52 protein-coding genes and 1 pseudogene (2 of these 53 running past the window's edge) are annotated in these 57021 nt (G+C 74.4%); 34 read left to right on the forward strand and 19 right to left on the reverse strand.

The window, feature by feature from the left end; genetic code table 11:
- Both fdhA and ACI784_RS06745 read left to right on the forward strand, forming a co-directional pair.
- Window positions 1-854, forward strand: the 3' portion of a protein-coding gene (gene fdhA, locus ACI784_RS06740; protein ID WP_457012902.1) for a formaldehyde dehydrogenase, glutathione-independent. 373 nt of this gene lie to the left of the window's left edge; 854 of the gene's 1227 nt are visible here — the last part of the coding sequence; its start codon lies beyond the left edge, outside the window; its stop codon occupies window positions 852-854.
- Between the two features lie 110 nt (window positions 855-964).
- Window positions 965-2356 carry an MFS transporter gene (locus tag ACI784_RS06745; protein ID WP_457012903.1) on the forward strand — a complete coding sequence of 464 codons (1392 nt, stop codon included), beginning with the start codon at window positions 965-967 and terminating at the stop codon, window positions 2354-2356.
- Here the strand turns inward: ACI784_RS06745 and ilvD (ACI784_RS06750) are convergent.
- Genes ilvD (ACI784_RS06750) through ACI784_RS06760 form a run of 3 tightly spaced genes read right to left on the reverse strand, consistent with a single transcriptional unit; the run spans window position 2305 to window position 6457 of the window.
- Window positions 2305-3975: a dihydroxy-acid dehydratase gene (gene ilvD, locus ACI784_RS06750; RefSeq protein WP_457012904.1), complete on the reverse strand. Its 1671-nt coding sequence runs from the start codon at window positions 3973-3975 to the stop codon at window positions 2305-2307. The genes ACI784_RS06745 and ilvD (ACI784_RS06750) overlap by 52 nt on opposite strands.
- Window positions 3975-5318, reverse strand: a complete 1344-nt coding sequence (locus ACI784_RS06755; protein WP_456923486.1) for an FAD-dependent oxidoreductase — start codon at window positions 5316-5318, stop codon at window positions 3975-3977. Before ACI784_RS06755 ends, ilvD (ACI784_RS06750) begins: the two co-directional genes overlap by 1 nt.
- Entirely contained in the window at window positions 5315-6457 is a 1143-nt protein-coding gene (locus ACI784_RS06760; RefSeq protein WP_456923487.1) for a hypothetical protein, read from the reverse strand. Before ACI784_RS06760 ends, ACI784_RS06755 begins: the two co-directional genes overlap by 4 nt.
- Before the next feature lie 262 nt (window positions 6458-6719).
- Here ACI784_RS06760 and ACI784_RS06765 point away from each other — a divergent pair, with 262 nt between their 5' ends.
- The 8 genes from ACI784_RS06765 (at window position 6720) to ACI784_RS06800 (ending at window position 15340) form a co-directional block, all read left to right on the forward strand.
- Complete coding sequence (locus ACI784_RS06765; protein WP_456923488.1) at window positions 6720-7808, forward strand: ABC transporter substrate-binding protein; 1089 nt, start codon at window positions 6720-6722, stop codon at window positions 7806-7808.
- Between the two features lie 47 nt (window positions 7809-7855).
- Entirely contained in the window at window positions 7856-8683 is an 828-nt protein-coding gene (locus tag ACI784_RS06770) for an ABC transporter ATP-binding protein (RefSeq protein WP_456923489.1), read from the forward strand.
- Window positions 8680-9546, forward strand: a complete 867-nt coding sequence (locus ACI784_RS06775) for an ABC transporter permease (protein ID WP_457012905.1) — start codon at window positions 8680-8682, stop codon at window positions 9544-9546. Before ACI784_RS06770 ends, ACI784_RS06775 begins: the two co-directional genes overlap by 4 nt.
- Window positions 9543-11249 carry a dihydroxy-acid dehydratase gene (gene ilvD, locus ACI784_RS06780; RefSeq protein WP_456923491.1) on the forward strand — a complete coding sequence of 569 codons (1707 nt, stop codon included), beginning with the start codon at window positions 9543-9545 and terminating at the stop codon, window positions 11247-11249. The genes ACI784_RS06775 and ilvD (ACI784_RS06780) overlap by 4 nt, the downstream gene beginning before the upstream one ends.
- Window positions 11246-12592, forward strand: a complete 1347-nt coding sequence (locus ACI784_RS06785) for an FAD-dependent oxidoreductase (protein WP_457012906.1) — start codon at window positions 11246-11248, stop codon at window positions 12590-12592. The genes ilvD (ACI784_RS06780) and ACI784_RS06785 overlap by 4 nt, the downstream gene beginning before the upstream one ends.
- A complete protein-coding gene (locus ACI784_RS06790; RefSeq protein WP_457012907.1) occupies window positions 12589-13869 on the forward strand; it encodes an aconitase X in 1281 nt (426 codons plus the stop codon). Before ACI784_RS06785 ends, ACI784_RS06790 begins: the two co-directional genes overlap by 4 nt.
- Window positions 13870-13942: 73 nt before the next feature.
- Window positions 13943-14383: an aconitase X swivel domain-containing protein gene (locus tag ACI784_RS06795; protein WP_457012908.1), complete on the forward strand. Its 441-nt coding sequence runs from the start codon at window positions 13943-13945 to the stop codon at window positions 14381-14383.
- A 183-nt stretch (window positions 14384-14566) separates the two neighbouring features.
- Window positions 14567-15340 carry an IclR family transcriptional regulator domain-containing protein gene (locus ACI784_RS06800; protein WP_456923496.1) on the forward strand — a complete coding sequence of 258 codons (774 nt, stop codon included), beginning with the start codon at window positions 14567-14569 and terminating at the stop codon, window positions 15338-15340.
- Here the strand turns inward: ACI784_RS06800 and ACI784_RS06805 are convergent.
- From ACI784_RS06805 to ACI784_RS06815, 3 genes and pseudogenes are all read right to left on the reverse strand, one after another.
- Window positions 15331-17007: an AMP-binding protein gene (locus ACI784_RS06805; RefSeq protein ID WP_457012909.1), complete on the reverse strand. Its 1677-nt coding sequence runs from the start codon at window positions 17005-17007 to the stop codon at window positions 15331-15333. The genes ACI784_RS06800 and ACI784_RS06805 overlap by 10 nt on opposite strands.
- On the reverse strand, window positions 17004-18059 hold the full coding sequence (locus tag ACI784_RS06810; protein WP_457012910.1) for a hypothetical protein: 1056 nt from the start codon (window positions 18057-18059) through the stop codon (window positions 17004-17006). Before ACI784_RS06810 ends, ACI784_RS06805 begins: the two co-directional genes overlap by 4 nt.
- A gap of 13 nt (window positions 18060-18072) precedes the next feature.
- Window positions 18073-18645 (reverse strand): annotated as a pseudogene (locus tag ACI784_RS06815) (UGSC family (seleno)protein).
- 96 nt (window positions 18646-18741) lie between these two features.
- Here ACI784_RS06815 and ACI784_RS06820 point away from each other — a divergent pair.
- Window positions 18742-19614 carry an alpha/beta fold hydrolase gene (locus tag ACI784_RS06820; RefSeq protein WP_457012911.1) on the forward strand — a complete coding sequence of 291 codons (873 nt, stop codon included), beginning with the start codon at window positions 18742-18744 and terminating at the stop codon, window positions 19612-19614.
- Between the two features lie 10 nt (window positions 19615-19624).
- Window positions 19625-21145, forward strand: coding sequence for an acetyl-CoA hydrolase/transferase family protein (locus ACI784_RS06825; RefSeq protein ID WP_457012912.1), 1521 nt, complete (start codon window positions 19625-19627; stop codon window positions 21143-21145).
- Window positions 21146-21183: 38 nt separating this feature from the next.
- Here ACI784_RS06825 and ACI784_RS06830 read toward each other — a convergent pair whose 3' ends face one another.
- On the reverse strand, window positions 21184-22461 hold the full coding sequence (locus tag ACI784_RS06830) for a patatin-like phospholipase family protein (protein WP_457012913.1): 1278 nt from the start codon (window positions 22459-22461) through the stop codon (window positions 21184-21186).
- Between the two features lie 183 nt (window positions 22462-22644).
- Here ACI784_RS06830 and ACI784_RS06835 point away from each other — a divergent pair, with 183 nt between their 5' ends.
- Window positions 22645-23301 (forward strand): hypothetical protein, encoded by a 657-nt coding sequence (locus ACI784_RS06835; protein WP_457012914.1) that lies wholly within the window; start codon window positions 22645-22647, stop codon window positions 23299-23301.
- Window positions 23302-23413: 112 nt separating this feature from the next.
- Here ACI784_RS06835 and ACI784_RS06840 read toward each other — a convergent pair whose 3' ends face one another.
- The 5 genes from ACI784_RS06840 to ACI784_RS06860 form a co-directional block, all read right to left on the reverse strand.
- The gene (locus tag ACI784_RS06840) at window positions 23414-23695 is read right to left on the reverse strand and encodes a hypothetical protein (RefSeq protein WP_456923503.1); all 282 of its coding nucleotides are present in this window, start codon (window positions 23693-23695) and stop codon (window positions 23414-23416) included.
- Window positions 23696-23776: 81 nt separating this feature from the next.
- Window positions 23777-24376 (reverse strand): YceI family protein, encoded by a 600-nt coding sequence (locus tag ACI784_RS06845; RefSeq protein WP_456923504.1) that lies wholly within the window; start codon window positions 24374-24376, stop codon window positions 23777-23779.
- Between the two features lie 76 nt (window positions 24377-24452).
- A complete protein-coding gene (locus ACI784_RS06850) occupies window positions 24453-25313 on the reverse strand; it encodes an amidohydrolase family protein (RefSeq protein ID WP_456923506.1) in 861 nt (286 codons plus the stop codon).
- Window position 25314: 1 nt separating this feature from the next.
- Entirely contained in the window at window positions 25315-27108 is a 1794-nt protein-coding gene (locus ACI784_RS06855) for an AMP-binding protein (RefSeq protein WP_457012915.1), read from the reverse strand.
- Window positions 27109-27190: 82 nt separating this feature from the next.
- The gene (locus tag ACI784_RS06860) at window positions 27191-27988 is read right to left on the reverse strand and encodes an enoyl-CoA hydratase-related protein (protein ID WP_456923508.1); all 798 of its coding nucleotides are present in this window, start codon (window positions 27986-27988) and stop codon (window positions 27191-27193) included.
- Between the two features lie 96 nt (window positions 27989-28084).
- Between ACI784_RS06860 and ACI784_RS06865 the strand changes: the two genes are divergently transcribed.
- The gene (locus ACI784_RS06865; RefSeq protein WP_457012916.1) at window positions 28085-28843 is read left to right on the forward strand and encodes an SDR family NAD(P)-dependent oxidoreductase; all 759 of its coding nucleotides are present in this window, start codon (window positions 28085-28087) and stop codon (window positions 28841-28843) included.
- A complete protein-coding gene (locus ACI784_RS06870) occupies window positions 28840-29244 on the forward strand; it encodes a RidA family protein (protein ID WP_456923510.1) in 405 nt (134 codons plus the stop codon). The genes ACI784_RS06865 and ACI784_RS06870 overlap by 4 nt, the downstream gene beginning before the upstream one ends.
- Before the next feature lie 10 nt (window positions 29245-29254).
- Here ACI784_RS06870 and ACI784_RS06875 read toward each other — a convergent pair whose 3' ends face one another.
- Window positions 29255-30100 (reverse strand): PaaX family transcriptional regulator, encoded by an 846-nt coding sequence (locus ACI784_RS06875; RefSeq protein ID WP_456923511.1) that lies wholly within the window; start codon window positions 30098-30100, stop codon window positions 29255-29257.
- A gap of 122 nt (window positions 30101-30222) precedes the next feature.
- Here ACI784_RS06875 and ACI784_RS06880 point away from each other — a divergent pair, with 122 nt between their 5' ends.
- From ACI784_RS06880 to ACI784_RS06895, 4 genes are all read left to right on the forward strand, one after another.
- Window positions 30223-31830: an AMP-binding protein gene (locus ACI784_RS06880; RefSeq protein WP_457012917.1), complete on the forward strand. Its 1608-nt coding sequence runs from the start codon at window positions 30223-30225 to the stop codon at window positions 31828-31830.
- 5 nt (window positions 31831-31835) lie between these two features.
- Window positions 31836-34199: a bifunctional salicylyl-CoA 5-hydroxylase/oxidoreductase gene (locus ACI784_RS06885; protein WP_457012918.1), complete on the forward strand. Its 2364-nt coding sequence runs from the start codon at window positions 31836-31838 to the stop codon at window positions 34197-34199.
- A gap of 87 nt (window positions 34200-34286) precedes the next feature.
- Complete coding sequence (locus ACI784_RS06890) at window positions 34287-35021, forward strand: alpha/beta fold hydrolase (RefSeq protein ID WP_457012919.1); 735 nt, start codon at window positions 34287-34289, stop codon at window positions 35019-35021.
- Window positions 35022-35120: 99 nt separating this feature from the next.
- Window positions 35121-35669, forward strand: a complete 549-nt coding sequence (locus tag ACI784_RS06895) for a DUF6158 family protein (RefSeq protein WP_456925290.1) — start codon at window positions 35121-35123, stop codon at window positions 35667-35669.
- 119 nt (window positions 35670-35788) lie between these two features.
- Here the strand turns inward: ACI784_RS06895 and ACI784_RS06900 are convergent, their stop codons facing one another.
- Window positions 35789-36631 carry a PaaX family transcriptional regulator gene (locus tag ACI784_RS06900; RefSeq protein WP_457012920.1) on the reverse strand — a complete coding sequence of 281 codons (843 nt, stop codon included), beginning with the start codon at window positions 36629-36631 and terminating at the stop codon, window positions 35789-35791.
- Window positions 36632-36819: 188 nt separating this feature from the next.
- On the opposite strand from ACI784_RS06900, the gene ACI784_RS06905 reads away from it, so the two are divergent.
- The 13 genes from ACI784_RS06905 (at window position 36820) to ACI784_RS06965 (ending at window position 50702) form a co-directional block, all read left to right on the forward strand.
- Entirely contained in the window at window positions 36820-38040 is a 1221-nt protein-coding gene (locus tag ACI784_RS06905) for an ABC transporter substrate-binding protein (protein ID WP_457012921.1), read from the forward strand.
- Between the two features lie 76 nt (window positions 38041-38116).
- Entirely contained in the window at window positions 38117-39001 is an 885-nt protein-coding gene (locus ACI784_RS06910; protein ID WP_456925293.1) for a branched-chain amino acid ABC transporter permease, read from the forward strand.
- Window positions 38998-40020, forward strand: a complete 1023-nt coding sequence (locus ACI784_RS06915; RefSeq protein WP_457012922.1) for a branched-chain amino acid ABC transporter permease — start codon at window positions 38998-39000, stop codon at window positions 40018-40020. Before ACI784_RS06910 ends, ACI784_RS06915 begins: the two co-directional genes overlap by 4 nt.
- Window positions 40017-40808, forward strand: coding sequence for an ABC transporter ATP-binding protein (locus tag ACI784_RS06920; RefSeq protein WP_457012923.1), 792 nt, complete (start codon window positions 40017-40019; stop codon window positions 40806-40808). The genes ACI784_RS06915 and ACI784_RS06920 overlap by 4 nt, the downstream gene beginning before the upstream one ends.
- Entirely contained in the window at window positions 40809-41510 is a 702-nt protein-coding gene (locus tag ACI784_RS06925) for an ABC transporter ATP-binding protein (RefSeq protein WP_456925296.1), read from the forward strand.
- A 95-nt stretch (window positions 41511-41605) separates the two neighbouring features.
- Window positions 41606-43333, forward strand: a complete 1728-nt coding sequence (gene boxC / locus ACI784_RS06930; RefSeq protein ID WP_457012924.1) for a 2,3-epoxybenzoyl-CoA dihydrolase — start codon at window positions 41606-41608, stop codon at window positions 43331-43333.
- 2 nt (window positions 43334-43335) lie between these two features.
- Complete coding sequence (gene boxB / locus ACI784_RS06935) at window positions 43336-44847, forward strand: benzoyl-CoA 2,3-epoxidase subunit BoxB (protein WP_456925298.1); 1512 nt, start codon at window positions 43336-43338, stop codon at window positions 44845-44847.
- Window positions 44848-44921: 74 nt separating this feature from the next.
- Window positions 44922-46601, forward strand: coding sequence for a benzoate-CoA ligase family protein (locus ACI784_RS06940; RefSeq protein ID WP_456925299.1), 1680 nt, complete (start codon window positions 44922-44924; stop codon window positions 46599-46601).
- Complete coding sequence (locus ACI784_RS06945) at window positions 46598-47665, forward strand: NAD(P)/FAD-dependent oxidoreductase (RefSeq protein ID WP_457012925.1); 1068 nt, start codon at window positions 46598-46600, stop codon at window positions 47663-47665. Before ACI784_RS06940 ends, ACI784_RS06945 begins: the two co-directional genes overlap by 4 nt.
- A 27-nt stretch (window positions 47666-47692) precedes the next feature.
- A complete protein-coding gene (fdxA, locus tag ACI784_RS06950) occupies window positions 47693-48025 on the forward strand; it encodes a ferredoxin (RefSeq protein WP_457012926.1) in 333 nt (110 codons plus the stop codon).
- Window positions 48026-48028: 3 nt separating this feature from the next.
- Window positions 48029-48937 carry an LLM class flavin-dependent oxidoreductase gene (locus tag ACI784_RS06955; RefSeq protein ID WP_457012927.1) on the forward strand — a complete coding sequence of 303 codons (909 nt, stop codon included), beginning with the start codon at window positions 48029-48031 and terminating at the stop codon, window positions 48935-48937.
- A gap of 50 nt (window positions 48938-48987) precedes the next feature.
- Window positions 48988-49389 carry a hypothetical protein gene (locus tag ACI784_RS06960; protein ID WP_456925303.1) on the forward strand — a complete coding sequence of 134 codons (402 nt, stop codon included), beginning with the start codon at window positions 48988-48990 and terminating at the stop codon, window positions 49387-49389.
- The gene (locus ACI784_RS06965; RefSeq protein WP_456925304.1) at window positions 49386-50702 is read left to right on the forward strand and encodes an ANTAR domain-containing protein; all 1317 of its coding nucleotides are present in this window, start codon (window positions 49386-49388) and stop codon (window positions 50700-50702) included. The genes ACI784_RS06960 and ACI784_RS06965 overlap by 4 nt, the downstream gene beginning before the upstream one ends.
- Here the strand turns inward: ACI784_RS06965 and ACI784_RS06970 are convergent.
- Both ACI784_RS06970 and ACI784_RS06975 read right to left on the reverse strand, forming a co-directional pair.
- Window positions 50680-52662, reverse strand: a complete 1983-nt coding sequence (locus ACI784_RS06970; protein WP_457012928.1) for a CheR family methyltransferase — start codon at window positions 52660-52662, stop codon at window positions 50680-50682. The two genes, ACI784_RS06965 and ACI784_RS06970, sit on opposite strands and share 23 nt — an antisense overlap.
- 5 nt (window positions 52663-52667) lie before the next feature.
- Entirely contained in the window at window positions 52668-53696 is a 1029-nt protein-coding gene (locus tag ACI784_RS06975) for a chemotaxis protein CheB (protein ID WP_457012929.1), read from the reverse strand.
- A 218-nt stretch (window positions 53697-53914) separates the two neighbouring features.
- On the opposite strand from ACI784_RS06975, the gene ACI784_RS06980 reads away from it, so the two are divergent.
- Window positions 53915-54391 carry an STAS domain-containing protein gene (locus ACI784_RS06980; RefSeq protein ID WP_457012930.1) on the forward strand — a complete coding sequence of 159 codons (477 nt, stop codon included), beginning with the start codon at window positions 53915-53917 and terminating at the stop codon, window positions 54389-54391.
- A gap of 103 nt (window positions 54392-54494) precedes the next feature.
- The gene (locus ACI784_RS06985; RefSeq protein ID WP_457012931.1) at window positions 54495-55325 is read left to right on the forward strand and encodes an IclR family transcriptional regulator domain-containing protein; all 831 of its coding nucleotides are present in this window, start codon (window positions 54495-54497) and stop codon (window positions 55323-55325) included.
- A 21-nt stretch (window positions 55326-55346) separates the two neighbouring features.
- On the opposite strand, the gene ACI784_RS06990 is transcribed toward ACI784_RS06985, so the two are convergent.
- The 3 genes in view from ACI784_RS06990 to ACI784_RS07000 are tightly spaced (at most 11 nt apart) and all read right to left on the reverse strand, a layout consistent with a single transcriptional unit that may run on beyond the window.
- The gene (locus ACI784_RS06990; RefSeq protein ID WP_456925309.1) at window positions 55347-55889 is read right to left on the reverse strand and encodes a flavin reductase family protein; all 543 of its coding nucleotides are present in this window, start codon (window positions 55887-55889) and stop codon (window positions 55347-55349) included.
- A complete protein-coding gene (locus ACI784_RS06995) occupies window positions 55889-56464 on the reverse strand; it encodes a VOC family protein (RefSeq protein WP_457012932.1) in 576 nt (191 codons plus the stop codon). Before ACI784_RS06995 ends, ACI784_RS06990 begins: the two co-directional genes overlap by 1 nt.
- A gap of 11 nt (window positions 56465-56475) precedes the next feature.
- Window positions 56476-57021: the 3' portion of an ABC transporter permease gene (locus ACI784_RS07000; RefSeq protein ID WP_456925311.1), read on the reverse strand. The gene runs 462 nt beyond the window's last position; the window shows 546 of its 1008 coding nt (coding positions 463-1008); its start codon lies off the right edge, out of view — the gene reads right to left on this strand; it ends in the stop codon at window positions 56476-56478.

A 57021-nucleotide genomic window follows, 5' to 3' on the forward strand; every position in this document is an offset into this window, starting at 1 on the left:
ACCCCGACCGCCCCGGCTCGGCCTACGGCTACGTCGACATGGGCGGCTGGCAGGGCGGCCAGGCCGAGTACGTGATGGTCCCCTACGCGGACTGGAACCTGCTGCGCTTCCCCGACCGCGACCAGGCCCTGGAGAAGATCCTCGACCTGACGATGCTGTCGGACATCTTCCCGACCGGCTACCACGGCGCCTACACCGCCGGCGTCACCACCGGCTCCACGGTCTACATCGCCGGCGCCGGCCCCGTCGGCCTGGCCGCGGCGGTCTCCGCCCAGCTGCTGGGCGCCGCCGCCGTCATCGTCGGCGACCTCAACGAGGACCGGCTGGCCGCCGCCCGCTCCTTCGGCTGCGAGACCGTCGACGTCTCCAAGGGCGACCCGAAGGACCAGATCGAGCAGATCCTCGGCGTCCCCGAGGTCGACTGCGGCGTCGACGCGGTCGGCTTCGAGGCCCGCGGCCACGGCTCCGGCGCCCAGAAGGAGGCGCCGGCGACGGTGCTCAACTCCCTCATGGAGGTCACCGCGGCCGGCGGCGCGCTCGGCATCCCCGGCCTGTACGTGACCGGCGACCCGGGCGGCATCGACGAGGCCGCCAAGGTCGGCGCGCTGTCGATCTCGCTGGGCACCGGGTGGGCCAAGTCGCTGTCGTTCACCACCGGCCAGTGCCCGGTGATGCGCTACAACCGGCAGCTGATGATGGCGATCCTGCACGACAAGGTGCAGATCGCGAAGGCGGTCAACGCCACCGTCATCGGCCTCGACGACGCGCCCCGCGGCTACGCCGAGTTCGACTCCGGCGTCGCCAAGAAGTACGTCATCGACCCGCACAACGTCACCGGAAAGGCAGCCGCCTGACCGGCTCCCGCCCCGTGACGGCCGCCGGCGGCCCGGTCCCCGCGACCGGGTCGCCGGCGTCGGTCGGTCCGGGGTCGTCCGGACGCGACCACTCCCGGGCCCTCGTGCCCGTGCTGATCCTCGTCGCCACCGTGGTCGCGGTGACCAGCAGCGTCGGCGCACCGCTGATCCCCGCGGTCGCCGGGCTGTACGACGTGCCGCTGCACGTGGCGCAGTGGTCGCTGACCATGCCGCTGCTGGTCGGCGCGGTGGCGACGCCGGTCCTCGGCCGGCTGGGCGACGGGTCGCACCGCCGCACCGTCGCACTCGCCGCCCTGGCCCTGGTCGTGGCCGGCGGCGTCCTCACCGCCCTGCCGCTGGGTCTGGGCTGGTTCCTCGCCGGGCGCGGGCTGCAGGGCTTCGGCCTCGGGCTGATGCCGCTGCTCATCGCGACCGCCCGGGAGGCCCTGCCCATCGAGCGGTCCCGCCGCACGATCGCGGCCCTGTCGATCACCGTCGTGTCCGGCGTGGGGCTCGGGTTCCCCGTCGCCGGGGCGATCACGACCTACGCCGGGGCCACGGCGGCGTTCTGGACGGCGACGGCGATCTCCGCCGGCGCGCTCGCCGCGGCCGCCCTCGTGCTGCCGCCGGCCTCCCCCGCCCCGCCGCGCCGCTTCGACCTGCCGGGCGCGCTGCTGCTGGGCGCGGGCCTGGGCGGCGCGCTGCTCACCCTGGCCGAGGGCGACGGCTGGGGCTGGACCTCACCCCGGGTGCTGCTGGTGGCCACCGGCTCGGCGGTCACCCTGCTCGTCTGGGTCGTCGTCGCGCTGCGGACCCGCGCGCCGCTGATCGACCTGCGGCTGGCCCGCGGCCGCCTGGCCGCCGCCGGGCACGTCTCGGTCCTGCTGGTCAGCCTGGCCAACTACATGATGATGGGCTCCGTGCCCGTCCTCGCCCAGACGCCGGAGAGCACCGGGTACGGCTTCGGCGCCACCGTGCTGGTGGCGGGGCTCGCGCTGCTCCCCTTCTCGCTGGCCGGCATGCTCGCCGGCCCGCTCTCCCGCCGGGTCGGCGAGCGCCGGGGCCCGCGCGTGGTCCTGCCGCTCGGCGCCCTGCTGGTGGCCGGGTCGCAGGCCCTCTTCGCGGTGTACCGCGAGGAGCTGTGGGTGCTGTTCGTCGTCACCGCCGTCGCCGGCCTGGGCGTGAGCACGGTGTTCGCCGCGGCCCCGGGGCTGGTCGTCTCCGCCGTCCCGCCGCGGGAGACCGGCAGCGCCATGGCGCTGAACCAGGTGCTGCGCTACGCCGGGTTCTCCGTCGGCAGCGCGCTGACCGCCACGGTGCTGGCGGCGGTGACCCCGGCCGGCGGGGGCCTGCCCCGCGGGACCGGGTACACCGTCATCGGCGTCATCGGCAGCGCCACCTGCGTGGTCGCGGCGCTGGTCGTCTGGCTCCTCGCCGGCCGGGCGGCGGCTCAGCCGCCGAGCGTGGCGCCCCGCCCCAGCGGCGACACCGTCCGCGCGTAGACGTCGAGCCACCCGCACCCGCGCGGGGCGGGCAGCGGCGGCAGCTCGGCCCGGCGCCGCTCGAGCTCGTCGGCGGGCACCTCGAGGTCGAGGGTGCGGGCGTCGACGTCGACGGAGACGACGTCGCCGTCCCGCACCAGCCCGAGCGGGCCGCCCACCGCGCCCTCGGGGCTGACCTCGGCGACCACCAGGCCCTTGTTGACCAGCCCGGACATCTGCCCGTCGGTCACCACGACCACCTGGTCGCCGAGCCCGGCCCCGTCGAGGGCGAAGATGAACGCCGAGGTCAGCGCCATGCCCGGGGAGCCGCGCAGGCCCAGCCCGCTGAGCACGACGACGTCGCCGGGCCGCACCTCGCCGCCGCGGATGCCGGCCAGCCCCTCCTCGCGGGAGGTGTAGACCTTCGCCGGCCCGGAGAACCGGTGCAGGCCGTCGTCGGCGACGGTGCGCTTGACCACCGCCCCCTCCGGCGCCAGCGTCCCGCGGACGACGGTGATGCCCGGGTGGGTGGCCAGCGGCTGGTCGACCGGGCGGATGACGTCGGCGTCGGCCACGGTGGCCCCGCCGAGCACCTCGCCCATCGTGCGGCCGTCGACGGTGGGCTGGTCGAGGTCCAGCAGCGGGCGCAGCTGGTGCAGCAGCGCCTGCCCTCCCCCGGCCGCCTCGAACTCGTCGATGCGGCGGTCGCCGTTGGGCTTCACCGCGGTGAGCAGCGGCACCTGGGGCGCCAGCTCCTCGAACAGCGCCAGGACGTCGACGTCGCAGCCGGCCTCGACCGCGATCGCCTGCAGGTGCTTGACGCAGTTGACCGACCCGCTGATGGCCAGCACCGCGGTGACCGCGTTGCGGAACGCGCCGGGGGTCAGGATCTGCCGCGGCCGGAGGTCCTCGCGGACCAGCTCCACGATGCGCCGTCCCGCCCGCTCGGCGTCGGCGAACATCTTGTCGCTCAGCGCCAGCACGGGGGTGCTACCGGGCATGGCCATGCCGAGCGCCTCGGTGGCGATGTGCATCGAGTTCGCCGTCCCCATGCCGGCGCAGACGCCGGGCCCGCTGACGGCGACCGACGCCATCTCGGCGAGCTCCTCGACGGTCATCGCGCCGGTGGCGACGTGGCCGGCGTAGAGGAAGACGTCCTCGAAGTCGACGTGCTCGCCCCGGTAGACGCCGGAGGGCTGGTAGCCGCAGCCGACGACGATCGTCGGGATGTCCAGCCGGCCGGCCGCCATGAGCTGCCCGGGGGTGGTCTTGTCGCAGGAGGCGAGGGTGACCATGCCGTCGAGCTGGGCGCCCTCGACGGCGACCTCGACGTCGCTGGCGATGAGGTCGCGGCTGGGCAGGATGTACCGGCCCTGCGCCCCGGCGCTGGTGATCGCGTCGCTGGGCGCGGCGGTGCGCACCTCGAACGGCACGCCGCCGGCCTCGCGGATGGCAGCCATCAGCGTCGGGACGACGTCGTCGAGGTGGCTGAAGCAGCTGGCGAGCTTGGACGAGCTGTTGACGATCGCGATCTTGGGCTTCTCCATGTCCTCGTCGGACAGGCCCAGCGCGGTCCACTGCGCCCGGCGCATCGCCCACGGCGTCCCGCCGACCGGGAAGTTGCTGCGCAGCCGGGTCATCACGCCTCCCCGCGGCCGAGGAAGACCCCGCCGAGCTCCAGCCGGCGCTGCAGCTCGGACACCGGGACGTCGCGGACCGCCAGCCCGCCGGTGAGCGCGAGGTCGGCGGCGACGCCGACGGCCTCCCCCATGGCGAAGCAGGGCCCGGTGACCCGCGCCGAGGACTGCCCGCCCTGGGTCATCGAGGCGCACCGGCCGGCGACGAAGAGGTTGTCCACCCCCTGCGGCACGACCATCCGGTAGGGCAGCTGGTTGTAGCCGCGCGGGTCCTCACCGCGCTGCCAGCGGAACTCCACGGTGCCCGCGACGTGCGCCTCGACCGGCCAGCCGTTGACGCCGATGGTGTCGTCGAAGTCCGCGCAGTCCAGCACGTCGTCCTCGGTGAGCCGGTACTCGCCGAACACCCGGCGGGTCTCGCGGATCCCGATCTGCGGGGCGATGTCGACGATGTAGGAGTTCTCGAAGCCCGGCGTCCGGTGCTTGATGAAGTCGAAGGCCTCGAACGCCTGCCGGCGGCCCTGCAGTTCCCCGCGGGTGAGCTGTTCGACGTCGGTGCCGTCGACCGCGGTGCCGTCGGGGTTGGACAGCTGGGTGAGGTTGGCCCGCCACTCCAGCGGGTTGCGCTGCGGCCGGACGATCGGCTTCTTGCGGGGGAAGCGGTGCGTGCCGGCCGCCTCCGCCTCGTTCATCAGCCGCTCCACGGTCCGCCACGGGGCCTCGCCCGCCGCAGCGACGTCGACGGCGTTGATGCGGAACATCAGGGACGGGTAGAGCAGGTGCGGCGCCTTCTCGAACGGCACCCCGGCCCACGCGGCGACGTCGGCGTCCCCGGAGGCGTCGACGAACACCCGCCCGCGGACGGCGGCCCGCCCGGACTTGGTCTCGATGAGGACCGCGTCGATCGTCGCGTCGTCGGCCATGACCACGCCGACCGCGGTGGCGTGGAAGAGCAGCCTGGCACCGGAGTCGACGACCAGCTCGTCGGCGGCCAGCTTGTAGCTGGAGATGTCGAAGGCCTGGGCGAGGATGCCGTCGTTGATGGTCAGGTGCGGGGTGTTGAGACCGTCGAGCTTGGTGAGCCGCTCGAGCAGCTCGTCGGCGAGGCCGTGGATGACCTGCCGGTGCTCGCCGTGCACCTTGGCGTGCAGGCCGCAGAAGGTGGACAGCCCGCCCATGGTGCCCGCGCCGCCGAGGAAGCCGTAGCGCTCCAGCAGGATGGTGGAGCGGCCGGCGCGGGCGGCGGCGGCCGCGGCCATGAGGCCCGCGGGGCCGCCGCCGATGACGACGACGTCGAACTCGCCGTGGACCGGCGTCTCGCGCGCCGGCTCGTGCACGGTGCTCATCGGGTGCTCTCCTGGGTCGTGGGGGTCGGGGCGTCCGGGACGAGCGCGACCGCGGGCGCCCCGCCGCGGGGTCCGAAGGTCTCGGCGACGGCGGAGACGCCGGCGTTGTGCGCCCCGGCGACGACGACCAGCAGCGCCTCCGGGGAGTTGAGCACCGGGACGGTCTCCTCCGGGGCGCCGTCGGCCGAGCCGGGCACCGCGTCGGGGTGGCCGGCCGGCAGCCGCCAGCGCGTCTCCCGGGACACGGCGTCCTTGCCGACCTCGGCCAGCCGCGCGCGGGTGTTGACGGCGTGCTCGTACACGAACTGCCGGACGTCGGTCTTCGCCCACCCGGCGCCGGCGAACACGTGCGCGTGCTCGGGGCCGAGGACGAGGGCGCCGCTGATGGTCTCGTGCACCAGCGCCCCGGTGCGGGCCAGCGTGCCGGCCAGGTCGCGGCCGAGCTGCTCGGGGTCGGTGGTGTGCCGGGCCTCGATGTGGATGACCGAGCGCACCAGCATCGAGGTGACCGTGCTGGCGCCAGCGGCGAAGCCGTGGTCGACGGGGAAGGGCGCCCAGGGGCTGTCCTCCTCGTTCTCGGCGATGCAGCAGGTGTACTTCGCCGGCGTCCCCTGGGTGGCCTGGTCCAGCTCGTGCGGGTGCAGGCCGAAGACGTTGATCGCGGTCAGGCGCACGGCGCGGCCGATGGTGGCGTTGGCGCGGAACCCCGAGCCGAAGACGTTGCCGCGGGAGTTCAGGCCGATGCGCTCCCGCACGGGCCCGTTGACCAGCAGCAGCGGGGCGGTGCCGGTCGTGCTCTGCCAGATCCCCTTGCCGGCGTAGCCCTCGGCGGTCAGCGCGTCCCAGGCGGCGAGCACCACCGGGAAGTACTCGGGCAGGCAGCCGGCCATGGCCGCGTTGATCGCCGCGGAGCGCACCGTGCAGGAGCGGTCCAGGTGCGGCATCCGGAACACGATGTCGCCGGGGTCGCGGGCGGTCTGCGCCAGGAACCCGGCCAGCACCGACTCGGTGACCGGCATGACCGGCAGCCCGTCGGTCCAGCGCTGGGCGGCGTAGAACTCCTGGACGCCGCGCAGCGAGGCGGCGTCGATGCGGGGCAGCTCCCCCGGGGGCGCCTCGCGGGTGTCCAGCTGGCTCACGGTCCCTCCTCCGGCCGGGCGCCGAAGCGTGCGGCATCCGCACAGACGCTCTCTTAGCGCACAACCGTACCGGCGGACGCCGTCCGGTCAAGGGCGCGCCGGCTCCACCGCCGTGGTTGACAGCCCTGTGACGACCGCCATAGCGTCCTGTGCGGTTACAGCACGAGTGGCCGCATGCCGCACACAACTCGGTGGCGCCCCACCTGCACGGCGCCCGCACCGGCGCGGCCCCGCCGTCCCGACCCTCCCCGAGGAGAGCCCGATGTCCCGTACCGCCCTTCGCCCCACCACGCGCCGCCGTCCGCGGTGGCAGGTGGCGCTCGCCGCGGCGAGCGCGGCGACCCTGCTGGCCGCCTGCGGCGGCGGGGACGACGAGGCGGGAGGCAGCGGCGACAGCGCGAGCGCCGGGGACGGCGAGCTGCAGGAGGTCACCTTCCTCAACATCCTCCCGCTGGAGAGCCTGACCTTCACCCCCGAGCTGGTCGCCCAGTCCTGCGGCTACTTCGAGGAGCAGGGCCTCGACGTCACCTTCGAGACCACCCAGGGCTCGGCCCCCGCGATCCAGACCGTGCTGGCCGGCGGCGCGCTGATCACCCGCGTCGGCGACATGGAGACCATGCTCGCCGTCGGCGAGCGCGACGCCCCGCTGGTCAACGTCGGCCAGATCAACAAGACCGGCACCATCCGGTTCGTCTCCGCCTCGTCCGACCCCCTGGAGTCCCCGGCCGACATCGAGGGCCGGCTCATGGGCACGCCCTCGGAGGGGGGCACCAGCGAGATCATCCTCAAGCTGGTGGCGGCCGAGGCCGGCATCGCGCCGGACGACGTGCAGACGCAGGTGGTCGGCGTCGCCCCCGGCGTGTTCGACCTGGTCACCTCCGGCCGCATCGGCGGCTACATCGTCTCCCTCGACACCTCGGTGGCCCTGGCCGCGCAGCAGGACGACGCCGTGGTCTACAGCCCCTCGGACGACGTCCAGAGCGGCGGGCAGGTGTACGTCACGTCCCAGGAGCAGGCCGACGACCCGGAGAAGCAGGAGCAGCTGAAGTCCTACCTGGCCGCCGTCAAGGCCGCCGTGCAGTTCGTCGTCGAGGACCAGGCCAACGGCTACGCCGAGACCATCGAGTGCCTCTCGGAGTACGACATCCCGACGCTGGAGGACCCGGAGGTCGGCAAGGCCGCCCTGGACCAGTACGTCGAGTCGTGGACCGCGGCCGGCGACGCCGAGATCGCCCGCACCGTCGACGAGCAGTGGCAGACCGTCTACGACGAGATGTCCGGCTCGGGCTTCGTGCCGGAGGGCCTGGACCCGGCCGAGTGGTACACGAACGACTTCGCCCCGGCGCCGTGAGCGCCCCGACCGTGAGCACGCACCCCGCCGCACACCGGGAGGACGGCATGACCATCCCCGCACCCGCACAGGCCGCGCCGCCGGCGCCGGCCGGCGCCCCGGCCCAGCTGGAGGTCACCGGGGTCGACAAGGTCTACCAGGCCCGTCGGGGTGAGGTGCACGCGCTCAGCGACGTGAACCTCTCCATCGCCCGGGGCGAGTTCATCTCGCTGGTCGGCCGCTCCGGCTGCGGGAAGACCACCCTGCTGCGCATCCTCGCCGGCCTGCTGGCCCCCAGCTCCGGCACCGTGACCGCCGACGGCGCGAGCATCTGGCGCGGCGGGAAGCGCAACGACGAGGCCTTCGCCCAGTTCGGCCTCGTGTTCCAGGACGCGAACCTGTTCCCCTGGTACACGATCGCCGACAACATCGCGCTGCCGCTGAAGCTGCGCGGGGTCGGCAAGCGGGCCCGCCGCGCCCGCGCCGCGGAGCTGTGCGAGCTGGTGGGCCTGCCCGGGTTCGAGAACGCCTACCCGCGGGAGCTCTCCGGCGGCATGCGCCAGCGTGCCGCCATCGCCCGGGCGCTCAGCTACGACCCGAAGATCCTGCTGATGGACGAGCCGTTCGGGGCCCTCGACGCGCTGACCCGCGACAAGATGAACCTCGAGCTGCAGTCGATCCACGCCCAGGCCGGCGCGACCGTGGTGTTCGTGACCCACTCCATCAGCGAGGCCGTCTTCCTGGCCGACCGCGTCGTGCTGCTCACGCCGCGGCCGGGCCGGATCCGGTCGGTCACCCCCGTGCCGCTGGCGCGCCCGCGCTCCCTGGAGACCGAGACCAGCCCCGAGTTCCAGACGATCGTCCGCGAACTCCGACACGAACTGGACGAGGAATGAGCACTCTCGCGAACGCCCCCCAGGACACCGCCGGGGAGACCGGCCGGCCGTCGCTCCAGAAGCGGCGCTACCCCGGTGACCGCGACGGCCTCATGAAGGCCCTGCCGCTGATCTCCACGCCGATCCTGCTGCTGCTGCTCATCGGCGGCTGGCAGTTCGCCGTCTCGGTCCTGGGGGTCTCGGAGTTCATCCTGCCCGCGCCGCTGGACGTCTGGCGGTCGCTGGTCGACCTGGTCACCGGCGGCGAGATCTGGACCGACGTCTGGATCACCCTCTACGAGGTGCTGCTCGGCTTCGTCATCGCCCTGGGCGCGGGCACCGCCGTCGGCGCCGTCCTCGGCCGGGTCGTGTGGCTCGAGCGGGCCGTGCAGCCGGCCCTGGTGGCGCTGCAGGTGATCCCGAAGGTCGCGTTCATCCCGATCTTCGTCATCTGGTTCGGCTTCGGGACGACGTCGAAGGTCATCATGGCCGCGATCCTGGCGTTCTTCCCGATCATGCTGAACGTGATGCTCGGCGTCCGGTCGGTGGACCGCGGGCACCGCGACGTGATGCGCGGCCTGGGCGCCAGCCGCTGGGCGACGTTCCGGAACCTCGAGTTCCCGAGCACGCTGCCCTACATCTTCGCCGGGGCCGAGGTCGGCATCGTCTTCGCGGTGATCGGCGCGATCGTCGGCGAGTACCTGGGCGGCAGCGAGGGCCTGGGCCACCTGGTGGTGCGCAGCCTCAACGCGCTGGACGCCCCGCAGCTGTTCGCCGTCATCGTGCTGCTGGCGCTGATGGGGTCGCTGCTCTACGCGGCGGTCACCCTCACCAAGCGGCTGATGATCCCGTGGCACGACTCGGTGGCGGGCGTCTCCCCGTGACGACGCTGCGCAGCAACCTGCAGGAGGGCAGCTCCCGCTGGGCGGTGCGCCGGGCCCAGTGGCGGGCGCTGGGCATCCCCGACGAGGACATGACCAAGCCCAAGATCGCGATCGTCAACTCCTCGTCGGACCTCGCGATCTGCTTCAGCCACCTCGACGGCCTGGTCGGCCCGCTCAAGGAGGCGATCCGGGCCGCCGGCGGCCTGCCGTTCGAGGTGCGGACGGCGGCGCCGAGCGACTTCATCACCTCCGCCGGCCGCGACGGGCGCTACATCCTGCCCAGCCGCGACCTGATCGTGAACGACGTCGAGGTGGCCGTGGAGGGCGCCCAGCTCGACGGCATGGTCACCCTGGCCTCCTGCGACAAGACCGCCCCGGCGCACCTGATGGCCGCCGGGCGGCTGGACATCCCGACGATCGTCGTCGGCTGCGGCTACCAGCCCTCCGGGGACTACCGCGGCGAGCACGTCGACATCGAGGAGGTCTTCCTGGCCGCGGGCTCGGTCGCGGCCGGCCGGATGACCTTCGAGCACCTCTGCGGCATGAGCGACAACGCCATCCGCGGCCCCGGCGTCTGCGCGGGCCTCGGCACGGCGAACACCATGCACATGGCCTGCGAGGCGCTGGGCATGTCGCTGACCGGCACCACCCCGGTGCTGGCCAACAGCCCGGCGATGTGGGACGGCGTCCGGCGGGCCGGCGAGCGGATCGTCGCGCTGGTCACCGAGGGGCTGCGCCCGCGCCAGGTGATGACGCCGGCGGCCTTCCGCAACGCGGTGACGGTCATGCTCGCCACCAGCGCCTCGGTCAACTCGATCAAGCACCTGCAGGCGGTGGCGCACGAGGCCGCGGTCGACGTCGACGTGCCCGGGCTGTTCGCCGAGCTCGCCGACCGCGTGCCGCTGCTGTGCGCCGTCCGCCCCAACGGCCCGGCGTTCATCGAGGACCTGGAGCGGGCCGGCGGCACCCGGGCGGTGCTGGCGCAGCTGCGAGACCTGCTCGACCTCGATGTCCCCACGGTCGACGGCGGCACCCTCGGCGAGGTGCTGGCCGGCGCGACGGTGGCCGACGAGGAGGTGGTCCGCCCGGCCGACCGGCCCTTCGGCACCCGGCCGACGATCGTGGTGGTGCGCGGCTCGCTGGCGCCGGGCGGCGCGGTGGTGAAGCGGCCGGTCGACGACCGCGGCAACCGCCGCTTCGAGGGGACCGCGCTGTGCTACTCCTCCCGCGACGAGGCCCTGGCCGGCCTCCAGCGCGGCGAGGTCTCCCCCGGCACGGTGCTGGTCGTCCGCGGCCTGGGCGTCGTCGGCGGCCCCGGCATGGCGCTGGGCTCGGCCGTCGTGTTCGCCCTCGAGGGCGCCGGCCTGGGCGACAGCGTCGCGGTGGTCACCGACGGTCAGATGTCGGGCCTGGTCAACGTGGGCACCGTCGTCGGCGAGGTGACGCCCGAGGCGGCCCTGGGCGGCCCCCTGGCGCTCGTCGAGGACGGCGACCGCATCGTCATCGACGTCGACCGGCGCACCGTCGACCTCGACGTCCCTGACGACGTCCTGGCGGCCCGCCGGGAACGGCTGGGCGCCCCCGCCCTGGGCCCGGACCACGGGTGGCTGTCCGCCTACCGCCGGCTGGTGTCCCCCGTCCCCGGCGGCGCGGTGCTCACGGCCCCCGCCCCGGGCCGCGGCCACGAGGAGGGGGCCCGGTGAGTTGGGTCGAGGAACCCGGGCGGCGCACCGCCGTCCTCGGTGAGTACGACGTCGTCGTGCTCGGCGGCGGGCCGGCCGGCGTGATGGCCGCGGCCGCCGCGGCGCGCGCCGGGCGGTCGACGATCCTCGTCGAGCGCAACGGCTACACCGGCGGCGCGGGCAGCGCGGGTGGGCTGTCCACGTTCTGCGGGCTGCACGCGCGCGTGCACGGCGAGGACCGGCAGGTGATCCACGGCCTGGCCGACGAGTTGCTGGCGCGGATCGACGCCCTCGACGGGCTCAACCCGCCGCACCTGAGCTTCGCCGACCGCATCCTCGCCCAGGCCTACGACATCAGCGCCTACAAGATCGCCCTGGACGACCTGCTGGTCGAGTCCGGCGTGACGCTGCTGTTCCACGCCCTGGCCGTCGGCGTCGTCATGGCCGACGAGAGCACCGTGGACGCGCTGCTGGTGGAGTCCAAGTCCGGGCGCGGGGCGATCCGCGGGCGGGTGTTCGTGGACGGCTCCGGGGACGGCGACCTCGCCGCGTGGGCCGGGGCGCCGTACGAGAAGACCGACCCGGCGCACGGGATGCTCTACCCGTCGCTGATGTTCCGCATCAACGGCGTGGACCCCGAGGCCGCGCACGCCACCTACGACCGGCTGCCGGACCTCATGGACGAGGCCGAGCTGGGCGGCCGGTTCAGCTTCCCCCGCAAGCGGCCCATCGTCCGGCCGCAGCGCAACCCGCTGGAGTGGCGAGCCAACATCACCCAGCTGCGCAACCCCGACGGCAGCGCGATCGACGGCACCGACGTGTGGCAGCTGACCCGCGGGGAGCTGCAGGGCCGCCGGCAGGTCCGCGACGTCTTCCCGTTCTACCGGGAGGAGGTGCCCGGCTTCGCGGCCGCGTACGTCGTCGACATCGCCCCCGACATCGGCATCCGCGAGACCCGCCGGATCGTCGGCGCGTACCAGCTCAGCGAGGACGACATCCTCGACTGCGCCGACTTCCCCGACGCCATCGGCGTCAACGGCTGGCCGGTGGAGGCGCACGTCGCCGGCGACGTCGAGATCCGCTGGCAGCGGCAGCCGCGCGGCTACAACCAGCTGCCCTTCCGCATGGTCGTGCCGCAGCGGCTGACCAACACCTACGTGGTCGGCCGCTGCGCGTCGATGACGCACGAGGGGCAGTCCAGCGCCCGCGTGACGGGGCCCTGCTTCGCGATGGGCCAGGCCGCCGGCACCGCCGCGGACCTGGTGCTGTCGGCCGGGGTCGCCGTCGGGGACGTCGACGTCGCCAAGCTGCAGGCCCGGCTGGTCGAGGACGGCGTCCGCTTCGACGGGGGCGAGTCGCCGTGAGGCTCGCCGACGACGAGCGGGCGATGCTGGACGGCGCCCAGGGCGAGGCGGTCGCCGCCGCGATGGACCTGCTGGTCCGCTACGGCGAGGTGCTGGGGGCCGAGCGGCTGGTCGACACCGACAACGTGTGCGGGGCCAACCTGTTCGGCTCCCGGCACAGCCTGGTGTGCGGCTCCCCCAGCCCGGACGCCGCCTTCTCCGAGCACAGCCTCGACGCCCCGCGGGTGCTCCCCATCCCGCCGGTGAAGGCGCAGAGCTACCAGCTCATCGGGCCGATGGACACCAAGCACTGGCGGGTGCAGGGGCTGCCGCAGGCCGAGCACGACGAGATCGTGGCCAGCGAGCGGTACAACGCCGAGCACGGCATCCACCTGCTCAACACCTGCACGCCCTACCAGGTGGGCAACGTGCCGCTGAAGGGCGAGCACTGCGCCTGGATGGAGAGCTCGGCGGTCGTCTACGTCAACTCCGTGCTGGGCGCGCGGACCAACGTGGAGGGCCGGGAGAGCACCGGCGCGGCCATGCTCACCGGCAAGATCCCCTACTGGGGCCTGCACCTGGAGGAGAACCGGCACGGCACCCATCTCGTCGAGGTCGACGTCCCGGTGACCAGCAACCGGGACTGGGGGCTGTTGGGCTACTGGATCGGCGAGCAGGTGCCGGAGGAGGCCATCCCGGTCGTCGACGGCATCACCGCCGTCCCGGACCTGGTCCGGCTCAAGCACTTCGGCGCCGCGGCCGCGTCCTCGGGCGGCGTGGAGATGTACCACGTCCCCGGGATCACCGCCGAGGCCCGCACGCTGGAGGAGGCCCTCGCCGGCCGCACTCCGCAGGTGCGGCTGCGCTACGGGGCGGCCGAGCGCCGGGAGGCCTACGAGCACCTCAACGCCACCGCGACCGACACCGACGTGGACCTGGTCATGATCGGGTGCCCGCACGCGACCCTGGGCCAGATCCGGGACGTCGTCCGGCTGCTCGAGGGCCGCCGGGTGCACGACGGCACCGAGCTGTGGGTGTTCACCCCGCGGGCGCTGCGGCACGTGGCCGAGCAGAACGGCTACGCGCGGGCGCTGGAGGAGGCCGGAGCGCTGCTGATGAGCGACACCTGCCCCGCGATCGGCCAGTTCCTGCCGAAGGGCACCCGGGTGATCGCCACCGACTCGGCCAAGCAGGTGCACTACCTGCCGGCGATCATGAACGTGCAGGGTCTGTTCGGCACCCTCGCCGAGTGCGTGGACGCCGCGGTGACCGGCACCTGGCGCGGGGAGGTCCCGTGACCGAGCTCGCGAGGTCACGCATGGGCAGAGCAGCGCCGCTCGCGGTTCCGACGAGCGTCAGCGAGGAGGCACCGTGAGCGAGCAGGTCGCCCGGCGCGGCCAGGTGGTGCTGACCGGCCGCGGGCTGGTCGGCGGCGTCGCCGAGGGTGAGGCGCTCGTGACCCGCGAGGCGATCTCCGGCTGGGGCGGGGTGGAGCCCCGCAAGGGCCGGGTCATCGAGTCCCGCCACGAGCTGGTCGGGCAGTCCTTCGCCGGCAAGGTGCTGGTCTTCCGCGGCGCCAAGGGCTCCTCGGGGTGGTCGGGCATGTTCCACATGTCCCGGCTCATGGGTTCCGCGCCGGCCGCGATGGTCTTCACGACGATGAACACCAAGATCGCGCTCGGCGTGGTGGTGACCCACGTGCCGGCGGTGACCGACCTCGACGGCGACCCGTTCGAGCTGATCCACACCGGCGACCGGGTCCGGGTCGACGCCGACCGCGGAGAGGTGATCATCACCCCTCGGGGCGGGTAGCGTCGGCGCGACCTGTCCCGGGCGGGGGCGCACGGACGAGGATCGACGAGACACGCCGCGGCAGCACGCCGCGGCCGCGCGGAGGAGCTGGACCCCCTGACCGAACCCGAGGACCTGCCCGCCGCCGGCGACGGCGAGACCGCGGCCGAGCCGGACGGCCCCCGGCCGCGGGGGGACTACTTCGTGCAGTCGCTGGAGCGCGGGCTGGCGGTGATCCGGGCGTTCACCGCCGAGGAGCCCGAGCTCACCCTCAGCGACATCGCGCGGCGCACGGGCATGACCCGCGCCGCGGCCCGCCGCTTCGTCCTGACCCTGCTGGACCTCGGCTACGTCGGCACCATCGACCGCCGCTTCCACCTGCGCCCGAGCGTGCTGGAGCTCGGCTACACCTACCTGTCGATGCTGTCGTTCCCGCAGGTGGCCACCGCCCACCTGACCACGCTGTCCGCGGAGCTCAACGAGACCACCAGCGTCGCCGTCCTCGACGGCGACGACATCGTCTACGTGGCCAGGGTCGGCGCCCGGCGGGTGTGGTCCAGCCAGCTGACGGTGGGCACCCGGCTGCCGGCCTACGTCACCTCCCACGGCCGGGTGCTGCTGGCCGCGCTGCCGGACGACGCGCTGGACGCCTACCTGGCCCGGGCCCGGCTGGAGCCGCGCACCGACCAGACGACGACCGACCGGGAGGCGCTGCGGCGGGCGGTCCTGGCGGCCCGTGCCGACGAGTTCTCCCTGGTCGACCAGGAGCTCGAGGAGGGCGTCACCTCACTCGCCGTCCCCATCCGGGAGTCCTCGGGCACCGTCGTCGCCTCGGTCAACGTCGGGACCCAGGCGCGGCGGCACTCCCCCGCCGAGCTGCAGCGCATCGCGCTGGAGCCCCTGCGGGAGACCGCCCGGCAGATCGAGCGGGACATCGCCGTGCTGGGCGCCCGGGTCACCCCACCCGCTCAGTTCTGAGCCGGCGCGGCTGACCCCGTGACCGCCCGGCGGGCCTCGCCGGCGGCCCAGCGGCGGTCGACCTTGCCCGACACGGTCCGCTCGACGGCCGGCACGACCACGACCTCCCGGGGCCGCTTGTAGCCGGCCAGCCGCTCCCCGACCGCGGCGCTGAGCGCGCCGGGGTCCAGCCGCGCCCCCGGCTCGGCGACCACCAGCGCGGTCACCCGGCTCCCCCACCGGTCGTCGGGCACCCCGACGACGACGGCCTCGGCCACGCCCGGGCAGGCCACCAGCGCCTCCTCGACCTCCTCGGCGAACACCTTCTCCCCGCCGGTGTTGATGACGCCGGAGCCGCGGCCCAGCAGCGTCAGCGTGCCGTCGGCCTCGACGGTGGCCGCGTCCCCCGGGACGGCGTAGCGGACCCCGTCGATCGTGCGGAACACCGCCGCCGTGGCCGCCGGGTCGTCGAGGTACCCCAGCGGCAGGTTGCCGGTGCTCGCCAGCACCCCGACCTGCCCGGAGCCCGGGACGACGTCGGTCCCGTCAGGGGTGATGACGCGGGCGTTGGGCGGCAGGGCGAAGCGGGAGCTGACCGTGTCGGGGTCCGGCCCGGACATCGAGATGCCGAACGGGCCGCCCTCGGTGGCGGCGATGCTGTCCTGCAGCGTCATGGGCCCGGCCTCGAGCAGCCGCCGCTTGGTCTCGGTGCCCCAGCGCACGCCGGAGCTGAACACCCGGCGCAGGGACGACAGGTCGTAGGGGGTGCCGGCGGCCGCGGCGCGGTCGAGCTCGGCGACCAGCGGGACGGCGAAGGCGTCGCCGACGATGACCAGCTCCGCGACCCGGTGCCGCTGCACCGCCGTCCACAGGGCAGCGGGGTCCAGCGACCGCTCCGGCAGCGTGACCACCCGGCCGCCGCGCAGCAGGTTGCCCAGGGAGGTGAAGAAGCCGGTGCCGTGCATGAGCGGCGAGGCCGGCAGGACGACCGGCTCGGTGCCGCCGCGGACCGCCTCGAGCGCCGAGGCCACGACCCCGGCGAGGTCGGCGGGCACCGGCAGGCCGGCGCGCCCGTAGGCCGAGGAGACCACGCCGCAGAGCCCGGCGCTGTCCCAGACGACGCCCTTGGGCAGGCCGGTGGTGCCGCCGGTGAGCACGATGACCTGGTCGTCGGGCGACCGCGGCACCCGCGGCTGCGGCGGGCCGGCCAGCGCGTCCTCGTAGCCGGTGGCGCCCTCGGGCGCCCCGTCCCCGGCGACGACGACCGCAGCGAGCCCGGGCAGCCGGGCGGCGACGGTGACGGCCCGCCCCGCGAGGGTGGCGTCGGCGACCAGGGCACGGGCGTCGACCATGCCGAGCACCTGCTCGAGCTCGGTCTCCAGGTAGCGGTAGTTGACGTTGACCGGTACCGCCCGCAGCTTGAGGACGGCGAACAGGCTCTCCACGTACTCCGGCGAGTTGTACAGCGCGATGCCCACCCGGTCGCCGGGCCCCACGCCGGCGCCGGCCAGGAAGCCGGCCAGCCGGGCGGCGCGGTCGTCGAACTCCGACCAGGTCACCGCCCGCTCCCCGTGCACCAGCACGGCCCGGGACGGGTCCAGGGCGGTCAGCGCGTCGGCGACCGCCTCCAGCAGCGTCGCGGGGTTCTCCGCGACGCGGGCCGGCGCGCCCGCCCCGGCGCCGGTCACGAGGCGATCCGGGTGACCGCGGGCCGGCCGCCGCGCGGGCCGAAGGTCTCGACCACCGCGGAGACGCCGGAGTTCGACGCACCGGCGACCACCACGAGGACGGCGTCGGGCGAGGTCATCGCGTGGATGCCGTCGCGCGCCGGGTCGGGACCGGGGTCGAGGACGGCGTCGGGGTGGTCCCGGGCGACCCGCCAGTGGCTCGTGGCCGACACCGCACCCTTGCCCACCCGGTCGAGGGCCTCGCGGGGCAGGAACGACTGCTCGTAGAGGTACCGCGACACGTCCCGCTTGGCCCACCCGGCGTCGGCGAGCAGGTGCGCGTGCTCGGGGCCGAGCACGACCAGGGCGCTCACCGTCTGGTGCAGCAGCGCGCCGGTGCGGGCCAGCGACCCGGCGACGTCGTCGAGCAGCTGCTCGGGCACGCGGGTGTGCCGGGCCTCGATGTGCAGCGTGCTGCGCATCGTGAACGCGGTCACCGCGCTGTCCTCAGCCGCCAGGCCGCAGTCGATGTGCAGCGGCTGCCACGGGGACTCCTCCTCGTTCTCCCCGATGCACGCGGTGTACTTCGCCGGCGTGCCCTGGGTGGCCTGGTCCAGCTCGTGCGGCCGCAGCCCGAGGGCGTTGATCGCGGTGAGCCGGACGGCGCGGCCGATGGTGGCGTTGGCGCGGAAGCCGGGCCCGAAGAGGTTGCCCTGGCTGTTGACGCCGAGCTCGCCGCGGACCGGCCCGTTGACCAGCAGCAGGGAGCCGGTGCCGGTGGTGCTCTGCCAGATCCCCTTGCGCGGGTAGCCCTCCTCGCGCAGGGAGTCCCAGGCCGCGACGACCACCGGGAAGTACTCGGGCAGGCACCCGGCCATCACCGCGTTGACCGCCGCCAGCCGGACGGTGACCGCCCGGTTGAGCTGCGGCATCTCCAGGAGGACCTCGCCCGGGTCGCGGTCGACCCGGGCGAGCATCGCCTCGGCGGCCTCGCGGTCGCAGGGGACGACGGGCAGGCCGTCGGTCCAGCCCTGCGTGTAGCAGTGCTCGATCGCCCGCTGCGTGGGGTTCACGCGGCCGCCCCCGTCACTCCTCGACCCCGAGGATCTGGAGCAGGCGGGGCAGCATCTCCTCGACCCGCTCGCGGATGCCCTCGGCGGAGAGGCTCGCGACGGGGTGCGGGATGGAGACGTACGCGAAGCCCGGGAACCCGTAGGTCCGGGCCATCGCCTCCGCGGTGATGCGGAACGCGTCGGTGCAGATGGAGACGGCGGGCACGCCCGCGCGCTCCAGCAGGATCCCGTCGGCCAGACTGGCCGCGCTGCAGGAGCCCTAGTCGCCGATCGCCGTGACGGCGAAGTCGCACTCCTCGAAGATCCGCTGGGTCTGGGTCGGTTCCACCGGGGTCCCGAAGTAGGGCTTGGTGAACATCAGGACGTCCTTGACGCCGTAGCGCTCCTTGAGCACCGAGCCCACCTGGTCGAGCAGCGCTGCACCGTTGGGCTTGCCGTTGTCCAGCAGGCCGAGGGTGCGGCCGCGCAGGGTGGTGACCCGCGGTGCCAGGGAGGTGTCGGCGGTGGCGTCCGTGGCGCCGGTGGGGTCCAGGATGGACTCCAGCTCCATGGCGGCTCCTCGTCGTCGAGTGGTGGTCCCGGCCATGTGTGCGGGATGCGCACGCCGGTTCCCTTGCCGCACACGACCCTAGCGAGCGCTGCGCGCCCGGGTCAACGCCGCCGCCCCGTAACGTGCCCGTCCATGACCGCCCCCGCCGTCGACACCGCCCCGGCGTGGTTCACCCGCGCCGTGGCCGCCGTCCCCGAGCACCGGGACGTCGCCGTCGACGGCGTCCGCGTGCACTACCGGGCCTGGGGGACGCCCGGCCGGCCGGGCCTGGTGCTGGTGCACGGGGGCGCGGCGCACTCGGGCTGGTGGGACCACGTCGCCCCGCTCCTGGAGACCCACCGGGTGGTCGCCCCCGACCTCAGCGGGCACGGCGACAGCGACCGGCGCGACGCCTACGGGATGGCGCAGTGGGCGCGCGAGGTGCTCGCCGTCGCCGCGGCCGAGGGGCTGTCCCGGCCGGTGGTGCTGGGGCACAGCATGGGCGGCTGGGTGGCGCTGACCGCCGGGGTCGAGCACGGCCACGCCGTCGCCGGGGTCGCGGTGATCGACTCGCCGCTGGACCGCCAGCCGCCCGAGGAGCAGGACCTCCGGGAGAGGCCGCGGGTGCACAAGGTCCATGCGGACCTGGACGCCGCCGTCGCCCGCTTCCGCACCCTCCCGGCCCAGGACGTGTACCTGCCCTACGTCCGCGAGCACGTCGCCCGGGGGTCGCTGCGGGCGGTCGAGGGCGGCTGGACGTGGAAGTTCGACCCCGGGTTCTTCGGCAGCCGCCCGCTGGTGCGCCAGCTGCTCCCCCGGCTGGCCGCCCCCGCGGCGCTGTTCCGCTGCCAGCACGGCCTGGTCCCCCCCGAGATGGCCGCCGAGATGGCGGCGCTGGTGCCCGGCGGACTGCCGGTCGTCGACCTGCCCGAGGCCGGCCACCACCCGATGCTCGACCAGCCGCTGGCGCTGCTCGCCGGGGTCCGCACGCTGCTCGCCGTGTGGCCACCCGCCCGCCGCGCGTAACGTCGGGCCCATGCCGGGGTCCGGACGCATCCACCACCCGGGCCTGGCCCGCAAGGTCGTGTCGGCCGACGCCGCCGCCGCGCACATCCGCCACGGCGACACCGTCGGCATGAGCGGCTTCACCGGCGCCGGCTACCCCAAGGCCGTGCCGCAGGCCCTGGCCCGGGAGATCTCCGACGCGCACGAGGCCGGGCGCCCGTTCCGGGTCAACGTCTGGACCGGCGCCTCAACCGCCCCCGAGCTCGACGGCGCGCTGGCCGCGGCCGACGGCATCGAGCTGCGGCTGCCCTACCAGTCCGACCCGGTCAGCCGGGAGAAGATCAACGCCGGCCTCATGGAGTACATCGACGTCCACCTGTCGCACGTCGCGCAGATGGCGTGGATGGGCTTCCTCGGCCCGCTCGACGTCGCCGTCGTCGAGGTCAGCGGCATCACCGCGGAGGGCGACCTCGTCCCGTCGTCCTCGGTGGGGAACAACAAGACCTGGCTGGACCGGGCCGACCGGGTGGTCCTGGAGGTCAACTCCTGGCAGAGCCCGGCCCTCGACGGGATGCACGACGTCTACTACGGCACCGCCCTGCCGCCGGACCGGGTGCCCATCCCGCTGGTCGGCCCGGCGGACCGGATCGGCGTGCCGTACCTGCGCTGCCCCCCGGAGAAGGTCGTCGCGATCGTCGAGACCGACGCCCCCGACCGCAACACCCCCTTCAAGGCGCCGGACGCCGACTCGCGGGCGATCGCCGGGCACATCGTGGAGTTCCTCGAGCACGAGGTGGCCCGCGGCCGGGTGCCGCGCGAGCTGCTGCCGCTGCAGTCGGGGGTCGGCAACGTGGCCAACGCCGTCATGGCGGGGCTCGGCGAGTCCTCGTTCGAGGGGCTGACCGCCTACACCGAGGTCATCCAGGACGGCATGCTCGAGCTGCTGTGCTCGGGGCGGATGGTGTCGGCGTCGGCGACGGCCTTCTCGCTCAGCCCGGAGGGGGCGGCGCGGTTCGACGCCGAGGCGCAGGTGCTGCGCGAGCGCATCGTGCTGCGGCCGCAGGAGATCAGCAACCACCCGGAGATCGTCCGGCGGCTCGGCGTCCTGGCGATGAACGGGCTGATCGAGGCCGACATCTACGGCAACGTCAACTCCACGCACGTCATGGGCAGCCGGATCCAGAACGGCATCGGCGGCTCCGGCGACTTCGCCCGCAACGCCTTCACGTCCTTCTTCCTCACCCCGTCGACGGCCAAGGGCGGGGCGATCTCGACGATCGTGCCGATGGTCAGCCACGTCGACCACACCGAGCACGACGTCTCGGTGATCGTCACCGAGCAGGGGCTGGCCGACCTGCGCGGGCTCGCGCCGCGCAAGCGGGCCGAGCTGGTGATCGAGCGGTGCGCCCACCCCGACTACCGGCCCCTGCTGCGCGACTACTACGAGCGGGCGCTGCGCGACTCCCCCGGCCGGCACACCCCGCACCTGCTGGCCGAGGCGCTCGACTGGCACACCCGGTACCTGGCCGACGGGACGATGCGGCCGGGCTGACCCGGCGCGGTCGCCGGCCCGGCGGCCGGGCCGACCGGTCAGGCGCCGGCCACCGGGCCGAGCCGGAGGCGGACGACCCGTCTGTCGCGGAACTCGGCCGCGACGCAGCCACGCTCGGAGGGGTCCCCCTTGCCGGTCCGCACGGTCCAGACGGCCCGGTGCGCGGTCACCTGCTTGCGGGTGATGTCGATGCGGGCGTCGCGGGACAGGTCCCGCAGGAGCTCGTGGAGCTGCCGCCCCCGCACCGGACCGCACTCGGCGAACGGCCCGGTGGACGTGAGCTCGGCGTCGTCGGCCAGGTGGTGCACCAGCCCGCCGGCGTCCGCCCGGTGCCACGCCCCCTCGAAGGCCAGCGCGGTGAGGAACGTGTCGGCCTGGCGTTCGCCCTCCTCGATGAGGCGGCGGAGGAAGCGGCTGTCGCGGTTGACCTTCGACGCGGGCCCGAACCACCGGGACGCGCCGACCCGCGGGAGCTGGACGACGCGCACGGTGACCTGCTTGTAGCGGTCACCGGTCAGGAGGCCGTCAGCGAGCAGCTCGTCGATCTTCTCGATGAAGTGCAGCTCCTGGTAGAGCGACAGGTTCCCCGCCAGCTCGTTGCGCCGATCGGCGATGGCGAGCACGCTGCGCGGCTCGCGGGCTCGCTCGGTGGGGTTGATCTGGATGACCCACAGCTCGTCCGGCCGCGCGTCGAGCAGTTCGCGGACGGGTGGGTTCTGCGAGAACAGGCCGTCCCAGAAGCTGCCGCCGGCGGTGTGCACCGTCCGGAACGCGGTGGGGATCGCCGCCGAGGCCAGGACCATGTCCGCGGTGATCCGCTCGCGGCGGCTGTTGAACGCCCGGAACTCGCCGGAGAGCACGTCGACGGCGCCGATCAGGAGGACCGGGTGCCGGGCGAGGCCGTCGGCCTGGATCCGGTCGAAGTCCACCCACCGCCGCAGCAGCGCGCGGAAGTGCTCGATGCCGGTGACCGGGACGTCGTAGGGGCTGACGGTGGGCAGGAGCCCGACGGTCTGCAGCGTGGCGGCCCACAGCATCCACGCGTTGATCGCCTTCTCGACCGGACCCGCGGCGGCGTTGTCGGCCCAGAACCCGTCGAGCCGCGCCTTGCCGGCCCGCCGGTCGCCGTCGACCAGGGCCGACCAGGTCAGCGCCGCGCACACCGCTCCGCCGGAGGTCCCGCTGAGGCCCACCAGCTCGTAGTCGTCGAACTCCTCGGCGGTGAGCAGCCGGCCGAGCACCCCGGCCGTGAACGCGGTGTGGCTGCCGCCGCCCTGACAGGCGATGGCCACACGCCGCTTGGGACCACCGGTCACGGGGCCTCCCGGGTCGGCCACGCCCCGAGGCGGGTCACCGTGGGCGGGCGGCTGACGTGGACCGGACCATGGTCCTCCAGGCAGGCGTGTCGTGGACCACGTCCCGCCCGACGCGATCGCACCTGCCGGATCCCTCCAGGCCCGACCTCGACGTCACGGGCCCGCACCGGGACAGTGCTGCACGTGTACCCGGCCGCACCGCCACCACCTCCACCGCCGGACGCCGCGGCCCCACCCCAGCCGACGGTGGTGGCGACGGCGGTGCTGACCCTGGCCGCGGCCACCCTGGGCCTGTTGCCGTGGCCGCGGCCGGGATGGGCCCCGTCGTCCACCTGGCTGGTCACCGACGTGCCCGGGCCGCTGTGGGCACTCCTGCTGACGACGGCCGCGGTCTGCCTGGCCACCGCCGTGGTCCTGGTGCGACGCGAGGCCGGGCTGCGGCTCCGGGACGGCGTGACCTGGGCGTGGTTCGGGCTCGTCGTGGCAGCCGCCGCGGCCCTGGTGTGGAACGCGCTCTACGCGGCGGCGCTGTCGAACACCGTGTTCGGCGGCATCATCCCGATCTTCCACTGGCTGTTCACGTCCGCTCCCGCCGTCCTCGCGGGGTGGCTCTTCAGCCGCCGCGGTCGCCCGGCGCGCGTGGCCGCGGCGCTGGGCACCGGCGTGGTGACCCTCCCGCTGTTCGCGCTGTGGCCGGCCCTGCTGATGCCCGATGGACCGATCGGTGGCCAACTGGTCCGCGTCCTGGCCGGCACCGCCCTGCTCGGCCTGGCCCCGCTGGTCGCGGGGGTCGCCCTGGCAGGGGCGATGGACGCCGGCCCCGCCCCCACCACGTCGTGAGGACCGCTCCGGCCCGGCTCCCGCCGCGCGGTGGCCGCACCCGCCCGGACGTCCCCGCGGGAACGCCGGCACGTCGCGTGCCTCGACCGCGTCCCCGCGGGAACCTCCGCGCTCAGTGCTCCGACCACCCGTCCGCGGGCAGCGACACCACGGTCGACTCGGGTCCGCCCACGCCCGCGCACCGCAGCCGTTCCGGGAGCTGCTCCAGCGCCCGCCCGGCCGCGGCCCGGTCGGCCCAGATCTCGACCAGTCGGAGCCCGCACCCCTCGCGGGTCAGCCGGCGGGAGTGACAGCCGTCGGGGAACCAGCTGCCCGGCCGGAGCAGCTGGCGCAGCCGCCGCTCCTCCTCCGGTGTGGCACAGGCCCACCACAGGCGCACGACGACGACCGACATGCGTTCCCCCTCGCACCGACGGTGCACAGGACGCTACGGAGACGGAACGGCGCCGTCCCGGGCCGGAGGTCCCTGAGACCCTCAGCCGATGCGGACGGCGGAGACGTCGAACTCGATCTGGATGCGGTCGCTGACCAGCACGCCACCGGTGTCCAGCGGCGTGTTCCAGGTCAGGCCCCAGTCGCTGCGCTTGATCGCCAGCGCGCCCTCGAAACCGACCCGCGTCTGCCCGAACGGGTCCTGCGCCGAGCCGGTCAGGGTGAAGTCGACCGACACCTCGCGGGTGGTGTCGCGGATGGTGAGGTCGCCGGTGACCGTGTAGACGTCGGCCTCGACCTGTTCCACGTCGGTGGAGACGAAGACGATCTCGGGGTAGGTCTCGACGTCCAGGAAGTCCGCCGAGCGCAGGTGCGCGTCCCGGTCGGGCTGGCCGGTGTCGACGCTCGCCGTCTTGATCCGCAGCGTCACCGTGCTGGCCGCCGGGTGGGCCGTGTCCAGGTGCGCGGTGCCGGTGAAGTCGGTGAAGGACCCGCGGACGGTGGTGACCATCGCGTGCCGCGCCCGGATGCCGATGCGCGTGTGCGCCGCGTCGACCTCGTAGTCACCGCTGACGTCGACGAGGGCGCTGGTCGCCGCGTCGAAGTCGGTGGGGTCTGCATCAGGTGCCCGGTGCTTGCCCATGGCCGACCTCTCCCTTCCCCCGGTACATCCGCACCATCCTGACCGATGCCTCTCGGGCGGACGAACCGGGGTCGGCTCAGGGGGTGTCGAGGCCGGCGTAGACCCGCCGCGCGTTCTCCCCGAGCACCAGCGGGACGACGTCGTCGGGCAGGCCCAGGGAGGCGACCGCGCGGGCGTTCGCGGCCTGCCCGGGGACGCCGGGCCAGTCGGTGCCGTAGATCCACTTCCGGGCCAGGCGGCCCAGGTCGAAGCGCGCGTAGTACTCCGGGAGCCGCTTGGGCGGCAGGCCAGACAGCTCGATCCACACGTTGGGCCGGGAGATCGCGAGGAAGGCCGCGGCGTCGTACCACCAGCCGCGGCCGCCGTGGGCGAGCACCACCTGCAGGTCGGGGAAGTCGCGCAGGACGGCGTCCAGGAGCTGCGGGTCGGCGTAGGCGTTGGTCGACCCGGGGAAGCTGCTGGTGCCGCAGTGCACGACCAGCGGCACCCCGCGCTCGACGAGGACGGCGTAGGCGGGGTACATCGCGGCGTCGTCGGCCCGGAACCCGCCGTGCACCGGGTGGATCTTCAGCGCCGCGGCGCCCAGGTCCAGCTGGCGGGTCAGTTCCCTCGCGATCGGGAAGTGCAGGTGCGGGTTGACGTTGGCGACCGGCCGGAACCGCCGCGGGTCGTGCTCGACGATCGGCAGCAGGTCGTCGAAGAGCTGGTAGCCGGTGGCCTTGGGGCTGTACTCGCAGAACAGCAGCGCGACGTCGACGCCGTCCTCGGCCATGAGCCGGTCCAGCGCCGCGGGGTCCGGGCTGCCGTCGGCGCGCCAGACCTCCTCCAGGATGCCGGGCGGGCCGAACTGCCGCGCCCAGTCGATCCAGGCGGGCGCGAGCGTGGACAGGTGCGGCACGTGGACGTGGGCGTCCACGAGCAGGTGGCCGTCGAGCACGTCAGCGATCCTGCCCCGCGGGGCGGAGGACCACCTGCGGCGGCACGAGGTCGGCGGTGAGCAGCGCGACCAGGGCGGCCCGCCGGTCGCGGACGGCGGCCTGGTTGACGTAGCCCTTGTCGGTGACCTCCCCGGCGTCGAGCTGGGCCGGCTCGGTCAGCACGAGCAGCCGCTCGACGCACTGCGAGGAGCCACCTCCCGCGCGGGCCAGCCGGGCCAGGGTGGCGGCCAGCTGCGCGCGCAGGCCGTCGTCCGGCACGCCGTCGGCGTCCACCCGGCCGGCGTGCTCGGGGTGCAGCCAGACCATGGCGCCGACGAAGGCGGCGTCCTGGCCGCAGAGCACCGCGTCGGTCAGCAGGCCGTCGGACGCCGACAGCAGCTGCGGGCGCAGCGTGCCGACGCTGACGAAGGTGCCGGTCATCAGCTTGAAGTCCTCGGCGATGCGGCCGCGGAACACGAGGCCGGCCGCCGGGTGGTCGGGGTCGGCGAGCGCCACGGCGTCGCCGGTGCGGAAGAAGCCGTGCTCGTCGAAGGCGGCGGCGGTGAGGTCGGGACGGCGCCAGTAGCCGGGGGTCACGTTGGGGCCGGCGACCCGCACCTCCGTCTTCTCCCCCACCGGCACCAGCGCCAGCTCCACCCCCGGCAGCGGCACGCCGAGCACGTCGCTGCGGGTGATCGGGTAGTGCGCGCTCGTCGCGGCCGGCGCGGTCTCGGTCAGCCCCCACGACGTGGTCATCTGCATCCGCGCGCCGTGCTCGGCGGCCAGCTTCTCCAGCCGGTCCCACAGCTGCTGCGGGAGGGCCGCGGCGGCGAAGAAGCCCAGCCGCAGCCGGTCGAGGAACGCCGCGGCCGCGGCCCGGTCGCGCTCCAGGTGCGGGAGCAGCGCGGCGTACCCGGCGGGCACGTTGAAGTAGATCGTGGGGCGGGCGTCGGCCAGGTTGCGCACCGTCCGCCCGACCAGCGCCGGGGCCGGGCGGCCGTCGTCGATCCAGAGCGTGCCGCCGTTGACGAGCACCATGTCCAGGTCGTGGCTGCCGCCGAAGGTGTGGCTCCAGGGCAGCCAGTCCAGCAGCACGGGCGGCTCCTCGGCGAGGAACGGCCAGACCTGCCGCATCTGCTGCTGGTTGGCCGACAGCATCCCGTGGGTGGTGAGGACGCCCTTCGGCGTCCCGGTCGACCCCGAGGTGAAGAGGATCTTCGCGACGTCGTCCCGCCGCAGGGCCGCGCACCGGCGGTCGACCTCGGCGGTCGGCTCGGCGCCGAACGCCGCCACCGGGATCGAGCCGGCGACGTCGCCGTCCCGGCTGAGCACCGGCCGCTCGCCGGCCACGGCGGCGACCGCGCGGTCGTAGGAGGCGTCCTCGGCGACGACCAGGCCGGGGTCCACGAGGTCGGCCATCGCCCGCAGCTTCGCGTGGTCGGCGCTCTGCAGCGAGTACGCGACGCTGGTCGGCACGACCGGTGCGCCCACCGTCATCCCGGCCAGCAGCACCGTCAGGTGCAGCCGGCTGTTGCCCGACAGCACCATGACCGGGCGGTCGGCCAGCCCGCGGTCGAGCAGGCCCTGCGCCAGCCGGTCGGCCTGGACACGCACCTCGCCCCAGGTCGAGCGCGCCCACTCCTCGCCCACCCGCTCGGCCACCAGCAGCCGGTCGGGATGCGCCTCGCTGTGCGCCCGGAAGTCGTGGACGACGCCCACCGCGTGCTCGCCGAGCGGCTCGGCCGACCGCAGCAGCAGCCGGCCGTCGGGGAGGCGCTGCGACTCGATGCGCGGAGAGCGGAAGGTGTCGGGCATCGCGGGCCTCCTCGGGACGTCGTCGGCCACTGCCCGGATGCTCTACGGGTTGCGCGCCCCGCGTCAAGGAGTGTGTAGCTCGTCAGCGGAAGCGGCGGAAGTCCGGCGCCCGCTTCTCGGCGAAGGCCCGCGCGCCCTCCATGCCCTCCTCGCTGGCCGCGAACAGCGACAGCCCGTCGAAGGCCAGGTGCGAGATGCCGCCGAGGTGGTCGCTGTCGGCGTTGAACGAGTGCTTGAGGAAGCGCAGCGCGGTCGGCGAGTAGGAGCCCATCTTCCGGGCCCACTCCCGGGCGGTGTCCAACAGCCGATCGCGCGGCACCACCTCGTTGACCAGACCCCAGCGCTCGGCGGTCGCGGCGTCGTAGCGGTCGAGGAGGAACCAGATCTGGCGGGCCCGCTTCTCACCGACCACCCGCGCCAGGTAGGCCGAGCCGAAGCCGGCGTCGAAGGACCCGACGCGCGGTCCGGCCTGGGCGAACGTCGCCTCCTCGCAGGCGACGGTGAGGTCGCACAGCACGTGCAGCACGTGGCCGCCGCCGATGGCGATGCCGTTGACCGCGGCGATCACCGGCTTCGGGATGTCGCGGATGATGCGGTGCAGCCGCTCGATCTCGAACGTGCCCCACTCGGTCTCGCCGTAGCCGCCGGTCTCCGCCCGCTCCTTGACGTCGCCGCCGGTGCAGAAGGCCCGCTCTCCGGTGGCGGTGAGGATGACGGCGGCCACGCGGCGGTCGGCCCAGGCGTGCTTGAACGCCGAGATCAGCTCGTCGACGGTGCGCCCGCGGAAGCTGTTCATGCGCTCCGGGCGGTCGATGGTGATGACGGCGTGGTCGTCCTCCTCGACCTCGTACCGGACGTCGGTGAACTCCTCGGGCCGCATGCCCACCACCCCTCCGTGGTCGCCGGCGCCGGCGGTCGACGAGCCGCTATGTCGTCATGTTGACGGTCGTCACGAGCGGCTGGCAAGCTCGCCGGCGTGGTCGCCCGCCGCTGCCTGGTGACCGGCGCGGGGCGGGGCATCGGCGCCGCCGTGGCCCGCCGGCTGGCCGCCCAGGGGCACGCGGTCGCCCTCACCGCGCGCAGCGCCGGGGAGCTCGACGCGGTCGCCGCCGGTCTGCCCGGTCCCGCGCTCGTCCTCTCCGCCGACCTCACCGCCCCGGCCGCCGCCGACGACGTCCTGGGCGCCGTGGAGCGGGAGTGGGGCGGGCCGGTGGAGGTGCTCGTCCTCAACGCCGGCGCCGGCACCTCCGCTCCCCTCGCGCGGACCAGCGACGAGGAGTGGGCGCGGACGCTCGAGCTCAACCTGACCGCCCCGTTCCGGCTGCTGCGCCGCGCCCTGCCCGGGATGGTCGAGGCCGGCTGGGGCCGGGTGGTCGCGGTCGCCTCCACCGCGGCCAAGCGCGGCGACCCGTACGTCGCGGCCTACACCGCCAGCAAGCACGGGCTGCTGGGCCTGGTGCGGTCGGCCGCCGCCGAGGTGGCCGGCACCGGCGTGACGGTGAACGCCGTGTGCCCCGGCTACGTCGACACCCCGATGACCGACCGGACCGTGGCCACGATCAGCGCCGCGACCGGGCGGACGCCGGAGCAGGCGCGCGAGGCGCTGGCCCACCGCCAGCCGATCGGCCGGCTGGTGCGGCCCGACGAGATCGCCGACGCGGTGCTGCTGTGCGTGGCCAGCGCCGCGATCACCGGGCAGGGCATCAACGTCGACGGAGGGGCGGTGCAGTCATGACGGGTCTGGAGCGGGTCGACCCGCCGGAGCTGGCCCGGCCCTCGGGGTTCGCGCACGCGGTGGTGGCCGCGCCCGGGCGGACGGTCTTCCTCGCCGGGCAGACCGCCATGGACGCCGAGGGCCGAATAGTCGGCGCCGACGTCGTCGAGCAGTTCGAGCGGGCGCTGGGCAACCTGCTGACCGCGCTGCGGGCAGCGGGCGGGGAGCCCGCACAGCTGGCCTCGCTCACCGTGTACGCGGTCGACCTCGCCGACTACCGCGCCCGCGCCCGTGACATCGGCGGGGTGTGGCGGCGGCTGGTCGGCAGCGACTACCCGGCGATGGCCGGCATCGGCGTGGCCCGGCTGTGGGACGACGAGGCGCTGGTCGAGGTGCAGGGCACCGCCGTCCTGCCCCCCTGACCCCCGCCCGTCAGCCGTCGAGCAGGCGGCGGGCGTGGTCGGCGGCGGGGCCGGCCAGGCGGTCGGCCAGCTCGGCGAAGAGGTCGGCGGCGCGGGCGCCGTTCCAGTCCGCGGGCAGCAGCTCCAGCGGGAGGCCGGGGTCGGCGTAGGGCAGCCCGCGCCAGTCGGTCACCAGCCGGACGTGGTCGGCGAAGGCCTGCGCGGGGTCGACCGGCTGGTCCGGCCGGGCGCGCTCCAGGGCAGGGGCGTGCCGGTCGAGGAAGCCGGCGTAGCGCTCGTGCAGCGCGTCGAGGTCCCACCAGCGCGCGACCGCCACCCGGGCCTCCTCCCGCGGCACCCGCGCCTTCGAGAACAGCTCCACGTAGCCGGCCAGCCCGCGCCGGCGGAGCACCTCACCGACGTCGTCCCCCAGGTGCCCGGGTGCGATCCAGACCCCCGGCGCCACGGCCCCGAAGCCGAGCCGGGTGAGCTCCGAGCGCAGCCGGTGGCGGTGCTCCCGCTCGGACTCCGGCACGGAGAAGACGACGAGCAGCCAGCCGTCGGACTCGCGGGCCCGGCGCCGGCCGAAGATCCGCGCGTCGCCCTCGGCGAGCACCTCCAGCGCCTCGCCGGTGAGCGCGTACCCGGCGACGTCGCCGTCCCGCCGGGCGTCCAGCAGGCCCCGCCGCTTGAGCCGGGAGATCGACGAGCGGACGGCGGGCTCCTCCACGCCGAGGTCGGCCATCAGGCGGACGACGGCGGCGACCGACAGCCAGCCCCCGCGGGCACGGGCGTACAGGCCGTACAGGGTGACGATCAGCTGGCGGGGTTGCAGGGCGACGGGCGGGGGCGCCGCCGCCTCCTCGACGGCGGTCACGGCACCCACGATAACCGGCACCCGACCGTTCATGTCGCCCCGTTGACTCCCGTCAGGACAGCGCCATACTGACGGCAGGGTGCGGCCCGGCCGGACCCGGCGACCGCAGGGAGGTCCGTCCCGTGACGCTCGGCGCCCCGCCCCTGTCCCCCTCCGCGCACGTCGATCCCTTCTGCCGCGACCACCTGCCCCCACCGGGCTCGTGGCCGGTCCTCGACCTGGGCGACCTCGCCTACGCCGAGCGGCTCAACTGCGCGACCGAACTGCTCGACGGCACGATCGCGCGGTCGGGCGCCGACCGGCCGTGCGTGCGTGCCCCAGGGGGTCCGGCCTGGAGCTACGGCGAGCTGCGCGCCCGCGCCGGCCAGATCGCCGGCGTCCTCGTCGACGAGCTGGGTGTCACCCCCGGCAACCGGGTCCTGCTGCGTGGGCCCAACAGCCCCGAGCTGGTCGCCTGCTGGCTGGCGGTCCTCAAGGCGGGCGGGGTGGTGGTGACGACGATGCCGGCGCTGCGGGCCGGGGAGCTGGCCGCCGTCGGTCAGATGTGCCGGCCCACCCTCGCGCTGTGCGACAGCCGGCTGACCGACGACCTGACCGCCGCCGCCGTGCCGGGGACGACGGTGCTGACCTACGGGGACGGCGGCCCCGGCGACCTGCTCATCCGGGCCGCGGCCCACCCCGGGGAGTTCGCCGACGTCCCGACCGCCGCCGACGACGTGGCCCTGCTGGCGTTCACCTCGGGCACCACCGGCCGGCCCAAGGCCACGATGCACTTCCACCGGGACGTGCTCGCCATCGCCGACACCTTCTCGGCGCACCTGGTGCACCCCGAGCCCGACGACGTCTTCGCCGGCAGCCCGCCGATCGCGTTCACCTACGGGCTCGGCGGACTGGTGGTCTTCCCGCTCCGGGCCGGCGCGAGCGTGCTGCTGCTCGAGCATCCCACCCCCGACCTGCTCGCCGACGCCGTCGGGGAGCACGAGGTGACGGTGCTGTTCACCGCACCGACCGCGTACAAGGCGATCGTGGCCGGGGGACGGGGGCACCGGCTGGCCGGGCTGCGCCGCGCGGTCTCGGCCGGGGAGCCGCTCCCCGCCGCGGTGTGGCACGGTGTGCACGAGGCGAGCGGGGTGCGGGTCATCGACGGCATCGGCTCCACCGAGATGCTGCACGTCTTCATCTCCGCGGCCGACGACGACATCCGGCCCGGCTGCACCGGCCGCGCCGTCCCCGGCTACACCGCCGCGGTCCTGGACGACCACGGCAACCCCGTGCCCGACGGCACCGAGGGGCACCTCGCCGTCCGCGGCCCCACCGGCTGCCGCTACCTCGACGGAGACCGGCAAGAGGAGTACGTCCGGCACGGCTGGAACCTCACCGGCGACACCTACATCCGTGACGCCGACGGCTACTTCAGCTACCGGGCCCGCACCGACGACATGATCATCTCGGCCGGGTACAACATCGCCGGGCCGGAGGTGGAGCAGGCGCTGCTGACCCACCCGGCCGTCGTGGAGTGCGCGGTCGTCGGCGCCCCGGACCCCGATCGCGGCACGATCGTCAAGGCCTTCGTGGTGCTCTCCCCGGAGGCCGGTGGGGTCACCCCCGAGGAACTGCAGGAGCACTGCCGCCAGCTGATCGCGCGCTACAAGTGCCCCCGCGCCGTCGAGTTCCGCACCGAGCTGCCCCGCACCAGCACGGGCAAGCTGCAGCGGTACCGGCTGCGGTGAGCGGCATGCGCATCGCGGTGTCCGGCGGCGGGCCGGGCGGACTGTACTTCTCGGCCCTGGTCAAGCAACTGGACCCGTCGCACGAGGTCACGGTCTGGGAGCGCAACGCCCCCGACGACACCTTCGGCTTCGGCGTCGTCTTCTCCGACGAGACCCTCGGCGGCATCGAGCACGCCGACCCGGTGGTGTTCCGCGAGATGCAGCGGCACTTCGCCCGGTGGGACGACATCGACGTCCACCACCGGGGCCGGGTCACGACCTCCGGCGGGCACGGCTTCGCCGCGATGAGCCGCAAGGAGCTGCTGGGCATCCTGCAGCGGCGCTGCGCCCACCTCGGCGTGCCGGTGCACTTCCGCACCGAGGCGCCCGACCCCGAGCGGCTGCGCTCCGAGCACGACCTGGTCGTCGCCTCCGACGGCGCCCGGTCGGCGGTGCGGGCCCGCTACGCCGACGTCTTCCGGCCGACGTTCGACACCCGCCGCTGCCGGTACATGTGGCTGGGCACCGACCTGGTGTTCGACGCGTTCAAGTTCTTCGTCGAGGAGACGCCGTACGGCGTCATGCAGATCCACGGCTACCCCTACGACCGCACCGGCAGCACGTTCATCGTGGAGATGCACGAGGACGTCTGGCAGCGGGCGTTCGCCGACGTCGCCGCGCTCGACCTGCCACTCGGCGAGAGCGACACCAAGTCGATCGCGCTGGTCGAGCAGCTGTTCGCCGGGGTGCTGGGCGGGCACCGGGTGTTCGCCAACAACTCGAGGTGGCTGAACTTCCTGTCGCTGCGCAACCAGACCTGGCGGCACGGCAACCTGGTGCTGCTCGGGGACGCCGCGCACACCGCGCACTTCTCCATCGGGTCGGGCACCAAGCTCGCGATGGAGGACGCGCTCGCCCTGGCCGCCTGCCTGCACGAGCACCCCGACGTCGACGCCGCCCTCACCGCCTACGAGGCCGAACGGCGCCCGGTGGTGCTCTCCACCCAGCGCGCGGCGCAGGCCAGCCTGGAGTGGTTCGAGGACATCGGCCGGTACGTGCACCAGGACCCCGAGCAGTTCGCGTTCAACATCATCACGCGCAGCCGGCGGGTCACCCACGACAACCTGCGGCTGCGCGACCCGGAGTTCGTCGCCGGCGTCGACGCCTGGTTCGCCCGGACCCAGCCCGAACCGGCCGAGCCGCGGCCGCCGATGTTCCACCCCTTCCGGCTGGGCGGCCTGGAGCTGGCCAACCGGGTCGTCGTCTCGGCGATGGACATGTACTCCGCGGTCGACGGGCTGCCCACCGACTTCCACCTCGTGCACCTGGGCAGCAAGGCCCTCGGCGGCGCCGGGCTGGTGATGACCGAGATGGTCTGCGTCTCCCCGGAGGGCCGCATCACCCCCGGCTGCACCGGCTTCTACACAGCGGAGCAGGAGGCGGCGTGGGCGCGCGTCGTCGACTTCGTCCACTCGGCGACCGACGCGAAGATCGGCGTCCAGCTCGGGCACTCCGGGCGCAAGGGCTCCACGAAGCTCATGTGGGAGGGCATCGACGAGCCGCTGCCCGCGGGCAACTGGGAGGTCGTGGGCCCCTCGGCGATCCCGTACTCACCCGCCAACGCCGTGCCGCGCGAGCTCACCGACGCCGACCTCGCCACCATCCGCGACCGGTTCGTGGCGAGCGCCCGCGCCGCGGCCCGCGCCGGCTTCGACGTCCTGGAGCTGCACTGCGCGCACGGGTACCTGCTGTCGTCGTTCATCTCGCCGCTGTCCAACCGGCGCACCGACCGCTACGGCGGCCCGCTGGCGAACCGGCTGCGCTACCCGCTGGAGGTCTTCGACGCCGTCCGCGCGGCCTGGCCGGCCGAGCGGCCGATGACCGTGCGCATCTCGGCCACCGACTGGTTCGAGGGCGGCACCGACGTCGAGGACGCCGTCGCCGTCGCGCGCGCCTTCGCCGAGCACGGCGCCGACGGGATCGACGTCTCCACCGGCCAGGTGGTCAAGGCCGAGCGGCCGGCCTTCGGGCGCAGCTACCAGACCCCCTACGCCGACCGGATCCGCAACGAGGTGGGCCGCGAGTTCGGCGTCGCGGTCATCGCCGTCGGGGCGATCTCCAGCTGGGACGACGTCAACTCGATCCTGCTCGCCGGCCGGGCGGACCTCTGCGCACTGGGCCGGCCGCACCTCTACGACCCGCAGTGGACCCTGCACGCCGCGGCCGAGCAGGACTACACCGGCCCGGGCGCGCGGTGGCCGGCGCCGTTCCGGGCGGGCAGCCGCCCTCCCCAGACCGGGCGCACCGACGGCCCGCGCCCCCGGCTGCAGCTGGTCCGGGAGGGGACGACGGGCACCCGGCACGCCCGCTGGCGCCCGGGCGCCTGCTGAGCCGGCAGACCGCCCACCGGCGTCCGTGCAGTAGGAATACGCCGCCGGGGTGCCGGCACGGTGGGTGATCGACGAGGAGGAGACCTCATGGCGGAGAACTTCGTACTGCAGCACGGCGCGTGGCACGGCGGGTGGGCCTGGCAACCGGTCGCGGCCCGGCTGCGGGCCGAGGGGCACCGGGTCATCGCGCCCACCAGCCCGGGCCTCGGCATCGACGACGACCCCAGCGGGGTCACGCTCACCGACTGCGTCGACGCCCTGGTCGCCGCCGTCGACCGGTCGGGCCTGGACGACGTGACGCTGGTCGGGCACAGCTGGGGCGGGTACGTCGTCGCGGGTGCCGCACCCCGGCTGGCCGGCAAGCTGAAGCGCGTCGTCTTCTGGAGCGCGTTCGTCCCAGAGGAGGGGCGCTCCCTCAACGACGAGGCGCCGCCGCACTACACCGAGCTGTTCGAGCAGCTGGCCGCGGCGTCGGGGAACAACACGGTCCTCCTGCCCCTCGAGGTGTTCCAGGGCGGCTTCATGCAGGACGCCGACCCCGCCACGGCTGCCGTCGTCCACTCGGTGCTGCGCCCGCAGTCGCTCCTCTGCTTCAGCGAGCCGGCGGTCGGCGGCAACGCCTACCGCGACCTCGACGTCCCGATCGACTACCTGCTGTCGGTCGACGACATCGCCATGCCGCCCGGCGAGCACGCGTGGGCCCCGCGCTTCCCCGAGCGCTGCGGGGCGGCGGTCACCGAGATCCCCGGCAGCCACGAGTCGATGTTCACCCGCCCCGCCGAGCTGGCCGACGGCATCCTGCGGCTCGCCACGGCGCGCTGACCACGCGGCCGCGGCGGCGGGCGAGGTGACAGCCCGGCGCCGCGGCCGACACCATGGGGCCCCGGTCACCGGTGACCGGGACGACCGAGGGGAGCGGCCATGACCGACCGACCGGGGATCCCGGCGCGCGAGCTGTCCGACGAGGAGCTGGAACGGCAGGGCGTGCACGCCCACGCGATGCGGCACTGGGTGTTCCTGCACGGCACCGCCGAGCAGTTCCGCACGCACACCGAGCGCATGCTCGAACTGGAGCAGGAGTACCTGCGCCGGCACCCGCAGCGCACCTGGCAGGGCTCCGGCGGCGACGCCGCCTCGCCGTCCCGCGACGACCGCATCCGCGACCTGGTGCAGACGTTCTCCCGGGCGGTCACCGCGCTGCTGGACGAGGAGCCCTCGGCGGCCGCGCCGGCCCGCGAACGCACCGACCCGGAGGAGGCGCAGGCCGCGCTGCTGCGCCGGTTCGCCGAGGCCGGGGGGCGGATGCACAAGCTGGAGGCCCACCAGATCGCGCGGCAGCTGGCGCCCGACAGCCACCTGGTCGCCCGGCTCTACCGCCAGGACCCGCCGCTGCTCCAGGCCGAGCGGGACATGCGGGTGCTCACCGACGCCGGGCGCGCCTGGCTGGAGCGGCACCCCGTCCCCGCGTGAGTCGCTCCGCCGTGTCGTGCCCGGGTGCGGCCCGGAAGGCTCCGCGAAGCGTGTGACGGTGGAGCTGGGCGCCGTCGGGGACGGTCATCGGCCGCGGTGCGATCCGGAGGATCGCAGTGTCACCGTCCGGCGAGTTCGGCCCAGGCCTGCTGGGCGCGCGGCGCCCAGGAGGCGTGCCGCTCGCGGAAGACCTCCGCCGCCCGGCTGCCGCTCCACCGGGGCGGCAGCAGCTCGCGCGGCAGCCCCGGGTCCAGCAGCGGGAAACGGCGCCACTCCTGCACGAGCCGGACCTGGGCGACCAGCGCCTGACGGTCGGTGCGGGGCCGCCGCCGGCCGACCAGCTCGAGGAAGTCCTCGTAGCCGCGCTCGATGCCGTCGAGGTCCCAGGCGGTGCGGGCCAGCGAGCGCTCGTCGCCCACCACGCCGGCGGTGGCGACGAACGACCAGCTGCCGGCCAGCACGCCCAGCTCGTCGAGGACCCGGCGGGCCTCCTGCTCGCGGTCCACGCGCGGGGTGACCCAGGTGCCGGCGTCCAGCGAGCCCAGTCCCGCCCAGCCCAGCTGGGTGCGCAGCCGCAGGCGCAGCGCCCGGTTGTTCTCCGGGACGCCGACCGAGAGCACCAGCCAGCGGCCGTCCCACCCACGGTCGTCGGCGGCGAACCCGTAGATGCGCTCGGTGCCCTCCCGCAGCAGGCGGGTGCCGGCCGCGGTCAGCGACCAGCGCGTCTCCCGCCCGATCCGGCTGGGCTCGATCCACCCGCTGTCGGCGGTGCGCATGATCGCCTGGCGGGCCGCCTTCTCCGCGACGTCGAGATCGGCCAGCAGCTCCAGCAGGCTGGCGGTCCACACCGGGCGGCCGCTGGGCAGCACGAACTCGCCGAGCACGGTGAGCAGCAGGCTGCGCGCGCTGGCGGCGCCGAGCTCCTGCCGACGGGTGACGAACGGTCCGTCCACGGCCTCCACGTCCCTCATCGTGACACCCCGTGCCGCCCCGACCGGCGTTCCCCGCCGACGACGACCGCACAGGTCACGGAACGGCACCAGCTCGCCGACGGCGTCGGTGTGACCCTTGACACAGTCGCGGCGCGCACTACATGGTCACTTGCATCAGGCGTGCGGGTGTAGCACGTCGTGACCTCCGGAGCGTGCCCGTGCTGCATCCCCTGTCCGGTCGGCGACTGCTCGGCGGCCTCGGTGCCGGCCTTCTCACCCTGACCGTGGCCGCGTGCGGCGGCGGCAGCCTCGGCGGCGAGGAGGAGGGCGGCGGGTCCGGCGGCGGCGAGGGCGGCGGCACCGTCCGCGTCGGCCTGGTCATCCCGCAGGCCGGGGTCTACACCCCGCTGGGCGAGGACATGCAGCAGGGCTGGGACCTCTGGCTGGAGCAGAACGGCGGGGAGCTGGGCGGCTACACCGTCGAGACCGTCGTCGCCGACGAGGGCGAGGGGCCCGACACCGGCGTCCCGGCCGTGCAGCGGCTGCTCACCGAGGGCGACGTGGACGCGATGGTGGGCATCGTCAACTCCGCCACCGCCCTGGGTGTGGCCGGGCAGGTGACGGAGTCGCAGGTGCCGCTGATCGTGGCGAACGCCGGGGCGGAGGCGATCACCCAGGACGCCGCGAGCCCCTACGTCTGGCGCTCCTCGTTCACCAACGCCCAGATCGCGGCGGCCATGGGGGAGCACCTGGCCGCCGAGGGCATCGGCCCGGTCTACGTCATGGCCCCGGACTACGCGGCCGGCCAGGAGGTCGTCGCCGGGTTCACCCAGGCCTACACCGCCCGCGGCGGCACGATCGCCGGTCAGGCGCTGACGCCGTTCGGCACCACCCAGGACTTCCAGCCGTTCCTGTCCGGCATCCAGGGCTCCGGCGCGGCGGCCACCTTCGTGTTCTACGCCGGGGGGGAGGCGGTCAGCTTCGTCCAGCAGTACGCGGACTTCGGCCTCAAGGACACCGTTCCGCTCTACGGCTCGGGCTTCCTCACCGAGGGCAGCGTGCTCGACGCGCAGGGCCCGGCGGCGGTCGGCGTCCGGACGACGCTGCACTACTCGACCGAGATCGACAACGCCGTCAACACCGAGTTCGTGCAGGCCTACCAGGAGGCCTACGGCGAGCTGCCGACCACCTACGCCGTCCAGGCCTACGACGCCGCCAACGTCCTGTCCCGCGCGCTGGAGGAGGCCGGCGGCACCGACGGCGCGGCGCTGACCGAGGCGCTCGGCAGCCTGGGTGAGATCGACGACAGCCCGCGCGGCCCGTGGAGCTTCACCGACCAGACCCCGGAGCAGGCGGTCTACCTGCGCGAGGTGGTCGACGAGAACGGCACCCTCGTGAACTCCGTCGTCGAGGAGCTCGGCGTCTTCGCCCAGCCCTGACCCGCCCGGTGCCGGGCTGTGGCATCACGCGCCCGCCCCACTCCCCACGGCCCGGCACCCCCGGAAGGAGCAGCTCGTGCTCGGGTGGTTCGACGCGAACCTCGTCAGCATCCTGAACGGCTTCGCCATCGGCTCGCTGCTGTTCGTCCTGGCCGTCGGGCTGTCGATCGTCTTCGGGATGATGGACGTGCTCAACCTCGCCCACGGCGCGTTCTTCCTCGTCGGCTCCTACCTCGCGGTCAGTTTCGTCGCCGGCGACTCGTGGGGCGGGTTCCTCACCGCGCTGGGGGTCGCCGCGCTGGTCGGGCTGCTGGCCGGCGGCGTCCTGTCGGGCATGACCGAACCCCTGGCCCGGCGGCCGATCCTCGACCAGGCGCTGCTCACGCTCGGCATCTCGCTGGTCGTGGCCGAGGTGCTGTCGATCGTCTACGGCAACGACGTCCGCTCGGTCTCCCCGCCCCCGGGCCTCGACGGCAGCGTGGACGTCGCCGGCAGCGCGTACCCCACCTACCGGCTGCTGGTCATCGGCGTGGGGCTGGTCCTGGCACTGGTGGTGTGGCTGGTCGTGGAGCGGACGTCCGTGGGCGCGCTGGTCCGTGCCAGCGTCGCCGACCGGGAGATGGTCTCGGCGATGGGCATCGACAACCGCAAGGTGAAGGTCGCCGTCCTGGGCATCGGGTCGATGCTGGCCACCGTCGCCGGCGTGCTCGCCGCCCCCGTCTACGGCGCCCGGCCGGGCCTGGACGAGACGATCCTGCTGCTGGCGCTGGTGGTCGTCGTCATCGGCGGGCTCGGCTCGATCCGCGGCGCGCTGATCGGGGCGCTGGTGATCGGGCAGGTCGAGTCGCTCGGGCGCGCCCTGCTGCCTGACCTCGCCTCGTTCATCCTGTTCGGCACCCTCGCCCTGGTGCTCATCGTCCGACCCCGTGGACTCTTCGCCGGGAAGGTGGCCCACTCATGAGTGTGGAGAGCGCTCCTCTCACGAGCACCGCGGACGGCGCCCGGGCCGCGGCCACCCCCGCGCGGCGACGCCCGTCCCGGCCGCTGGCCGCCGTCCTCGGGCTGGTCCTGCTGGCGGCGCTGGCCGCCGTCCCCCTGTTCGTCGACCCGTTCGGCACGAACACCTTCTCACGGGTCCTCGTGTTCGCGCTGTTCGCGATGAGTCTGGACCTGCTGGTCGGCTTCACCGGACTGCCCTCGCTCGGGCACGCGGCGTGGTTCGGCATCGGCGCCTACACCGCGGGGCTGGTCGCCATCCACTGGACCGCCGAGGCGCTGGTGACCGTGCTGGCCGCGGCGGTCGCCGGCGCGGTCGCGGCCGCAGCGACCGGGTGGCTGGCGGTGCGCAGCAGCGGGGTCTTCTTCCTGATGCTCACCCTCGCCATCGGCGAGCTGGTGCACCAGCTCGCCCAGTCGCTGTCGTCGGTCACCGGCGGCTCCAACGGCCTGTTCGGCATCCCCTCGGTCCGGATCGCCGGCACGCCGCTGACCCTGGCCGGGTACGTGTACTGGTTCGTCCTCGCCGTCGGGCTGCTCGGCGCCCTGGGCCTGTGGCTGGTGGCCTCCTCCCCCTTCGGCGGCGTGCTGCGCGGGATCCGCGACAACGAGGCCCGGATGCGCTCGCTGGGGTACTCGCCGTTCCGCTACAAGTACGCGGCCTTCGTCATCGCCGGCGGGTTCGCCGGGCTGGCCGGCGGGCTGTTCGCCGGCCTGGTGCGGATCGTCAACCCCAGCGACACCGGCTTCACCACCAGCGCGCTCCTGCTGCTGGCGGTCGTACTGGGCGGCGCGGGCTCGCTGTGGGGGCCGGCGCTCGGAGCCGCGGTCGTCGTCCTCGTCCGCGACACCTTCGGCCCGACGCTCGACGGGCACGGCCCGCTGCTGCTGGGCCTGGTCTTCGTGGTCGCGGTCTACGTGCTGCCGCGCGGCGTCGCCGGCCTCGCCGGGATCCGCCGCCACACCCGGGAGGAACCGACATGAGCGCCCCGCTGCTGTCCCTGTCGGGGGTGAGCCGCTCCTTCGGCGCCCTGACGGCCGTGGACGACGTCAGTCTCGACGTCCCGCCCGGCGCGCGCCACGCCCTCATCGGCCCCAACGGCGCCGGCAAGAGCACGCTGTTCAAGCTGGTCACCGGCGCGATGCGGGTGTCCTCCGGCACGGTGACCCTCGCCGGGGACGACGTCACGCGGCTGTCCGAGCCGCAGCGCGCCCGCCGCGGCATCAGCCAGACGCTGCAGCACTCGAGCCTGTTCCTCTCCCAGACCGTGGAGCAGAACGTGCTGCTCGCCGCGCAGCGGCAGCACCGCAGCCGGCACTCCCTGGTGCCCCGCCGGCAGGCCGCCGCCCGGGAGCGGGCGCGGGAGCTGCTGGCCGACGTCGGCCTGGCCGCCCGCGCCGGCACACCCGTCGCGGCGCTGTCCCACGGCGAGCGGCGGCAGCTCGAGGTCGCGGTCGCGCTGGCCTGCGAGCCGCGGCTGCTGCTGCTCGACGAGCCGGCCGCCGGGATGTCACCGGCGGAGAGCGCCCGGCTGGTCGGGCTGCTCCAGGCGCTGCCCGCGTCGGTGACGGTGGTGATCGTCGAGCACGACCTCGACGTCGTCTTCGCCCTCGCCGGCTCGGTCACGGTGCTGCACCTGGGCCGGGTGCTGCTGACCGGCACCCCCGACGAGGTCCGCGCCAGCGCCGCGGTGCAGGAGGCCTACCTCGGCACCGGCCGGGGCGCCCTGTTCCTGGACGGCTCCGGCCCGGCGTCCCTGGAGGTGGGCTGAGTGCTCGAGGTCCGCGGGCTACGGTCCGGTTACAAGCGCAGCACGGTCCTGCAGGGGGTCGACCTCGACGTCCCCGACGGCCGCGTGGTGGGACTGCTCGGCCGCAACGGCGCCGGCAAGACCACGCTGATCCACACCCTCATGGGGCTGGTGACGCCGTCGGCGGGGTCGGTCCACCTGGACGGCGCCGACCTCACCGGCCGCCGTCCCGACGTCGTCGCGCGGGCCGGGGTCGCCCTGGTGCCCCAGGGGCGGCGGGTGTGGGCACCGCTGACGGTCACCGAGCACCTGGACCTCGCCGCGCGGCGCGGGCGGGGGCGCGGCCCGTGGGACGTCCCGCGGGTGCTGGAGCTGCTGCCCCGACTGGGCGAGCGGCGCCGGCACACGGGGGGACAGCTCTCCGGTGGGGAGCAGCAGATGCTGGCCATCGCGCGGGCGCTGCTGACCAACCCGCGGCTGGTGCTCATGGACGAGCCCTCCGACGGGCTGGCGCCGGCCGTGGTCGACCTGATCGGGACGGCCGTCGGCGGCATGAAGGCCGAGGGGGTGACCCTCGTGGTCGTCGAGCAGGACCTCCACCTGGCCTTCGCGGTCGCCGACGAGATCGCGGTGATGGACAAGGGCCGGGTCGTGCACCGCTCCCCCACCCTCGAGTTCCGCAGCGACAGCTCGGTCGCCGCGGCGCTGCTGGGCGTGGCCTAGCGCTACATCGACTCGGCCTCTTGCGCAGGATCGTGTAGCACGTCAGGATGGGTGGCGGGCGTCACATGCCTGCGCCGCAACTCCCTGGAGGTCCCGTGACAACGCTCGAGAACCGCTCGGTCGCGACGGAGGGCCCCGGCCCGGTCGCCGAGCCGGCCGCGACGACCGAGGTCTCCTTCGACACCTCGCCCGAGGCCTACAAGCACTGGACCCTCTCGGTCGACGGCGAGATCGCCACCCTGACCCTCGACGTGGCCGAGGACGGCGGCATCGTGCCCGGCTACGAGCTGAAGATGAACAGCTACGACCTCGGCGTGGACATCGAGCTGCACGACGCGGTCCAGCGCATCCGGTTCGAGCACCCCGAGGTCAAGGCGGTGGTGGTCACCAGCGCCAAGGAGCGCATGTTCTGCGCCGGGGCCAACATCAAGATGCTGGCCGCGTCCCCGCACAGCTGGAAGGTGAACTTCTGCAAGTTCACCAACGAGACCCGCAACGGCTTCGAGGACGCCAGCGCCCACTCCGGCCTGTCCTTCCTCGCCGCGGTCAACGGCACCGCGGCCGGCGGCGGCTACGAGCTCGCGCTGGCCTGCGACCAGATCCTGCTGGTCGACGACAACTCCTCGGCGGTGTCGCTGCCGGAGGTGCCGCTGCTCGGCGTGCTGCCGGGCACCGGCGGGCTGACCCGGGTGGTCGACAAGCGTGGCGTGCGCCGCGATCTCGCCGACGTCTTCTCCACCACCGCCGAGGGCATCCGGGGCGAGCGCGCCGTGCAGTGGCGGCTGGTCGACGCCACCGTCAAGGCGCGCGACTTCGCCGCCGAGGTCGCCCGGCGCGCCGCCGAGCTCGCCGCCCGCTCGACCCGGCCCGGCACCGGGGCGACCGGCGTGCAGCTGACCCCGCTGCACCGCGAGGTCGACGGCGACACCACCCGCTACCGGCACCTCCGCGTCGTCCTCGACCGCGACTCGGGCACCGCGACGATCACCGTGCTCGGCCCGACCGCCGTCCCCGGCAGCGTCGAGGAGCTGGCCGAGCAGGGCGACACCGCCTGGCTGCTGGCCGCCACCCGCGAGCTGGACGACGCGATCCTGCGGTTGCGCACGAACGAGCTGGCCATCGGTACCTGGCTGCTGCGCACCGAGGGCGACGTCGCCACCGCCGCCGCCTACGACGAGTTCCTGCTGGCCTCCCGTGAGCACTGGCTGGTCAACGAGACGATCGGCTTCTACCGCCGCACGGTGAAGCGGCTGGACACCACCAGCCGCAGCCTGTTCGCGCTGATCGAGCCCGGCTCGTGCTTCGTCGGCGCGCTGGCCGAGATCGCCCTGGCCGCCGACCGGCAGTTCATGCTCGAGGGGCAGTTCGAGGAGGACGACGCCCCCCTGCCGCCCGCGGTGATCCGGCTGGACGCGTTCAACACCGGCCTGCTCCCCATGGGCAACGGCCTGTCCCGGCTGCAGGTCCGCTTCCTCGGCAGCGCCGAGGAACTGGCCGCCGCCGAGGCCGCCACCGGCCGCGACCTGCTCGCCGCCGACGCCGCGGAGCTCGGCCTGGTCACCAGCACCCCCGACGACATCGACTGGGAGGACGAGATCCGGCTGGTGGTCGAGGAGCGCGCGAGCTTCTCCCCCGACGCGCTCACCGGCATGGAGGCCAACCTGCGCTTCGCCGGCCGCGAGACGCCCGAGACGAAGGTCTTCGGCCGGCTCACCGCCTGGCAGAACTGGATCTTCCAGCGGCCCAACGCCGCTGGCCCGGAAGGAGCGCTGCGCCGGTACGGCACCGGTAAGCGGGCCGACTACGACAGGAAGCGGGTCTGAGCATGACTGCGTCGACTTCTCCCACCCGACCCGGCCCCACGACCGAGTCCACCCCCCAGAGCGGCACGGTAACCGGTGACGCCCCCACGCCGACCGGTCCGCTGTCGAAGATCGACTACAGCGAGCGCATCCCCAACAACGTCAACCTGGCCGGTGACCGCAAGCTGCAGCGGGCGCTGGAGGGCTGGCAGCCGAAGTTCCTGGACTGGTGGAGGAACCTCGGTCCCTCCATCCCGACCCACGACGTCTACCTGCGCACAGCCGTCGCCGTCGGCCGCGATGGGTGGGCGCACTTCGACCGGGTGCCGATGGAGGAGTACCGCTGGGGCATCTTCCTCGCCGAGCGGGACCCCGACCGGAAGGTCAACTTCGGCCAGCACAAGGGCGAGCCGGCCTGGCAGGAGGTCCCCGGTGAGTACCGCTCGGACCTGCGCCGGCTGATCGTCATCCAGGGCGACACCGAGCCGGCGTCGGTGGAGCAGCAGCGACACCTGGGCATGACCGCGCCGTCGCTGTACGACATGCGCAACCTCTTCCAGGTCAACGTGGAGGAGGGCCGGCACCTGTGGGCGATGGTCTACCTGCTGCAGGCCTACTTCGGGAAGGACGGCCGGGAGGAGGCCGAGGAGCTGCTCAAGCGCAACTCCGGCGACTACGACTCCCCGCGCATCCTCGGCGCGTTCAACGAGGAGACCACCGACTGGCTGTCGTTCTTCATGTTCACGTACTTCACCGACCGGGACGGCAAGTACCAGCTCGGGACGCTGAAGGAGTCCGGCTTCGACCCGCTGGCGCGCACCTGTGAGTTCATGCTCAAGGAGGAGGCGCACCACATGTTCGTCGGTACGACAGGGGTGCAGCGCACCGTCCAGCGGACCGCCGAGCTGATGAAGCAGCACGGCACCGACGACATCTGGGAGCACGGCGGAATCCCGCTGTCGGTCATCCAGAAGTACCTGAACTTCCACTACTCGGTGTCGCTGGACCTCTTCGGCTCCGAGACCTCGTCCAACGTGGCCTCCTACTACACCGCCGGCCTCAAGGGCCGCTGGATGGAGACCCGGCGCAAGGACGACCACGTCCTCACCGACCTCACGATGGACATCCCGGTGGTGGAGGACGGGCGGATCACCACGCGCAGCGTCCCGATGCTCACCGCGCTGAACTACGACCTGCGCTCGGAGTACGCCGCCGACTGCCAGAACGGCGTCAAGCGGTGGAACCAGGAGCTGGAGGAGGCCGGCCTGGAACAGCGGCTGTACCTGCCGCACCAGGGCTTCAACCGCAAGGTGGGCGCCTTCTCCGGGCACCACATCTCCCCGACCGGGGAGATGCTGGACGCCGCCGCCTGGCAGCGCTCGGCCGGTGACTGGCTGCCGACACCGGAGGACCACGCGCGGGTCGCCGAGCTGATGGTCCCGCACCACGAGCCGGGGGAGTTCGCCGGCTGGATCGCCCCGCCGTCGGTCGGCATCAACTCGCTGCCGGTCGAGTACGACTACGTCCGATTCTGAGCAGCCTGGGCGGGGTCGCCCGGGAGCGGTTCTGGCTCCTGGGCGACCCCGCCGAGGCGGAAGGGCTGAGCAGCGTGGCCACCCTCGACACCGCCCCCGTCGCACCGTCGCTCCCCCCGCCGCCGGGTGCCGAGCCGTTCAACGCCGCCGAGTGGCTGGTCACCCGGCACGCCCGGACCGACCCGGGACGGCGGGCGATCACCGCGATCGACCTCGACGGGAGCGTCCGCACCCTGACCTACGGCGAGCTCGACGACGCGGTGGTCCGCTTCGCGGCCGCGCTCCTCGCCTCCGGCGTCCGCCCCGAGGAGCGGCTGCTCCTGTGCATGGGTGACACCCCCGAGCTGCTGACCGCCTTCCTCGCCGGCCTGCGGATCGGCGCGGTGCCCGTCCCGGTCAGCACGATGCTCAAGCCCAAGGACATCGCCGTCCTCGCCACCGACAGCCGCGCGCGGCTGGTCGCGCTCAGCTCGGAGTTCGCCGGGCTGGCCCCGGCCGTCGGCGGGATGCGCGACCTCGCCGACGTCGTCGTGCTCGGCGCCGACCGGCTGCCGGAGGTCGACGGTGCGCGGGTACACGACTGGGACGCGTTCGTCGCCGCCGGCGCGGACCTCCTCGCCCGAGCGGCCACGCCCTACCCCACGATCGCCGACTCCCCCGCCTTCTGGCTCTACACGTCCGGGACGACCGGCACCCCCAAGGGCGCGATGCACCGCCACGGGTCGCTGCGGGACACCGCGGTCACCTACGCCCGCGACGTGCTGGCCATCGGCCCGGACGACGTCACCTTCTCCGTGGCCAAGTTCTTCTTCGCCTACGGCCTGGGCAACACGCTGACCTTCCCGTTCTCGGTGGGGGCCAGCACGGTGCTGGACCGGGCGCGGCCGAGCCCGGCCAGCACGCTGCGGGTGCTCCAGGAGCACCGGCCGACGCTGTTCTTCGGCGGCCCCACCTACTACGCCGCCCTGCTGGCCGCCGGGCTGCCGGCCGACGCCTTCGCCGGCGTGCGGGCGTGCGTCTCGGCCGGGGAAGCGTTCCCCGCGGCCCTGTTCGGGCGCTTCACACAGACCTTCGGGGTGGAGATGCTCGACGGCATCGGCTCCACCGAGATGCTGCACATCTTCATCAGCGGGCGGCCGGGCCGGACCCGCGCCGGGACGACCGGCGAGATCGTCGCCGGGTACGAGGCCAAGATCGTCGACGACGACGGCACCCCGGTGCCCGACGGCACCCCCGGGCACCTCTACGTGCGCGGCGACTCCGCGGCCACCGGCTACTGGCAGCGGACCGAGGTCACCCGGCGGGTCTTCCAGGGGCCGTGGGTGCGCACCGGGGACACCTACGTGCGCAGCAGCGACGGCTACTACTCCTCGCTGGGCCGCACCGACGACATCATCAAGGCCGGCGGCATCTGGGTCTCCCCCACCGAGGTCGAGGAGCGGCTGCGTCAGCACCCGTCGGTCAACCAGGTGGTCGTGGTGTCCCTGCCCGACGCCGACGGCCTGGACAAGCCGGTGGCCTGCGTCGTCCTGCTGCCCGGCGCGACGACGACGGAGGACGAGCTGGTCACCTTCTGCCGCGAGGGGCTGGCCGCGTTCAAGCGCCCGCGCCACGTCCTGGTCTTCGACGAGCTGCCGACGACGGCCACCGGCAAGCTGCAGCGGTTCCGCATCCGCGAGCTGGCCCTCGACCGGCTCAGCGGCGCGGCCCGCTCCGACAACCTCGCCGCCGCCACCCCGGGAGAACCCGCATGACCGCGACCGACCTCGCCGCGCCGCCGGCGACCACCGGTGAGGCCCGCCGGGTCGACGTCGACCTGCTGGTCGTCGGCGCCGGCCCGGCGGGTCTGTACGCGGCCTACTACGCCGGCTTCCGGGGGCTGCGCACCGCGGTCGTCGACAGCCTGCCCGAGCCCGGCGGGCAGGTCATGGCGCTGTACCCGGAGAAGATGGTCTACGACGTCGCCGGCTTCCCCGGCATCAAGGGCCGCGACCTCGTCGCCGGGCTCGTGCAGCAGGCGGCCCGCTTCGACCCCGTCTACGTCCTCGACGAGCGCGCCGAGTCTCTCACCGACGAGGCCGGCCACCGCCCGCGCGCCGGCGCCCGGCTGGTCGTCACCACCGACAAGGGCACCCGCATCAGCTGCGGCGCCGTGGTCGTCACCGGCGGCATCGGCACCTTCACCCCCCGCCCGCTGCCCGGCGGCGCGGCGTGGGAGGGCCGCGGCCTGACCTACGTGGTCAAGGAGCTGGCCGCGCACGCCGGGCAGGACGTCGTCATCGTCGGCGGCGGGGACTCCGCCGTCGACTGGGCCCTGGCGCTGGAACCCATCGCCGCCTCCGTCACGCTCGTGCACCGCCGCAGGCACTTCCGCGCCCACGCCGCCAGCGTCGCCGACCTGGAGCGCGGCCGGACCGTGCTGGTCACCGACGCCCAGGTCGACTCCCTCGAGGGCGACGACGTGCTGCACACCGTGCACGTGCGCACCAAGGACGGCACGGTCACCCCGCACAAGGCGCAGGCGGTCATCGCCGCCCTCGGGTTCACCGCCGACATCGGCCCGCTGGAGACCTGGGGTCTGGACATCGTCGACCGCAAGATCATGGTGGACACCGCGATGCGCACCTCGGTGCCCGGCGTCTACTCCGCCGGGGACATCACCGAGTACGCGGGCAAGGTGCGGTTGATCGCGGTCGGGTTCGGGGAAGCCGCCACCGCGGTGAACAACGCCGCGACCTACCTCGACCCCGACCAGCCCCTCTTCCCCGGCCACAGCAGCGACGACCCCGCCGGTCTCGGCGCGGCGGCGCACGCCTGAGCCGCCCGATCGCGAGGAGACAGCCCCGTGCCCTACGTCATCGGCGCCGAGTGCATCGACACCACCGACATGTCCTGTGTGGAGGAGTGCCCGGTCGACTGCATCTACGAGGGCGACCGCAAGCTCTACATCAACCCCAAGGAGTGCATCGACTGCGGCGCCTGCGAGCCGGTCTGCCCGGTCGAGGCGATCGCCCAGGACCGCCGGGTCACCGAGGAGAACGAGCCGCACGTCGACGACAACCGGCGCTTCTTCGTCGAGATCCTGCCCGGCCGCGACGCCCCGCTGGGCAGCCCCGGCGGCGCCTCCAAGGTCGGCCGGATCGGCGTGGACACCGAGCTCGTCACGGAGCACTCCTGACCGATGCGTGTCGTCCTGAGCCTCAGCAGTGACCAGACCGCCGTCGCCGCCGAGGCCCGCGCCGCCGAGGACGCCGGGTACGACGGCGTGTCGAGCGGGGAGCACCTGTTCTTCCACAGCCCGCATGCGAACGGCTTCGTGGCGCTGGCCGCGGCCGCCGGCGCGACGTCCCGCATCCGGCTGCTGAGCGCGCTCACCGTCGTCCCGCTGTACCCGGCGGCGCTGGCCGCGAAGCTGGCCACCACGCTCGACCAGGTCAGCGGCGGCCGGTTCGACCTCGGGATCGGCGTGGGCGGGGAGCACCCGCCGGAGTTCGTCGCCGCGGGGGTCGAGGTCGGCGAGCGCGGCGCCCGGGCCGACGAGGCGCTGGAGCTGTTCCGCGCCCTGTGGGCCGGCGGCCCGGTCGACTTCACCGGCCGCTTCACCCGGGTGCCCGGCCTGGCCCTCGATCCCGGCCCCGTGCAGCCGGGCGGGCCGCCGATCTGGCTCGGGGGCCGCCGCCCGGCGGCCATCCGCCGGGCCGGCCGCTCCGCCGACGTCTGGATGCCGTACATGTACACGCCCGAGCAGCTGGCCCGGAGCCTCGCGGAGGTCCGGGAGGCCGCCGAGGCCGCGGGCCGCGACCCGGACGCCGTGCGCGGCGCGGTCTTCTGCTGGGGCGGGGTGGACGAGGACGCCGCCCGGTCGCGGCGGCAGGTCGTGGAGACCGTGAGCGCCGTCTACGCGCAGGACTTCGACGCGCTGGCCGACCGCTACCTGCTGCACGGCGACCCGGACCGCGTGACGGCCCGCATCCGCGAGTACGCCGACGCGGGAGCCGAGACCCTCGTCTTCTCCCCCGTCGGCGCGGGCGCCGGGCGGCGCACGCTCGTCGACCTGTTCACCGCCGAGGTGCTGCCCCGGCTGCGCTGACCACACCCGGAGGCGGTGCGTGACCCCGCTCCTGGGGGGAGGATCCACCCATGCTGGACGACGATCCAGGGCGGCGGGCCGCGGTGCGCGCCGAGGAAGCCGCGCACCGGGCCGGCGAGCTGGCCGACCGGCTACGCCGGATGGCCGAGGAGCACGCGGCCTCCCCCGAGGACGCCCGCCAGGCCCAGCAGCGGGCCGAGGAGGCGGCCGAGCACGCCCGGGACGCCTTCGAGCGGGCGCTGTCCGGTCACGAGCGCGCGGCGCACAGTCACGACGCCGCCGCGGCGGCGCACGAGGAGGCGGCCCGCCGGGGTGTCGGGGACCCCGAGGAACACCTCCGCCGCGCGGCGTACCACCACCACGAGGCTGCGCTCAACCGCGCGGAGGCCGGCGCCCCGGCGCCCGTCCCGCCCGGCCGCGCTCCCGCAGAGACAGCCGAGGACGACCGATGAGCAACTCCGCGGACCCACCGGCCGGCCGGCCCTCGCTGCAGCCGCACGAGGCGCTCACCCGCCTCGCCGACCTCGAGGTCGCGCACGAGGAGCTGCGCGTCGCCGAGGAGGAGCTCCGCGTCCAGCAGGAGCAGATCGCGGTGCTGCTGGCCGGCTACGAGGCGGAGCGGCGGTGGCGCACCCACCTCTCGGCCACGGTCCCGGTCGCGCTGTGCGTGACCGACGGCGCCGGACGGCTGCTCGACGCGAACCGGGCCATGGCCGACGTCCTCCACGTGCCGCTGCACCGGCTGCGCGGCAAGCCGCTGAGCGTCTACCTGGGCGCCGGCGACGCACAGGCCTTCCGCACCGCGGTCGGCGACCTCGCCGGCCGCGGGGCGACCGAGCGCCGACTCCGGGTCACGCTGCGGTCGCGCCGGTCCGCCGAGGAGCCGGCCGAGCTGTTCGGCTTCCCCGACACCGGCGGCGTCGCAGGCAGCGAGCCGCGCGTGCAGTGGGTCGTCCTGGCCGGCAGTGCCCGCATGGTGGACGACGAGGTGGCGCCGCTCGCCGGTGACGTCTCGGCCGTCGACGCCATCGGTGTGGCCTCCGCGCTGGCCGAGCTGTCCGCCCTGCCCATCGACGACGACGACCGGACGCGGCTGCTCACCCGCATGGCGGTGCTCGTCCGCGGCGCGGTGCCCTCCGCCACCGGGGTGAGCATCACCATCGGCTCCCCCGCGGAGCCCCAGCAGCTGGGCAGCGACTCCGCCCTCGCCCAGGAGTTCGACGGCCGTCAGCTGGAGGCCGAGCAGGGGCCCTGCTGGGAGGCCCACGTCCGTGGCGCCGTCGTCGTCACCCCCGACGTCGCCACCGACGAGCGGTGGCCGCGGCTGCGGGACCTCCCGGGTGACCCCAAGGTCCGGGCGGTCCTGGCCATCCCGCTGCGGGAGGGCGAGCAGGCGGTCGGGGTGCTCAACGTGTACGCCGAGCAGGTGGGCGTCTTCGGTCAGGACGGCCGGCGGATCGCCGAGCTGGTCGCCGCCGTCGTCGGCGGCGTCCTGCAGAGCGCCACCGAGCGGGCGGCGCTGCAGACGCTCGCCGCGAACCTGGAGAAGGCCCTCACGTCCCGGGCCGTGATCGACCAGGCCAAGGGTGTGCTGATGGCCCACCTGGGCGTGGACGCCGACGAAGCGTTCGCCCGGCTGGTCGCGTTGAGCAACCGGCACAACGTCAAGCTGCGCGACCTCGCCCAGCTGGTGGTGACCGGGCACGCCGACGAGGTGGTCGCCGCGGCCCGGCGCAGTCGCGTCAGCGGTCGATCGGATCCATGAGGATGACCGCGCCGGCCCGATGCCCGGGCACCTGCTCGTAGGCGGAGATCGTCACCCGCACCAGCACGGGGCGGCCGCGCCGGTTCACCGCGTCGACCTGCACGGTGTCGTGCCCGCTCCCGTCACCGGAGACGGTCTGCCGCAGCAGCGGGTGCAGCCGGGAGACCGGCAGCCCGATGTCGAGGTTGAGCAGGTAGCGGCTCTGCACCTCGTCCTGCCGCAGGCCCCACAGGTCCTCGGCCGCGGCGTTCCAGACCAGCACCCGCAGGTCGAGGTCGACCACCGCGACGCCGGCGCGGAAGCTGCTGAGCACGCCGTTCATGAACCGGTTGACCGCGCCGACCTCCTCGGTGCTGGCCCGCAGCTCCTCGTTGGTCGAGTGGAGCTCGTCGTTCATCGACTGGAGCTCCTCGTTCATGGTCTCGAGTTCCTCGTTGGTCGACTGGAGCTCCTCGTTGGTGGTCTCCAGCTCCTCGACGGTCGACTGGAGCTCCTCGTTGGTGGTCTCCAGCTCCTCGTTGGCCGACTGCAGCTCCTCGTAGGCGGTCTCCAGTTGCCGGTTGGCCAGCTCGAGCTCCCGCTGCAGGTGCCGGTAGCGGGTGACGTCGTCGAACACGATCGTCGTGCCCAGCGGTTCGCCGTCCTCCCGCCAGATCGGCACGATCTGGATGTCGAACAGCACCGGCTCCTGCCCGGGCCGGCGCCGCTCGATGCCCCGCAGCCACAGGGGACGCCGGGCCTGGGCGGCCTCGCCGATCGAGGCCCGCAGCTCGACCGGCCGGTAGGAGATCTCCAGGTCCTGGAACGGGCGGCCGATGTCGCCCTGGTCGATCCCGAAGGCGCGCTCCGCCTGGTGGTTGACCACGGCCAGCCGGCCCTCGGCGTCCAGGGTCAGCTGCGCGGCCGGCCCGGACATCAGCGCCTCCTGGCGCAGCCGGGCCAGGGCGTCGTCGGCGGTCTCCGACGCGATCCGCAGCGGCGGGACCACGACGCGGCGCTCGGCCACCGGGCCGCCGTCGCGCTTGCGGAAGAAGCGCCGGGTGAGGTCGACCGGTGAGAACAGCTGGTTGTGCGAGAGCAGCATCTCGGCCTTGCCGAGGAACAGCAGGCCGTGGGGGTTGAGCGCGTAGTGCAGCCGGCCCAGGATCCGCGCCTGGGTCTCCGCGGTGAAGTACATGAGGGCGTTGCGGCACAGCAGCAGGTCGATGTGCGAGATGGGGGCGTCCTGCACGAGGTCGTTGCGGCCGAAGATCACCGAACGGCGGAGGTCCTTGCGGAAGACGTGACGCGAGCCCTCCTGGGTGAAGTAGTCGCGCAGCTGCGACGGCGCGAGACCGGCCACCTGGCGCTCGCTGTACATCGCCTGCCGGGCGTAGGCCAGCGCGTCCTCGTCGACGTCGGTCGCGTAGATCTTGACCCGCTTGCGGAACTCGTCGGGGCCCAGCGCGTCGACGAGGAGGATGGCCAGGCTGTAGGCCTCCTCCCCCGACGCGCAGCCCGCGCTCCACACCCGGATGACCGGCCCGCACGACTCCAGCAGTTGCGGCAGGAGGTCCTCGCGCAGGTGGTCCCAGGCCGCGCGGTCCCGGAAGAAACCGGTGACGTTGATGAGGATCGTGTTGAACAGCGGCGTGAACTCGTCGGGGTGCACCTCGAGGTGGTCCTGGTACTCGCTGAAGGAGTCGATGCCGACCTCGGCCATGCGGCGCCGCACCCGCCGCACGAGGCTGGGCCGCTTGTAGCCGGTGAAGTCGAACCCGCGCCGCTCGTGCAGGTACACCAGGAGGGCCTCGAACTGCGGGTCGGGCGCGGCGTCCGCCGGCTCGTCGTCCAGGGCGGCCGTGTCGTCGTCGGCGAGTGTCGCGTCGTCCTCGGGCGGGTCCGCGTCGTCGCCGGGCGCGGTCACGTCGTCGTCGGGCTCGCCGTCCGCGCCGCGTCCTTGGGCCTGCCGGTCCACCATCGGGCTCAGGCCTCCTCGACGTCGTCGGGCAGCGCCGAGGCGCTCAGGTCACCACGGTGCAGCAACCCCCGCAGCAGGGCGGCGGCGTCCAGGGCCTCCTCGGACCGCTGCCGGAAGCGCAGCGCGCTGTGGCTGTGCCCGCGCTCCTCGGCCCGGTGGCCCATGTGCGAGCTGAGCGCCGCCCGCTCCTCCAGGCCCCGCAGCGCCATCCACAGCGCGCCCTCCAGCGCCTGTGACTGCTCCTCGGCGAGGGCCTCGGGGGACCAGGCGTGCCCGACGCGGCAGCGGTAGCGCTCCATGCCGCCCTCGTCGATGGTGAACAGCGCGCCGTGGCAGGTCGGGCAGCCGAACCCGGACGGCGTCCCGGGCCGGTCCTCGTCGTCGTACCCCTCGCCGTCGAGTCCGGCCATGGCGGTCTCCGTCTCCATGAGGTCGCTCGCGGGGGGCGCGATCCCGTCGTCCACCTCCTCGCCGATCAGCTCGCCCAGCAGCGCGCCGATCGCGCGCACGGGCAGGACGTGGTCGGCCCCGCCGACCTCGTGGGCGTGCAGCGGCATGCTGGGGTACATCGCGTCACCGGGGTCCTGGGCGATCACGACCCCGCCGCGGGAGCGGACGGCGATGGTGCCCGCCGTCCCGTCGTCCAGGGCCCCCGACAGGACGACCCCGACGACCCGCGGGCCGCCGCTGCGCGCCGCGGACCGGAAGAGGACGTCGACCGCCGGGCGGTGCCCGTTCTCGCGGGGCCCCCGGGAGAGCATCGTCCGCTCCCCCACCACCATCAGGTGCCGGTCGGGCACCGAGACGACGACGGTGCCGGCCTCGATCAGGTCGCCGTCAACGGCCGACCGCACGGGCAGCGGGCAGACGCGGGCCAGGATGTCGCGCAGGGCGCTCCGGGCGCCGGCCGGCATGTGCAGCACGACCAGGACCGCCCCGGGCAGGTCCGGGGGCAGGCCTGCCAGCAGCTGCTGCAGCGCCTCGACACCGCCGGCCGACGCACCGACGACCACCAGGTCACGCCGAGTCCCCATGCCCGCCCATCCCGTCACGCTGGCCGCGGCGGTCCGCAGCACGGTGGGTCGTGACAGGTGAACGGTAGCCCTGCCGCCCGGCGGAAGCGCCCGGCGCGCGCACCGGCCCGTTGATACGGTACTGGGCCGGGTCGAAGCTCCGGCCCCGCGCACGCCGGTGCGCACGTCGCCGCCTGGAGCCGCTCGTCCCCGGGCCCGGACACCGCTGTGGGGTCCACGTGCTCGTCCGTCCTCCTGGGTCCTCCTCCGACCCCGTCCCCCGCCCGCTGCTCGTGTCGGTCGACCTGCGCGTCGGCCGCGTCCGCGTCACCGGCGAGCTCGACCGGAGCTGCGCCCACCACCTCCTCGACGCCCTCACGGCGCTCGTCCTCACGGCCCACCCCGTGTGGACCGTCGACGGTCACGGCATCACGTTCTGCGACGTCGAGGGACTGCGCGTGCTCGCGCGGGCCGACGCCCTGGCGGCGGACCACGGTCGCGTGGTCCGGCTCGTCGGCGGCCCGCCGTTCCTGGCCCACCTGCTGGGCCTCGCCGGGCTCGGGCACCTGCTCGCCGACGACCCGCCGGCCGGAGCGGCGCGGGCGGTGCCCTGCGCCTCCGGCCCCCACCCCGCGCTCAGGGACACCGTCCGCGCCGGGACCGGGCTCCCCCGTCGGGGTGGGCCGCACCGCGCGGACGCCGTCACCAGGGGGTGATCCGGGATGATGAGGCGGGCGCTCGGCTCCCGGCAGCCGCCTCCGCCCCGGACAGGGTCGGTCGGACCGGTGTTCTCGCCGGCAGCAGGAACGGGGTGGGGCGATGGCCGGACGCGGCACGGGACCGGACTTCGTCGAGGCGCTGGCCCGCGGCCTCGACGTCATCGCGGCCTTCGGCGCCGAGCGCCCGTCCATGTCGCTCACCGAGGTGGCCGCCGCCGCGGAACTGGCACGGCCCACCGCCCGGCGCCTGCTGCTCACCCTGGAGGAGCTGGGCCTGGTCCGCTCCAGCGGCGGGGTCTTCCACCTCACCCCGCGGGTCCTCGGCCTCGGCACCGCCTACGTGAGCGCGCTCGGCCTCTGGGACATCGCGCGACCGCACCTGGAGTCGCTGGTCGCCCAGACCGGCGAGTCGTCGTCCATGGCCCAGCTCGACGGCTCCGACATCGTCTACGTCGCCCGCGTCGCGGTACCCCGGATCATCACGCTCCGGGTCGAGATCGGCACCCGTTTCCCCGCCGTCCGCACCTCGCAGGGCAAGGTGCTGCTCGCCGCCCTCTCCCCCGGCGAGCTCGACGCCGCCCTCGCCGAGCCCAGCCGCGCGGGGCTGCCCCCGGTGCCCCCGCCGGACGCCGACCGGCTCCGGGACGAGTTGGTCAAGGTCCGGGCGCGGGGCTGGGCGCTGGCCGACGAGGAACTGGCGCCGGGCATCCGGTCGGTCGCGGTGCCGGTGCGTGACGGCAGCGGCACGGTCCGGGCGGCCATGAACGTCACCGTGCACGCGGCCGAGACCTCGACCGAGCGCCTGGTGCAGGAGCACCTGCCGCGGCTGCTGCACACCGCCGGTGAGGTCAGCGCCGAGTGGGCCCTGTGGCAGTCGCGGCCGCACGTGGAGGTCGCCCGGCCGGCGGGCGGGGACACCGCGACCGCCTGAGGCCGCGCGGCGTCCGCGCCGTCACGGCAGCTCCAGCGCGGCGTGGGTGCCGAACACCCGGCCGTGGTAGGTCAGCGGCTGCCCCTCGGTCGTCTCGGCCGCGACCACCGTGCCGAGCGCGACCACGTGGTCCCCGCCGTCGACCAGGGTGGCGACCTCGCAGGCCAGCCAGCCCGGCGCGCCCGGCAGCCGGGGCAGGTCCGAGTCGATCTCCCACCGCACGCCCTGGAACTTGCCGGTGCCGCCCTTGCGGGCGAAGGCCAGCGCGAGGTGCGACTGGTGCGCGCCGAGCACGTTCACCCCGAACCGCCCCGACTCCCGGACGACGGCCAGCAGGTCCGAGCCGCGGTCCAGGCTGACCAGCACCATGGGCGGGGTCATCGACAGCGAGGCGAAGGCGCTGACCGTCGTCCCGTGTGGTAGCCCGCCGAGGGTGCTGGTGATCACCGAGACCGGCGTCGGCACCCCGGCCATCACCTCACGGAACCGGGCCTGCAGCTCCGGGTCGACCGGCGCGTCCGGGACGGCGGTGATCTCGACGGGCTGCTCGGCGGGGTGGGTCATCAGGGGGTCCTCCCGGGGTCGTCGGCAGCGGGCGCGCCGAAGGGACGGACCGGGTCGGTGCCGTCCCAGTCCAGCGAGGCCCGCCAGAACGCGGTGAAGGCGGCGTCCATGCCGGGGCCGTACTCGATGAGCTCGATCATGCCGGGCCGGCCGGGGCCGCCGTCCAGACAGGCCACCTCGCCGCCGGTCGGGACGCCGGCCCGGAAGGCCAGCTCGTACCCCTTGGCCTCGAGCTCGGCGATGCCGGCGTCCACGTCGTCGGTGACGACGCCGAGGTGGTGGAAGCCGTGACCGCGCTGCTCGATCGTCTCGCGGTAGACCGACGGCGCGTCGTCCTGCGGCGCGATGAGCTCGATCTGCACGTGCCCGGCGAACGCCATCGCCAGCGCCACGTCGGCCCGGCTGGGCCAGCCCCGGTAGACCGGGTCGACGCCGGTGGAGGAGTCGAGCAGGAACCACGGCCCGACGCCGAGCTCGCCGACCCACTGCTCGATCGCCTCGTGGATGTCAGGCACGACGTACGCCATCTGGATGATGCCGTCGCGCGGCTGGCCGAAGCCGAGTCCGGGTGCCATGCCCTCGCCGCTCAGCTGCGGCGCAGGTAGCGCGAGATGGCCACCGCCGCCACGAGCGCGCCGCCGTAGAACAGCTGCTGGGCGTAGTCCTGCGCGCCGAGCAGCTGCAGCCCCGCGGTGCCGGTGGCCAGGAACAGCACGGCCACCCCGGTGCCCAGGGCGTTGAACCGGCCGGGCTGGATGGTCGTGGCCCCGAGGAACACCGCCGCGTAGGCCGGCAGCAGGAAGGTCTCGACCGACGTCGGGCCCGCCGAGCCCGTGGTGCCGACGTAGAGGATGCCGGCGAGGGAGGCGATGACGCCGGCGAGGGTGAAGGCGCCGAAGCGGATGCGGTCGGCGTTGATGCCGCTGAGCACCGCCACCTCGCGGGACTGGCCCACGAACAGGTTCCGCACGCCCAGCGGGGTGTAGTTCATGACGTACCAGATGACCAGCATGACCAGCAGGCAGTAGTAGAACTGCACCGGCACCTGGCCGATCTGGCGCAGGTAGGTCCACATCGACAGGTCGCGGTCGACGCCGACGATCGTGGTCGAGTTGGCGATCCAGAAGACCAG

Source organism: Geodermatophilus sp. SYSU D01186 (assembly GCF_054050215.1).

Bases quoted from the DNA above. Each gene is read 5' to 3' on its own strand.
- ACI784_RS06895 (WP_456925290.1), top strand. From the start codon at position 35,121: ATGACCGACCGACCGGGGATCCCGGCGCGCGAGCTGTCCGACGAGGAG.
- ACI784_RS06960 (WP_456925303.1), top strand. From the start codon at position 48,988: ATGCTGGACGACGATCCAGGGCGGCGGGCCGCGGTGCGCGCCGAGGAA.
- ACI784_RS06975 (WP_457012929.1), bottom strand. From the start codon at position 53,696: ATGGGGACTCGGCGTGACCTGGTGGTCGTCGGTGCGTCGGCCGGCGGT.
- ACI784_RS06970 (WP_457012928.1), bottom strand. From the start codon at position 52,662: ATGGTGGACCGGCAGGCCCAAGGACGCGGCGCGGACGGCGAGCCCGAC.
- ACI784_RS06840 (WP_456923503.1), bottom strand. From the start codon at position 23,695: ATGTCGGTCGTCGTCGTGCGCCTGTGGTGGGCCTGTGCCACACCGGAG.
- ACI784_RS06825 (WP_457012912.1), top strand. From the start codon at position 19,625: ATGCCGGGGTCCGGACGCATCCACCACCCGGGCCTGGCCCGCAAGGTC.
- ACI784_RS06845 (WP_456923504.1), bottom strand. From the start codon at position 24,376: ATGGGCAAGCACCGGGCACCTGATGCAGACCCCACCGACTTCGACGCG.
- ACI784_RS06965 (WP_456925304.1), top strand. From the start codon at position 49,386: ATGAGCAACTCCGCGGACCCACCGGCCGGCCGGCCCTCGCTGCAGCCG.
- ACI784_RS06985 (WP_457012931.1), top strand. From the start codon at position 54,495: ATGGCCGGACGCGGCACGGGACCGGACTTCGTCGAGGCGCTGGCCCGC.
- ilvD (WP_457012904.1), bottom strand. From the start codon at position 3,975: ATGACCCGGCTGCGCAGCAACTTCCCGGTCGGCGGGACGCCGTGGGCG.
- ACI784_RS06870 (WP_456923510.1), top strand. From the start codon at position 28,840: ATGACGGGTCTGGAGCGGGTCGACCCGCCGGAGCTGGCCCGGCCCTCG.
- ACI784_RS06890 (WP_457012919.1), top strand. From the start codon at position 34,287: ATGGCGGAGAACTTCGTACTGCAGCACGGCGCGTGGCACGGCGGGTGG.
- ACI784_RS06765 (WP_456923488.1), top strand. From the start codon at position 6,720: ATGTCCCGTACCGCCCTTCGCCCCACCACGCGCCGCCGTCCGCGGTGG.
- ACI784_RS06855 (WP_457012915.1), bottom strand. From the start codon at position 27,108: ATGCCCGACACCTTCCGCTCTCCGCGCATCGAGTCGCAGCGCCTCCCC.
- boxB (WP_456925298.1), top strand. From the start codon at position 43,336: ATGACTGCGTCGACTTCTCCCACCCGACCCGGCCCCACGACCGAGTCC.
- ACI784_RS06755 (WP_456923486.1), bottom strand. From the start codon at position 5,318: ATGAGCACCGTGCACGAGCCGGCGCGCGAGACGCCGGTCCACGGCGAG.
- ACI784_RS06945 (WP_457012925.1), top strand. From the start codon at position 46,598: ATGACCGCGACCGACCTCGCCGCGCCGCCGGCGACCACCGGTGAGGCC.
- ACI784_RS06995 (WP_457012932.1), bottom strand. From the start codon at position 56,464: ATGGCACCCGGACTCGGCTTCGGCCAGCCGCGCGACGGCATCATCCAG.
- ACI784_RS06955 (WP_457012927.1), top strand. From the start codon at position 48,029: ATGCGTGTCGTCCTGAGCCTCAGCAGTGACCAGACCGCCGTCGCCGCC.
- ACI784_RS06920 (WP_457012923.1), top strand. From the start codon at position 40,017: ATGAGCGCCCCGCTGCTGTCCCTGTCGGGGGTGAGCCGCTCCTTCGGC.
- ACI784_RS06770 (WP_456923489.1), top strand. From the start codon at position 7,856: ATGACCATCCCCGCACCCGCACAGGCCGCGCCGCCGGCGCCGGCCGGC.
- ACI784_RS06990 (WP_456925309.1), bottom strand. From the start codon at position 55,889: ATGACCCACCCCGCCGAGCAGCCCGTCGAGATCACCGCCGTCCCGGAC.
- ACI784_RS06820 (WP_457012911.1), top strand. From the start codon at position 18,742: ATGACCGCCCCCGCCGTCGACACCGCCCCGGCGTGGTTCACCCGCGCC.
- ACI784_RS06915 (WP_457012922.1), top strand. From the start codon at position 38,998: ATGAGTGTGGAGAGCGCTCCTCTCACGAGCACCGCGGACGGCGCCCGG.
- ACI784_RS06860 (WP_456923508.1), bottom strand. From the start codon at position 27,988: ATGCGGCCCGAGGAGTTCACCGACGTCCGGTACGAGGTCGAGGAGGAC.
- ACI784_RS06885 (WP_457012918.1), top strand. From the start codon at position 31,836: ATGCGCATCGCGGTGTCCGGCGGCGGGCCGGGCGGACTGTACTTCTCG.
- ACI784_RS06775 (WP_457012905.1), top strand. From the start codon at position 8,680: ATGAGCACTCTCGCGAACGCCCCCCAGGACACCGCCGGGGAGACCGGC.